51 protein-coding genes and 1 riboswitch (1 of these 52 running past the window's edge) are annotated in these 57,671 nt (G+C 71.6%); of the genes, 15 read left to right on the top strand and 36 right to left on the bottom strand.

Features of this window, described 5'->3' with window-relative positions; all coding sequences use genetic code 11:
• The 22 genes from ileS to NR111_RS14900 all read right to left on the bottom strand — a co-directional run.
• Nucleotides 1-977 carry the start of an isoleucine--tRNA ligase gene (gene ileS / locus NR111_RS15005; RefSeq protein WP_172815716.1) on the bottom strand. The gene continues 2,233 nt to the left of window position 1, outside the view, so the window shows 977 of its 3,210 coding nt (coding positions 1-977); the start codon lies at nt 975-977; its stop codon lies off the left edge, out of view.
• A 284-nt stretch (nt 978-1,261) separates the two neighbouring features.
• Nucleotides 1,262-1,474: a hypothetical protein gene (locus tag NR111_RS15000; RefSeq protein ID WP_069389112.1), complete on the bottom strand. Its 213-nt coding sequence runs from the start codon at nt 1,472-1,474 to the stop codon at nt 1,262-1,264.
• Nucleotides 1,475-1,654: 180 nt separating this feature from the next.
• Complete coding sequence (locus NR111_RS14995; protein WP_256821276.1) at nt 1,655-2,677, bottom strand: DivIVA domain-containing protein; 1,023 nt, start codon at nt 2,675-2,677, stop codon at nt 1,655-1,657.
• 132 nt (nt 2,678-2,809) lie between these two features.
• A complete protein-coding gene (locus tag NR111_RS14990) occupies nt 2,810-3,109 on the bottom strand; it encodes a YggT family protein (RefSeq protein ID WP_082923774.1) in 300 nt (99 codons plus the stop codon).
• Between the two features lie 72 nt (nt 3,110-3,181).
• A complete protein-coding gene (locus tag NR111_RS14985) occupies nt 3,182-3,877 on the bottom strand; it encodes a cell division protein SepF (protein WP_096905639.1) in 696 nt (231 codons plus the stop codon).
• A 77-nt stretch (nt 3,878-3,954) separates the two neighbouring features.
• A complete protein-coding gene (locus NR111_RS14980; protein WP_096905640.1) occupies nt 3,955-4,683 on the bottom strand; it encodes a YggS family pyridoxal phosphate-dependent enzyme in 729 nt (242 codons plus the stop codon).
• 47 nt (nt 4,684-4,730) lie between these two features.
• Nucleotides 4,731-5,453: a peptidoglycan editing factor PgeF gene (gene pgeF, locus NR111_RS14975; protein ID WP_256821275.1), complete on the bottom strand. Its 723-nt coding sequence runs from the start codon at nt 5,451-5,453 to the stop codon at nt 4,731-4,733.
• A gap of 11 nt (nt 5,454-5,464) precedes the next feature.
• On the bottom strand, nt 5,465-6,673 hold the full coding sequence (gene ftsZ / locus NR111_RS14970) for a cell division protein FtsZ (protein ID WP_067713786.1): 1,209 nt from the start codon (nt 6,671-6,673) through the stop codon (nt 5,465-5,467).
• A gap of 206 nt (nt 6,674-6,879) precedes the next feature.
• Nucleotides 6,880-7,782: a cell division protein FtsQ/DivIB gene (locus NR111_RS14965; RefSeq protein ID WP_254050474.1), complete on the bottom strand. Its 903-nt coding sequence runs from the start codon at nt 7,780-7,782 to the stop codon at nt 6,880-6,882.
• A 13-nt stretch (nt 7,783-7,795) separates the two neighbouring features.
• Entirely contained in the window at nt 7,796-9,247 is a 1,452-nt protein-coding gene (murC, locus tag NR111_RS14960) for a UDP-N-acetylmuramate--L-alanine ligase (protein ID WP_256821299.1), read from the bottom strand.
• Between the two features lie 110 nt (nt 9,248-9,357).
• Complete coding sequence (murG, locus tag NR111_RS14955) at nt 9,358-10,500, bottom strand: undecaprenyldiphospho-muramoylpentapeptide beta-N-acetylglucosaminyltransferase (RefSeq protein WP_256821274.1); 1,143 nt, start codon at nt 10,498-10,500, stop codon at nt 9,358-9,360.
• Nucleotides 10,497-12,212 (bottom strand): putative lipid II flippase FtsW, encoded by a 1,716-nt coding sequence (gene ftsW, locus NR111_RS14950; RefSeq protein ID WP_256821273.1) that lies wholly within the window; start codon nt 12,210-12,212, stop codon nt 10,497-10,499. The genes murG and ftsW overlap by 4 nt, the downstream gene beginning before the upstream one ends.
• Before the next feature lie 4 nt (nt 12,213-12,216).
• A complete protein-coding gene (gene murD, locus NR111_RS14945; RefSeq protein ID WP_256821272.1) occupies nt 12,217-13,731 on the bottom strand; it encodes a UDP-N-acetylmuramoyl-L-alanine--D-glutamate ligase in 1,515 nt (504 codons plus the stop codon).
• A gap of 5 nt (nt 13,732-13,736) precedes the next feature.
• Nucleotides 13,737-14,831 carry a phospho-N-acetylmuramoyl-pentapeptide-transferase gene (gene mraY, locus NR111_RS14940; protein WP_069389453.1) on the bottom strand — a complete coding sequence of 365 codons (1,095 nt, stop codon included), beginning with the start codon at nt 14,829-14,831 and terminating at the stop codon, nt 13,737-13,739.
• Nucleotides 14,828-16,333, bottom strand: a complete 1,506-nt coding sequence (gene murF, locus NR111_RS14935; protein ID WP_256821271.1) for a UDP-N-acetylmuramoyl-tripeptide--D-alanyl-D-alanine ligase — start codon at nt 16,331-16,333, stop codon at nt 14,828-14,830. Before murF ends, mraY begins: the two co-directional genes overlap by 4 nt.
• Nucleotides 16,330-17,889 (bottom strand): UDP-N-acetylmuramoyl-L-alanyl-D-glutamate--2,6-diaminopimelate ligase, encoded by a 1,560-nt coding sequence (locus NR111_RS14930; RefSeq protein WP_256821270.1) that lies wholly within the window; start codon nt 17,887-17,889, stop codon nt 16,330-16,332. The genes murF and NR111_RS14930 overlap by 4 nt, the downstream gene beginning before the upstream one ends.
• Nucleotides 17,890-17,964: 75 nt before the next feature.
• Nucleotides 17,965-19,863 (bottom strand): penicillin-binding protein 2, encoded by a 1,899-nt coding sequence (locus NR111_RS14925; RefSeq protein ID WP_067713767.1) that lies wholly within the window; start codon nt 19,861-19,863, stop codon nt 17,965-17,967.
• A gap of 29 nt (nt 19,864-19,892) precedes the next feature.
• The gene (locus tag NR111_RS14920) at nt 19,893-20,696 is read right to left on the bottom strand and encodes a hypothetical protein (protein ID WP_067713764.1); all 804 of its coding nucleotides are present in this window, start codon (nt 20,694-20,696) and stop codon (nt 19,893-19,895) included.
• Nucleotides 20,693-21,715 (bottom strand): 16S rRNA (cytosine(1402)-N(4))-methyltransferase RsmH, encoded by a 1,023-nt coding sequence (gene rsmH / locus NR111_RS14915; protein ID WP_256821269.1) that lies wholly within the window; start codon nt 21,713-21,715, stop codon nt 20,693-20,695. Before rsmH ends, NR111_RS14920 begins: the two co-directional genes overlap by 4 nt.
• A 170-nt stretch (nt 21,716-21,885) precedes the next feature.
• Nucleotides 21,886-22,362, bottom strand: a complete 477-nt coding sequence (mraZ, locus tag NR111_RS14910) for a division/cell wall cluster transcriptional repressor MraZ (protein ID WP_067713759.1) — start codon at nt 22,360-22,362, stop codon at nt 21,886-21,888.
• Nucleotides 22,363-22,822: 460 nt separating this feature from the next.
• Nucleotides 22,823-23,239 (bottom strand): DUF3040 domain-containing protein, encoded by a 417-nt coding sequence (locus NR111_RS14905; protein ID WP_067713756.1) that lies wholly within the window; start codon nt 23,237-23,239, stop codon nt 22,823-22,825.
• Nucleotides 23,240-23,417: 178 nt separating this feature from the next.
• Nucleotides 23,418-23,822 carry an SAV_6107 family HEPN domain-containing protein gene (locus tag NR111_RS14900; RefSeq protein ID WP_067713753.1) on the bottom strand — a complete coding sequence of 135 codons (405 nt, stop codon included), beginning with the start codon at nt 23,820-23,822 and terminating at the stop codon, nt 23,418-23,420.
• A gap of 92 nt (nt 23,823-23,914) precedes the next feature.
• Between NR111_RS14900 and NR111_RS14895 the strand changes: the two genes are divergently transcribed.
• The 3 genes from NR111_RS14895 to NR111_RS14885 are packed head-to-tail and all read left to right on the top strand — an operon-like array spanning nt 23,915 to nt 26,810.
• Entirely contained in the window at nt 23,915-24,502 is a 588-nt protein-coding gene (locus NR111_RS14895) for an N-acetyltransferase (RefSeq protein ID WP_067713875.1), read from the top strand.
• Nucleotides 24,499-26,085 carry an NAD(P)/FAD-dependent oxidoreductase gene (locus NR111_RS14890; RefSeq protein ID WP_067713751.1) on the top strand — a complete coding sequence of 529 codons (1,587 nt, stop codon included), beginning with the start codon at nt 24,499-24,501 and terminating at the stop codon, nt 26,083-26,085. The genes NR111_RS14895 and NR111_RS14890 overlap by 4 nt, the downstream gene beginning before the upstream one ends.
• Nucleotides 26,082-26,810: a DUF3153 domain-containing protein gene (locus tag NR111_RS14885; RefSeq protein ID WP_067713748.1), complete on the top strand. Its 729-nt coding sequence runs from the start codon at nt 26,082-26,084 to the stop codon at nt 26,808-26,810. Before NR111_RS14890 ends, NR111_RS14885 begins: the two co-directional genes overlap by 4 nt.
• Nucleotides 26,811-26,837: 27 nt before the next feature.
• Here NR111_RS14885 and metF read toward each other — a convergent pair whose 3' ends face one another.
• A complete protein-coding gene (metF, locus tag NR111_RS14880) occupies nt 26,838-27,815 on the bottom strand; it encodes a methylenetetrahydrofolate reductase [NAD(P)H] (protein ID WP_256821267.1) in 978 nt (325 codons plus the stop codon).
• Between the two features lie 96 nt (nt 27,816-27,911).
• On the opposite strand from metF, the gene NR111_RS14875 reads away from it, so the two are divergent.
• Nucleotides 27,912-28,991 carry a polyprenyl synthetase family protein gene (locus tag NR111_RS14875; protein WP_067713742.1) on the top strand — a complete coding sequence of 360 codons (1,080 nt, stop codon included), beginning with the start codon at nt 27,912-27,914 and terminating at the stop codon, nt 28,989-28,991.
• Between the two features lie 3 nt (nt 28,992-28,994).
• Nucleotides 28,995-30,566 carry a polyprenol phosphomannose-dependent alpha 1,6 mannosyltransferase MptB gene (gene mptB, locus NR111_RS14870; RefSeq protein WP_253696073.1) on the top strand — a complete coding sequence of 524 codons (1,572 nt, stop codon included), beginning with the start codon at nt 28,995-28,997 and terminating at the stop codon, nt 30,564-30,566.
• Here mptB and NR111_RS14865 read toward each other — a convergent pair.
• Nucleotides 30,535-30,903, bottom strand: coding sequence for an Rv2175c family DNA-binding protein (locus NR111_RS14865; protein ID WP_067713740.1), 369 nt, complete (start codon nt 30,901-30,903; stop codon nt 30,535-30,537). The two genes, mptB and NR111_RS14865, sit on opposite strands and share 32 nt — an antisense overlap.
• 131 nt (nt 30,904-31,034) lie before the next feature.
• Between NR111_RS14865 and pknB the strand changes: the two genes are divergently transcribed.
• Nucleotides 31,035-33,257, top strand: a complete 2,223-nt coding sequence (gene pknB, locus NR111_RS14860) for a Stk1 family PASTA domain-containing Ser/Thr kinase (RefSeq protein WP_253701888.1) — start codon at nt 31,035-31,037, stop codon at nt 33,255-33,257.
• 112 nt (nt 33,258-33,369) lie between these two features.
• Here the strand turns inward: pknB and NR111_RS14855 are convergent, their stop codons facing one another.
• Genes NR111_RS14855 through NR111_RS14835 form a run of 5 tightly spaced genes read right to left on the bottom strand, consistent with a single transcriptional unit; the run spans nt 33,370 to nt 37,447 of the window.
• Nucleotides 33,370-34,776 (bottom strand): class II 3-deoxy-7-phosphoheptulonate synthase, encoded by a 1,407-nt coding sequence (locus NR111_RS14855; RefSeq protein ID WP_067713735.1) that lies wholly within the window; start codon nt 34,774-34,776, stop codon nt 33,370-33,372.
• Between the two features lie 36 nt (nt 34,777-34,812).
• Nucleotides 34,813-35,310: a polyadenylate-specific 3'-exoribonuclease AS gene (locus NR111_RS14850; RefSeq protein ID WP_067713732.1), complete on the bottom strand. Its 498-nt coding sequence runs from the start codon at nt 35,308-35,310 to the stop codon at nt 34,813-34,815.
• A 6-nt stretch (nt 35,311-35,316) separates the two neighbouring features.
• Nucleotides 35,317-36,057, bottom strand: coding sequence for a 1-acyl-sn-glycerol-3-phosphate acyltransferase (locus NR111_RS14845; RefSeq protein ID WP_067713729.1), 741 nt, complete (start codon nt 36,055-36,057; stop codon nt 35,317-35,319).
• Nucleotides 36,058-36,101: 44 nt separating this feature from the next.
• Nucleotides 36,102-36,989, bottom strand: a complete 888-nt coding sequence (locus NR111_RS14840) for a hypothetical protein (RefSeq protein ID WP_067713726.1) — start codon at nt 36,987-36,989, stop codon at nt 36,102-36,104.
• On the bottom strand, nt 36,986-37,447 hold the full coding sequence (locus NR111_RS14835) for an SRPBCC family protein (protein WP_067713724.1): 462 nt from the start codon (nt 37,445-37,447) through the stop codon (nt 36,986-36,988). Before NR111_RS14835 ends, NR111_RS14840 begins: the two co-directional genes overlap by 4 nt.
• A gap of 141 nt (nt 37,448-37,588) precedes the next feature.
• On the opposite strand from NR111_RS14835, the gene NR111_RS14830 reads away from it, so the two are divergent.
• Nucleotides 37,589-39,388 (top strand): long-chain fatty acid--CoA ligase, encoded by a 1,800-nt coding sequence (locus NR111_RS14830; protein WP_256821266.1) that lies wholly within the window; start codon nt 37,589-37,591, stop codon nt 39,386-39,388.
• A gap of 34 nt (nt 39,389-39,422) precedes the next feature.
• Here the strand turns inward: NR111_RS14830 and NR111_RS14825 are convergent, their stop codons facing one another.
• From NR111_RS14825 to NR111_RS14810, 4 genes are all read right to left on the bottom strand, one after another.
• On the bottom strand, nt 39,423-40,556 hold the full coding sequence (locus NR111_RS14825; protein ID WP_067713719.1) for a glycosyltransferase family 4 protein: 1,134 nt from the start codon (nt 40,554-40,556) through the stop codon (nt 39,423-39,425).
• 136 nt (nt 40,557-40,692) lie between these two features.
• Entirely contained in the window at nt 40,693-41,616 is a 924-nt protein-coding gene (locus NR111_RS14820; protein ID WP_082923772.1) for an NlpC/P60 family protein, read from the bottom strand.
• A gap of 433 nt (nt 41,617-42,049) precedes the next feature.
• A complete protein-coding gene (locus NR111_RS14815) occupies nt 42,050-42,661 on the bottom strand; it encodes a C40 family peptidase (RefSeq protein WP_067713716.1) in 612 nt (203 codons plus the stop codon).
• A gap of 12 nt (nt 42,662-42,673) precedes the next feature.
• A riboswitch (cyclic di-AMP (ydaO/yuaA leader) is annotated at nt 42,674-42,822 on the bottom strand.
• 79 nt (nt 42,823-42,901) lie between these two features.
• A complete protein-coding gene (locus NR111_RS14810) occupies nt 42,902-43,111 on the bottom strand; it encodes a hypothetical protein (RefSeq protein ID WP_253701885.1) in 210 nt (69 codons plus the stop codon).
• Nucleotides 43,112-43,274: 163 nt separating this feature from the next.
• Between NR111_RS14810 and NR111_RS14805 the strand changes: the two genes are divergently transcribed.
• Nucleotides 43,275-44,906 (top strand): DEDD exonuclease domain-containing protein, encoded by a 1,632-nt coding sequence (locus tag NR111_RS14805; RefSeq protein WP_067713711.1) that lies wholly within the window; start codon nt 43,275-43,277, stop codon nt 44,904-44,906.
• Here NR111_RS14805 and trpD read toward each other — a convergent pair.
• On the bottom strand, nt 44,893-45,951 hold the full coding sequence (trpD, locus tag NR111_RS14800) for an anthranilate phosphoribosyltransferase (protein WP_067713708.1): 1,059 nt from the start codon (nt 45,949-45,951) through the stop codon (nt 44,893-44,895). The genes NR111_RS14805 and trpD overlap by 14 nt on opposite strands.
• Before the next feature lie 291 nt (nt 45,952-46,242).
• Between trpD and NR111_RS14795 the strand changes: the two genes are divergently transcribed.
• The 5 genes from NR111_RS14795 (at nt 46,243) to NR111_RS14775 (ending at nt 53,156) form a co-directional block, all read left to right on the top strand.
• On the top strand, nt 46,243-46,854 hold the full coding sequence (locus tag NR111_RS14795; RefSeq protein WP_067713706.1) for a heme-copper oxidase subunit III: 612 nt from the start codon (nt 46,243-46,245) through the stop codon (nt 46,852-46,854).
• Nucleotides 46,855-46,910: 56 nt separating this feature from the next.
• Complete coding sequence (locus NR111_RS14790) at nt 46,911-47,795, top strand: c-type cytochrome (RefSeq protein ID WP_082923770.1); 885 nt, start codon at nt 46,911-46,913, stop codon at nt 47,793-47,795.
• Complete coding sequence (locus tag NR111_RS14785) at nt 47,792-48,982, top strand: ubiquinol-cytochrome c reductase iron-sulfur subunit (RefSeq protein WP_067713701.1); 1,191 nt, start codon at nt 47,792-47,794, stop codon at nt 48,980-48,982. The genes NR111_RS14790 and NR111_RS14785 overlap by 4 nt, the downstream gene beginning before the upstream one ends.
• Entirely contained in the window at nt 48,979-50,601 is a 1,623-nt protein-coding gene (locus NR111_RS14780) for a cytochrome bc complex cytochrome b subunit (protein ID WP_067713699.1), read from the top strand. Before NR111_RS14785 ends, NR111_RS14780 begins: the two co-directional genes overlap by 4 nt.
• 95 nt (nt 50,602-50,696) lie before the next feature.
• Nucleotides 50,697-53,156, top strand: a complete 2,460-nt coding sequence (locus NR111_RS14775; RefSeq protein WP_067713696.1) for an AAA family ATPase — start codon at nt 50,697-50,699, stop codon at nt 53,154-53,156.
• 34 nt (nt 53,157-53,190) lie between these two features.
• Here the strand turns inward: NR111_RS14775 and NR111_RS14770 are convergent, their stop codons facing one another.
• Nucleotides 53,191-54,759, bottom strand: coding sequence for an FAD-binding protein (locus tag NR111_RS14770; protein WP_067713693.1), 1,569 nt, complete (start codon nt 54,757-54,759; stop codon nt 53,191-53,193).
• A 135-nt stretch (nt 54,760-54,894) separates the two neighbouring features.
• Here NR111_RS14770 and NR111_RS14765 point away from each other — a divergent pair, with 135 nt between their 5' ends.
• Both NR111_RS14765 and NR111_RS14760 read left to right on the top strand, forming a co-directional pair.
• Complete coding sequence (locus NR111_RS14765; protein WP_067713870.1) at nt 54,895-55,419, top strand: DUF3253 domain-containing protein; 525 nt, start codon at nt 54,895-54,897, stop codon at nt 55,417-55,419.
• 148 nt (nt 55,420-55,567) lie between these two features.
• On the top strand, nt 55,568-56,725 hold the full coding sequence (locus NR111_RS14760) for an acyl-CoA dehydrogenase family protein (RefSeq protein ID WP_067713690.1): 1,158 nt from the start codon (nt 55,568-55,570) through the stop codon (nt 56,723-56,725).
• Nucleotides 56,726-56,810: 85 nt separating this feature from the next.
• Here the strand turns inward: NR111_RS14760 and NR111_RS14755 are convergent, their stop codons facing one another.
• Nucleotides 56,811-57,383: a DUF6512 family protein gene (locus NR111_RS14755; RefSeq protein ID WP_256821262.1), complete on the bottom strand. Its 573-nt coding sequence runs from the start codon at nt 57,381-57,383 to the stop codon at nt 56,811-56,813.
• Nucleotides 57,384-57,671 lie beyond the last annotated feature (288 nt).

Here is a 57,671-nt window from a genome sequence, read left to right as displayed (position 1 = left end):
CGCAGGCCCACCAACTCGGAGCCCTTGACGGTCGTCACGACCTCCGCGTCCTCACCGAACTCCGCGGCGTAGACGCCGCGGCGGGCCTCGGCGAGGACAAAGGTCCGCCCGGCGAACTCACCGGAGTTGACCCGGACCACCGAGTAGTCGATCTCGGGGTGGACGGCGGCGGCGAGGTTGGAGGGCAGGGTCCACGGCGTGGTGGTCCACACCAGTGCCTCGGCGCCGTGGAACGGGCTGTCCTGAGGGGCCTCCAGGGGCAGCCCGACGGTGACGGCCGGATCCTGACGCATCTTGTAGGCGTCGTCCAGGCGGGTCTCCTGGTTGGACAGTGGCGTCTGCTCGTACCAGGAGTACGGCAGCACGCGGAAGCCCTTGTAGATCAGCCCCTTGTCGTAGAGCCGCTTGAAGGCCCACAGCACGGACTCGGTGAAGTCGATGTCGAGGGTCTTGTAGTCGTTCTCGAAGTCCACCCAGCGGGCCTGGCGGTGGACGTACTTCTCCCACTCGTCGGTGTACTGCAGCACCGACATCTCGCAGGCGTTGTTGAACTCGGCCAGGCCCATATCGAGGATCTGGGACTTCTCGGTGATGCCGAGCTGCTTCTCGGCCTCGAGCTCGGCGGGCAGGCCGTGGCAGTCCCAGCCGAACCGGCGCTCGACCCTGTACCCACGCATGGTGCGGTAGCGCGGGACGACATCCTTGACGTACCCGGTGAGCAGGTGGCCGTAGTGTGGCAGGCCGTTGGCGAACGGGGGCCCGTCGTAGAAGACGTACTCCTGCGCGTCCGCACGGTTACGGATGGACTCGCGGAACGTGTCGCGCTCGTCCCACCGCTGCAGGACCGTCTCCTCGAGGGCGGGGAACGACGGCGTCTGGGACGTGGCGCCCCCGGCGAGGTCGAGCACGGGGTACGCGCTGCCGGTGGCAGCGGGCTCGCCGTCGGCGCGCTCGGTCGCTACGGGTTCGGTGCTCATCTGGGCGGACTCCTCGCGTACGGGGCCCGCACGAGTTCGCATCCGTGGGGCCGTCAGGCCTGCGCTCGGGGACGAACCGGATCGCGTCTGGCGCGTTCCGTCCGCGGTACCACCCCGTTTGGCGACGACGTGCGACGCCCACTCGTGGGTCGGGCTGTGACGGGCTCCCCCGTTCGGTTCTACTGAGCGGTCCCCGCCGTGCGGGGTCCCACCGTTCTTCCGAGCACTCCCCGGTGATGGCCGGATCTCCGCGCGTCCGGCTCCCGGCCGGACAGGTTCCGATATTACCCGTCGGCGCGGGCGTCCGCCTCTTCCGAGGTCGCCCGCGGCTCACGGTCGCGCTCGGCGCGCCCCCGGACCAGGTCGACCAGCAGCAGGACCAGCCCCAGGGCCCCGACGAGGATGCACGCCCACGCCCACCCGATCTGACCTGTCGCGACGGCGGCCACGAGGAAGGCGAAACCGAGGATCGTCAGTCCTAGCGCGGCGACGAGCATCCGTGCCTCCTGGTGCTGTGCGAATCCTGGTGCTGGTCGAATCTTAAGTGCTGCGCGAATCATAGGTGCCGTGCGATGGACAAAGGGGGTCGCACCGTCGGTGGCCCCGTCCCCCCGAATATACGTCGGTCCCCGCACCCTTGGGCAGGGGCGGGGACCGCATCGGTCACGCGGGGTGGATCACTCGGCGCGGTGACCGCCGTCCTTCTTGGCCGACTGGTCGGAGGAGCCGGGGGCGCCGGCACTGCCGGTACCCTCGCCGGGCGCGGACGAGGCCGCCGGGCCGCCCGGGGTGGACGGGGCCGCAGGGGCCGCCGGGGCGGCCGATCCGGTCTTGCCGAGCTCGGAGAGCTGGTTCTCCAGGTAGCTGGTGAGGCGGCTGCGGTAGTCCTTCTCGAACGTCCGCAGCTGGTCGATCCGGCTCTCGAGCACGCCACGCTGCTGGTTGATGGTGGCCATGATCTCGGTGTGCTTGCGCTCGGCGTCGGCCTGCAGGGCGTCGGCCTTGGCCTGCGCCTCCTTGACCTGCTGCTCGGACCGGGCCTGGGCGTCCTTGACGATGCCGTCGGACTTGCTCTTGGCCTCGGTGAGGATCTTGTCGGCCTCCTTGCGGGCGTCGCCGACCATCTTCTCGGACTGGGACTTGGCGTCGCCGACCAGGCGATCAGACTGGGACTTGGCGTCGCCCACCAGCCGGTCGGACTCGCTGCGGGCCTTGGCCATGAGTCCGTCGGACTCCTTCTTGGCCTCGCCGGTGAGCCGGTCGGCCATCTCCTGGGCCATGGCCAGGACGCGGGCGGCGCGCAGGTGGGTCTCGTTGTTGGCGGCGCCGTCGTCCTCGCTCTTGCCCAGCGACGGGGTCGCGGCGGCGGGAGTCGGGGTGGTCGGCGCGGCGGCCGCGGCAGGTGCGGGCGCGGGGGTCGGCGCGGGCGCCGGGGCGGCCGGCTGCTGTGCCGTACCCGAGCCGCCGGTGGCGGCGCCGGAGGACTTGCCGGACTCGTCGGCGGCCTTGCGCGCCTTCTCGAGATCCTTGGTGAGCTCCTCCACCCGCTGGCGGAGGTCCTCGTTGTCCGAGACGAGTTCCGCGAGCTCCGTCTCGACCAGGTCGAGGAACTGGTCGACCTCGTCCTCGTTGTAGCCCCGCTTGCCGATCGGCGGCTTGGAGAACGCGACGTTGTGCACATCGGCTGGAGTCAACGGCATGGGATACCCCTCGTGGTCGTCTCGGGTGCCGGCCCGGCGTTGTCGCACCGGACCCGCGACTTCATTACTACCTTAACGGTGGCCAATCTAGTCACAATCGGCCCGCGCGTCACCAGCGGCCGCAACGGGGCCTCACGCCACGCTCATCATGAGGCCACGCAGGATCACCTGGATGACGATGATGATGACGAAGAGCACCAGCACCGACAGGTCCAGCGAGATCTGTCCCAGGCGCACGGGCTTGATGACCTTGCGCAGCGCCTTGACCGGCGGGTCGGTGACGGTGAACAGCCACTCCAGTACCACGGCGAGGACGCCACGGGGGCTCCACCCGCGGGAGAACGAGGCGATCATCTCGACCACGATCCTGGCGAGGAGCATGTACCAGAAGATCTGGGTGATGATGTAGAGGACCAGCAGGATTTCACGCACGGCTCAACCCTACTGGCCCGCGACGTCGCGCCGTCACCGGCGTCCTGTCGGCTGTGGTCAACGGGGTCGGTGTCAGCGCCGGAAGGCGCCGTTGACGGCGTCGCGGACCTCGGCCTCGGTGAGGTCCATACCGGCCGGCTGCAGGAGGAAGGTGCGCTCACGGTCGGCGACCTTCTCCATGCGGCCGTCGAGGCCGAAGACGAGTCCGGCGGCGAAGTCCACCATCCGGCGCGCATCGCCGGAGGCCATGGTGGACAGGTCCAGGACGACGGCGCGGCCGGCGCGGAAGTGCTCGCCGAGGCTCTTGCCGTCGCCGAAGCCGCGGGGGCGCTCCACAACGGTCTCGGGCACGGTCACCAGTCCGTCCTCCACGAAGTCCTCCTCGGGCGCGAGCGCGACGGCGCCGCGGGTGGCGGGAACGCCGCGCAGGGTGGCGCGGGCCCCGGCCTCGGCGGCGTGGTAGCGGCGCGGGCGGGGGGCCGGCTCGTCGATGTCACCGCGGCGCGGGGCGACCGGGCGCTCGTCGACCGGGTCGAGGTCGGCGATCCGGGTTCGGGGGGCGGGCTCCTCCAGGTACCGGTCGGCGGCGTAGCCGTAGTCGTCCCGACGGTCGCGGGCGACCGGGCCGAGGTCGTCCGTCTCGTGGATGCCGCGGGGGGCACGCACGTCGTGGTGGACGGGCCGGTCGTAGTCGTCGAGGTACTCGTCGTCGTACGCCGCGACGGGCGCCATTCCGAAGTACTCCTTGAACCGGGCGATTGCGCTCATCTTCCGGGACCTTCCTGGTAACGGGGTCGTCGCGGGCGTGTGTTCTTCGCGGGCGGGTGTCCCCGCGAGGCTGGCTCTCAAACTACTGGTCGGGGGCCGAGGATGGCCGTTCCGACACGCACGCAGGTCGAACCCGCGGCGACCGCCTCCTCGATGTCCCCGGACATCCCGGCGGAGAACTCCACCGCGTCGGGGTGATCGCGGCGCAGCGCGGCCGCGACCTCGGCGGCGTCGGCGAAGTGGGCGCTCGCCTCGCCCTCGAGCGGGGGGACGACCATGAGCCCGGCCAGGCGCAGGTGGCCGAGACCGGCCACGTGGTCGGCGAGGCCGGGCAGGTCCTCACGAGCGATTCCGCCGCGCGAGGTGTCACCGTCCAGGCTCAGCTGGATCAGGACGGGCAGCGGGGTGACGTCGTCGCGCTCCCCGGCGGCGCGGGCGCGGCCCTTCTCGAGGCCGTCGGCGACCTTGGCCGAGCCGACGGAGTGGACGCGGTCGGCCCACCCGGCCACCGCAGCGGCCTTGTTGGACTGGATGTGACCCACCATGTTCCAGCGCACCGCCGCGGCCAGCTCGGCGTCGGCGGCGGCCAGATCGGAGACCTTCGCCGCGGCCTCCTGGACGCGGTTCTCCCCGACGTCGCGCACCCCGAGGCGGGCGAGCCGGACGACGTCGGTGACGGGGTGGAATTTGGTGACGACGACGAGGTCGACCTCATCGGTCCGTCCCGCGGCCGCCCGCGCCGCGTCCAGACGTTGCCGGGTCGCGGCGAGCCTGGTGGCGAGTTCGTCCGCCCTGGGATCGGTCATGTCCGCTCTTCCTCCTCCCGGCCGGCGGGTGCGCCGGCCCCGGGTCTCTACTGCTGCCGCCAGATCACGCTGGCCTGGCGCCCGGTCCGCCCCTGTCGACGATAGGAGAACAGTGACTCCTCGGCGATCGTGCAGCGCGGGTCGGAGTCGACGCGGGTGACGCCGAGCCCGGCGAGTTGGCGCGTGATGCCCCGACGCAGGTCCACCCCGGGGGTCCCCGCGACGGTCCGGGCGCGGCTGCCGGGCAGGGCGGCCTCGACCTCGTCCACCATCGCGGGGGGCAACTCGTAGTGCTCCCCCGCCGCGGCGGGTCCGAGGAGCACGGTGATGCGCTCGGCCCGGGCGCCCAGGGAGGTCATGGCCCCGATGAGCGACGGGACGATCCCGCCGACGGCGCCGACCCGGCCCGCGTGCACGGCCCCGATCACCCCGGCCTCGGAGTCCGCGGCCAGGACCGGGACGCAGTCGGCGGTGAGTACCGCCAGCGCCAGGCCCGGCCGGTCGGTCACCAGGCCGTCGGTGGCCGGGACCGGGCCGCCCGTCGGGCGGGTGACGCGGGCGATGCGGGTGCCGTGGACCTGGTCCATCCACACGACGTCGGTCGCGGGCAGGCCGAGTCGACGGGCGAGCCGCGCCCGGTTGGCTGCCACCGCCGCCGGGGCGTCCCCGACGTGGTCACCGAGGTTGAACGAGTCGAAATCTCCGGTCGACGCGCCGCCGCGGCGGTCGGTGACCACCCGGCGTACGCGCCCCGAGCCGTCGGGTGCCATGGATCGGACCGTCAGTGCCGCATGAACGGCGGCACGTCGATGTCGTCGTCCTCGTCGCGGCGGCGGGAGGAGGACCCTCCCGCCGGAGCCGGGTTGCCGGCCGAGGCGGCGGGACCCGGGTAGGCCGACTCCTCGCGGCGGCGGCTGTCGAGGGGGGTCGAGCCGAGTTCGGAGGCACCGCCGGTGTCGCCGGAGGCGCCGGGGACCGACTCGTCGTCGTCGAGGTGGTGGCGGCCGCGACGCGACTGTCCCGCGCCCGCGGTGACCGGACGGGACCCGCCGTCGAACCCGGCGGCGATGACGGTCACACGGACCTCGTCGCCGAGCGAGTCGTCCACGACGGTGCCGAAGATGATGTTGGCGTCCGGGTGCGCCTCCTCCTGCACGAGCGTGGCGGCCTCGTTGATCTCGAACAGCCCCAGGTCGCTGCCGCCGGCGATGGACATGAGGACGCCCTTGGCGCCCTCCATCGTGGTCTCGAGCAGCGGGGAGTTGATGGCGGCCTCGGCGGCCTTGAACGCGCGTCCCTCCCCGCGGGAGGAGCCGATGCCCATGAGGGCGCTGCCCGCCCCGGACATGACGCCCTTGACGTCGGCGAAGTCGACGTTGATCACGCCGGGCGTGGTGATGAGGTCGGTGATGCCCTGGACGCCGTTGAGCAGGACCTCGTCCGCGGTCTTGAAGGCCTCCATCATCGACACACCCGCGTCGCCGAGCTGGAGCAGGCGGTCGTTGGGGATCACGATGAGCGTGTCGCAGGCCTCGCGGAGCTGGTCGATGCCGGTGTCGGCCTGGCCTCCGCGACGCTTGCCCTCGAACGAGAACGGGCGGGTGACCACACCGACCGTCAGGGCGCCGAGCTTGCGGGCGATCGCGGCCACGACGGGCGCGCCGCCGGTGCCGGTCCCGCCACCCTCGCCGGCGGTGACGAAGACCATGTCGGCCCCCTTGAGGACCTCCTCGATCTCGTCCTTGTGGTCCTCGGCGGCCTTGCGACCGACCTCGGGGTCCGCGCCGGCGCCCAGCCCGCGGGTGAGCTCGCGGCCGACGTCCAGCTTGACGTCGGCGTCCGACATGAGGAGGGCCTGTGCGTCGGTGTTCACGGCGATGAACTCGACGCCCTTGAGCCCCTCGTCGATCATCCGGTTGACCGCGTTGACGCCGCCGCCGCCGATCCCGACGACCTTGATGACTGCGAGGTAGTTGTGCGGTGAGCTCATCGAGGCCCGGCCTTCCTATGGGGGTGTCGTGCTCGGTTGCATGCTGTCTCGACGAAAGTTCCGCGAGCCTAAAGTCTCACCCTCTAGTTGAGGGTTAAACTTGCTGGTCAGAGGCCTTTTCCGCCGTCTGCACACACGGTAGGTCCAGCAGCCCCGCGCGTCCACGAGGCTCGCGGGCGTGTCGTGTCCACCGGCTCCCGACCGGGCTACCGCGAGGCCGGCAGGGCGGGGTTCGACACGTTCCAGATCTGGCCCGGTTGCTCGAGCACCATCTGCAGGGCGACGGCCTTCTCGTGATCCCGCCCCGCCGCGCCCCATTCCACGATCCGCCCGTCGGCGAGTGTGAGGACGATGGACGCGGGGGTCTCCACCTCGACCGAGGCGATCTCCTGACCCGCCGTGCCGCGCACCTCGGCGAACACGGTCGCCAGATCGCGGACGATCGACGGCAGGTCAGCGCCGGCCGCGTCCCCGACGGTGAGCAGGGGCGTGCCGGGCGGGGGCTCACCGGGGCCGAAGTCGATGCCTTGGGCGTCCACGAGGTGCTGGGTCCCGTCGACCTCCACGACCACCAGGGCGGTGCGCTCGATCAACTCGATCCGCAGCCCCGAGGGATAGTCGCGCTTGACGGTCACCTGGTCGACCCGCGGGAGTCCGGCCACCCGCCGCGCGACGGCGTGCGTGTCCACCTGGAGGAGCGGGGTCCCGGGGACCACGGCGGCGCGCTCGGTCACCACCTCGGACGGGATCGTCCGGGTGCCCTCGACGCTGACCTCGCGGACCGAGAACACCGGCAGGAAGTACAGGGCGATGTAGCCGAGGAGCAGCACCACCAGTGCCACCCCGAGTCCGGCGTAGATGCGGTTGGTGCGTCGGCGGCGCCGCCGCAGCCGCGCGCGGACGGCCGGGTCGGAGTGCCGGACCCGCTCGTCGGAGCTGCGGACGGTGGCCGCGGCGAGCCGGCGGTCCGGGTCATCCGTGGACGTGGCCTCCGGGCCGCCCTCGGACGCCCGGTCCCCCGCTCCCCCGTCGGCGGTCGGGTGGTCCGGCGTGTCGTCCGGCTCGTCGACGGGCTCGTCGATCGGACGGTCCCCGGGTACGTCGGTCACCGCGCGGCCCTCCTCACGAACCCTGGCCCGACGGACCCCGGCCGGCGACGATCCGCGGACCGAGAGTGGTGATGTCCCCCGCGCCGAGGGTGAACACCACGTCATCGGCCTCGAGCAGCCCAAACACGGCCCCGAGCGCGGAGTCCAGGTCGGGCACGTGCTGCACGGGGACCGTCACGTGCCGCGCGACGGAACCGCCGTCGATGCCGGGTTCGGGCTGCTCGCGGGCGCCGTAGACGTCGAGCACCACGACCCGGTCGGCGAGCGAGAGCGCCCGGCCGAACTCCTCGGCGAAGATGCGGGTCCGCGAGTACAGGTGCGGCTGGAAGACGGCGACCAGTCGACCGCCGTCCGTCTCGACGATCTCCCTCGCCGCGCCGAGGACCGCCGCGACCTCGGTCGGGTGGTGCGCATAGTCGTCGTAGACACGCGCGCGCCCGCCTCCGACGACGGCCTCCCCCTTGGGTTCGAATCGTCGTCCCACTCCCCCGAACCCGGACAGGCCGGCGAGGAACCCGTCGGTCTCGAACCCGGAGGCGCCGATGCCGCTGGCGGCGATCCCGTCGGCGGCGGTCACCTCGCGCGCGGCGAGCAGGGCGGCGAGGGCGTTGAGCGCCATGTGTTCGCCGGGGGTCCCGACGTGCAGTTCGCCGTGGGGGACGCCGTCGAGCATGAGGTCGGCGCGGGTGCCGGCGGAGTCGACGACGATCTCCGAGAGTTCACCCGACACCGGCAGATCGGAGACCGGCCCGTCGGAGGTCCGGTATCCCAGCACGCGGACGCCCGCCGCCGCGGCCCGCCGGGCGCGCTCGGCGGCGCCCTCGTCGTCCAGGCACACCACCAGCGCGCCGGTGGCGGGGATACGGGCGAGGAAGGTGTCGAACACCTCGTAGTAGGCCTCGGCGGTGCCGAAGTGGTCGAGGTGGTCGGGCTCGGCGTTGGTGAGGATGACCACGTCGGGGTCGTAGTGGACGAGCGAGCCGTCGGACTCGTCGGCCTCGGCGACGAACACCGGGTCGCTGCCGCCGCGGGCGTTGGTCCCGAACTGCAGGACGGTGCCGCCCACCGCGAAGGACGGGTCCGAGCCGGCGGCGAGCATGCCGGCGATGAGCATCGACGTCGTCGAGGTCTTGCCGTGCGTGCCACAGACCATGATCGAGCGGCCCGACCGTGCCAGGTGTCCCAGCACCTGCGACCGCGTGACGACGGGGATACCCGCGGCCCTCGCGGCCGCGAGCTCGGGGTTGTCGGCGGGGATCGCGGCCTTGGAGATCACGACGATCTCCGGCGGTGCACCGTGGGCCCCGAGCGTCTCGGCACTGTGCCCCACCCGCACGATCGCGCCCCGGTCGGCCAGGGCCCGCAGGTCGGCCGAGTCGCGGGCATCGCTGCCCGAGACCGCGACGCCGTGATCGAGCAGGATCCGGGCGACCCCGGACATGCCGGCGCCGCCGATCCCGATCATGTGGACGCGGGTGAGGGTGGCGGGGACGTCATCGACGGACGCCGTGGTCGGCGGGGCCGGCGGGACGGACGGGGTCGGCGGGGTCTGGTCGGTCTGCGGGGTCTGGTCGGTCAACGAGGGGCCTTTCCGGCGGCGTCGAGCGCGATCCGCGCCACGACCTCCGCCGCGTCTCGGGAGCCGCCGCTGACTGCGGCGTCGGACATCGAGTCCAGGCGGCCGCGGTCCAGCAGCAGCGGCAGGACCTCGGTCCGCAGGTAGTCGGTGGTCAGTGCGCCGTCCTCCACGAGGAGTGCGGCGCCGCCGGCGACCAGGTCGCGGGCGTTGAGGGCCTGCTCACCGTTGCCGTGCGGGAGCGGGACGAACACCGCGGGCAGTCCGACGGCGGAGACCTCGGCGACGGTGATGGCTCCGGACCGACACAGGATGAGGTCCGCGGCCGCGTAGGCCAGGTCCATCCGGTCGAGGTAGGGCACGGTCACGTACGGGGTGCCGTCGGCGGGCACCCGGGGGGCGTCCGCGACGTTCTTGGGGCCCACGGCGTGGAGGACGCCGACGCCGGCGCGGGAGAACTCCTCGGCGACGCCCGCCATCGCGGTGTTGAGCGAGCGCGCGCCCTGCGAGCCGCCGACCACGAGCAGGGTGGGGGCGTCGGGGTCGAGACCGAAGGCGGCGCGTGCCTCCGCGCGGAGTGCCGCGCGGTCGAGCGTGGCCACCGAACGCCGGACGGGATTGCCCACGACGCGGGCGTCGAGGCCCGAGCCGGTGACGGCGGCCAGCGTGGCGACGGCGAACCGGGCGCCGAGCTTGTTGGCGATGCCGGCGCGGGAGTTGGCCTCGTGGACGATGATCGGGATCCGACGTCGCCCGCCGGCGCCCGTCCGGCCCAGGGGGGCCGCCGCCGCGAGGTAGACCGGCACGCACGCGTAGCCGCCGAACCCGACGACGACGTCCGCCTCGGTGCGACGCAGGACGGCCCGCGCGCCCCGTACCGCCCGGAACAGTCGGGTGGGCAGTCGGAACAGGTCGCCGCCGATGCTGCGCGGCAGCGGGACGGGGTCCACGAGTTCGAGTGGGACGCCCCGGCGCGGGACCAGCTCGGTCTCGAGCCCGCGCGGCGTGCCCACCGCGGTGACCCGCGCGGTGGGATCGAGGGCGGTGACGGCCTCGCCGACGGCGAGCGCCGGCTCGATGTGACCGGCGGTGCCGCCGCCGACCACCAGAACCGAGGGCCCGCCGGAGCGTGGGGCGCTCATCGCTCCCGTCCCCGGTGGATCGGGCTCGGGCGACCCGCGCCGGGGCTCTGTCGGGAGCCGGCGTCAGGGGCCGGGCGACGCGGCTGGCGACGCTCGGCCTCCCGTCCGCGCACGGGCCGGGCGGTGCGGCCGGTCATCGCGGTGGCGCCGCGACGACGGTCCCGCGCGGCCTCGGCGGGGATGGGCATCGTCTCGTACGCCGGCGGCCTCGGGGTCCCCCGGGGCGGCCGCGGGACGGGGGCGGGCTGGGCCGTACGGCGGGCGCCCGCGGACCTGTCGCGTGGGGCGGGACCGCCGGTCCGCGGCGGCTGCGGCCTGGTCACCGGGTCCCCGAACCGGCGGGTGCCGGCGCTGGACCGTCCGGGCGTGGCGGAGGCCGGGACCGGCCGCTCGGGCGTGTAGGGCCGCGGGTCGGGCAGCGCGAGCCAGCTGCGCCGGCGCCGCGACGGGGAGCTGAGGATCGCGGAGATGGCCTCCGGCTCGTGGCGGGCACAGTTGGCGAGCAGCCCGAGCGAGGTCAGGGTGACGACCGCCGACGTGCCGCCGTTGGAGATCAGGGGCAGCTGCAGACCCGTCACCGGCAGCAGGCCGACCACGTAGCCGATGTTGATGAAGGCCTGGATGACGATCGTCGCGGTGACGGTGCCGGCGAGCAGGCGCCGGAACGGGTCGACCGACCGCAGCGCGACGCGCATGCCGACCCACCCGAGGGTGAGGTAGAGCGACACGACGACCGCGGCCCCGAACCAGCCCAGTTCCTCGCCGATGATCGCGAAGATGAAGTCGTTGGTGGCCTCGGGCAGGTAGAACCACTTGGCGCTGGACTGCCCCAGCCCGACGCCGAACAATCCGCCGTCGGCCAGCGAGAGCATGCCCTGGTACGACTGGTAGGCCGCGCCCTGGGGGTTGGAGAAATCTCCCCGGAAGGTGTCGAAGTAGGTCCGGATCCGCTCGAAGCGGTAGGCGAACGCCACGGCGAGTACGCCGAACACCACGACGCCGACCGCGATGACCCACACGAAGTGCCGGGTGGGGTACCCGGAGAACCACAGCACACACAGGAAGGCGATGGTCACCGCGGTGGCCATGCCCAGGTCGGGGGCGACGACGACGAGGACCGCCACGACGAGGTAGCCGACCACGGCCGGGAAGAGCAGATCGAGCCAGTACCCCGTTCGCATCCGCTTGGCGACCACCGAGCACGCCCAGAGGATGAAGGCGAACTTGGCGATCTCCGCGGGCTGGATCGAGAACAGCCCCAGGTCGATCCAGCCCTTCGACCCGTTGATCTCGGACCCGACCCCGGGGATCAGCACGGCCACGAGCAGTCCGATCGCGACCAGCAGCAGCGGGAACGCCGCGGCCCGGACCAGCTCGATGCGGACGCGCAGCGCCGTGACGAAGCCGACCCAGCCGATGAGGACGAAGAGCGCCTGGCGCAGGAAGATGTCGAACGGCGTGCCGCCGCCGGAGAAGGCGAGCACGTTGGAGCTGGACAGCACCATGCCCAATCCGATGACGGTGAGCAGGGCGGTGACCACCATGACCACGTGGTACGAGGTCAAGGGCGCGCGATTGATGGCGGCCAGGGGTGCGGCGATACGCCCGAGCAGGTCCGGTCGCGTCTCGGTGTCCGCGCGCTCGTGCTGTGACTTCTCACGCGCCGGCTTCTCACGCGCCGGCTTCTGGCGCGCTGCCTTGTCGGTTGCCATTGCCCTACCTCCCGGCCACGCGGCCCACGGCGAGGACGAAGCTGCGCCCGCGGTGACCGTAGTCGGTGAACATGTCCATCGACGCGGCCGCGGGGGCGAGCAACACGGTGTCGCCTCCGGTGGCCATCCGTGCGGCCTCGGCGACCGCCCGGTCCATCGTCTGCTGCGGCTCGTCGGGACCCGCGGCATCGTCATCGTCTCCCGAGGCCAGCTCCACGACGGGCACCGCCGGCGCGTGTCGGGCCAATGCCTCGGCGATCCGCCCACGGTCGCGGCCGATGAGGACCACGCCGCGCAGCACGCCCGAGACCTCGGCGACCAGCGGCTCCACGTCGGCGCCCTTGAGCAGGCCCCCGGCGATCCACACCATCGTCCCGCCCGCGAGCAGCGAGGTCCGGGCGGCGTGGGGGTTGGTGGCCTTCGAGTCGTCCACGTAGGCGACCCCGTCGATCGTGTCGACCGGCTCCGCGCGATGGGCGCCCACGGTGAAGCCCCGCAGGGCCGCGGCCACGTGCTCGGGTCGCGCGCCCACGGAGAGGGCGACGGCCGAGGCGGCGAGCGCGTCGAGCACGCCCGCGGGCCCGGCCGGGCGGACGTCCCCGGCGGGCAGCAGCGCCACCTCGTCGTCGTCCTCGTCACCACCGCCGATCCGCGCGGTGAGAACGCCGTCGACCACGCCGCACTCCCCCGGACCGGGCGCACCGAGGCGCACCCCGATCGCGGTCGGGGCGGGCGCGGCGGCGAGCAGGCGCGCGGCGATCTCGTCATCGGCGCCGGCCACGGCCACCCGGCCTGTGAGGACACGGGCCTTGGCGTCGGCGTAGGCCTGCATGGAGCCGTGCCAGTCGAGGTGGTCCTCGGCGACGTTGAGCACCACCCCGACGTCCGGGCGGCAGCTCGGCGCCCAGTGCAGCTGGAAGCTGGACAGCTCGGCCGCCAGCACGTCGACCCGGGGCTCGGCCAGCAGGACGTCCGTCACCGGCAGCCCGATGTTCCCGCAGGCGCGCGCGGCCATCCCGGACTCCAGGCAGATGGCCTCGAGCATCGAGGTGGTGGTGGTCTTGCCGTTGGTGCCGGTCACCGCGAGCCAGGTGCGTCGCGGCCCGAACAGTTCAGCGGCGTCGGCGCGCCAGGCCAGTTCGACATCACCCCACACCGGCACCCCGGCGTCGGCGGCGGCCAGCAGCAGCGGCGAGTCCGGCCGCCAACCGGGGCTCGTGATGACGAGGTCGACACGGCCCGGACCATCGGATCCGTCGAGGAGCTCGGCCGCGCGGTCGAGGTCGACGCCCGCACATCCGATGTCGTCCGGCAGCGCCTCGCGGAGTCGTGAGATGGCCTCGGGACGGGAGTCGGCGACGATCGGCTCGGCGCCCAGCGCGTGGAGGATGCGGACCGCGCCCGGGCCGGACACGCCCGCGCCCAGGACCAGCACGCGGGAGCCGGTCAGCTCGCGCACGTCGGGACCGGCGCCGGCCGCCGTGCCGGCGGTACCTGCGGTGTGGGTCGTGTCGGTCATGTCGGTCATCCCGTCGAGCTCGCGAGCCAGTCGCCGTAGAACAGGGCGATCGCCAGACCACAGGAGATCGCGACGAGCAGCCAGAACCGGATGGTCACCGTGGTCTCGGCCCAGCCGCCGTTCTCGAAGTGGTGGTGGATGGGGGTCATGCGGAACGGCCGACGGCCCGTGGTGCGGAACGCGGCCACCTGGATGAGCACAGAGACGAACTCGATGACGAACACCGCGCCCACGACCACCATGAGCAGCTCGGTGCGAGAGACCACGGACACGCCCGCGACGATGCCGCCGAGGAACATCGACCCGGTGTCCCCCATGAAGATCTTGGCGGGGGCCGCGTTCCACCACAGGAAGCCCAGGCAGGCGCCGAGCGCCGCCGAGCAGACCACCGCGATGTCGAGGGGGTCACGGACCTGGTAGCAGCCCGACAGGTCGACGCCCTCCGCGGTGGAGAAGCAGGAGTAGCGGAACTGCCAGAAGGTGAACACCACGTAGGTGCCCATCACCATCGCCATGGAGCCGGCGGCGAGGCCGTCCAGGCCGTCGGTGAAGTTGACCGCGTTGGACCAGCCGTAGACGAGGACGACGATGAAGACGAGGAAGACGACGACGGGGAAGCTCACCGCGACGAAGTCCCGCACGTAGCTCAACGACGTGCTGGCGGGGGTGAGCCCGTCGTTGTTGCGGAACTGCAGCACGAGGATGCCGAACGCGAGGGCCGCGAGCACCTGGCCGGCGGTCTTGGACAGGATGCCCAGGCCCTTGTTGTGGCGCTTGAAGACCTTGAGGCCGTCGTCGACCATCCCCACCACCGCCAGCGCGGTGGCCAGACCGAGCACGAGCACGCCCGAGGCGGTGAACCCGCCCCCGCCGACCGTGACCTGGCCGATCACCCCGGCGACGATGTATCCGAGCCACACCGCGGCGAGGATCGCGACACCACCCATGTTGGGCGTGCCGCGCTTGCTCATGTGGGACTGCGGTCCCTCGAGACGGATCTCCTGGCCGTAGCCCTTGCGCCGGAAGTAGATGATGAGCAGGGGTGTGAGGAAGATGCTCACGACGAAGGCGACGATGCCTGCGATCATGATCTGGGTCATGACTGGTTCTCCTCACCACGCGACGCGAGCAGGTGCTCGGCGACGCTCCACAAACCGACGGCAGCAGAGGCCTTAACCAGGACGATGTCGCCCGGCTCCACGCGCTCGTCCAGGATCGCCACGGCCTCCTCGGCGGTGGCGACGTGCTCCGCCTCGGAACCCCACGAGCCCTCCTGGATCGCGCCCTGGAACAGCGCACGCTGGGGGCGGCCCAGGCCCACGACCACGAGCTGGGACACGTCCAGGCGGACGAGGAAACGCCCGAGCAGGTCGTGCTCGGTGACCGCGTCCTCGCCGAGTTCGGCCATCTCCCCCAGCACCGCCCAGGTCCGCCGGTGGCCGCCGCCGGAGCGGGCCATGACGGCCAGGGACTTCAGCGCGGCCCGCATCGAATCGGGGTTGGCGTTGTACGAGTCGTTGATGACGGTGACGCCGTCGGCGGTCATCCGTACGTCCATCCGGCGTACGGAGGCGGCCTCCGCGGTCCCCAGGGCCGCGGCCACCTGCTCGACCGACATCCCGCACGCGAGACCCACTGCGGCCGCCGACAGGGCGTTGCCCACCTGGTGCTCCCCGTGCACACGGAGCGCCACATCGGCCTCACCCCGCGGGGTGACCAGACGGAAGGAGGCGCGTACCTCGTCGTCGAGCCGTACCCGCTCCGCACGGACGTCCGCGGCTCCCTCCACCCCCACGGAGACCACCTCGGCGGCGGTGCGTGCGGCCATGGTCCGGACCCGCTCGTCGTCGGCGTTGAGGACGGCCACCCCGCCGTGGGCGGCGTCCGGGAGGGCCTCGACGAGTTCGCCCTTGGTGGCGGCGATGAGCTCTCGCGAGCCGAACTCGCCGAGGTGTGCGGTGCCGACGTTGAGCACGACGCCGATCCGGGGCGGTGCCAGGGCCGCCAGCTCGCGGATGTTCCCGGGCGCACGGGCACTGAGTTCCAGGACGAGGAAGTCGGTGCCGGAGTCGGCGCGCAGCGCGGTCCAGGGGTGCCCGATCTCGTTGTTGAACGATCCGGGTGGCGCGACGACCGTGCCGGCCGCGGACAGCACGGCGCCGATGAGGTCCTTGGTGCTGGTCTTGCCGGACGAACCGGTCACCCCCACCACGACCAGACCGTGGTCGGCGACCAGCCGGTCGACACTCGCGCGGGCGAGGGCGCCGAGCGCGGCGAGCACCGACGCGCCGGAGCCGTCCGTGTCCGCGGCGAGCGCCATGGCGTTGGTCTGCCTCCGGTCGACCGCGGGCACGACGATCTGCGCGCCGTCCGCCCCGTCCACCTCGTGGGCGACGAGTGCCGCGGCGGCCCCGGCGTCGAGGGCGCGGGCGACGTAGTCGTGACCGTCGACGCGCTCCCCGGGCAGGGCCAGGAACAGCCCGCCCTCCCCGACCCGGCGGGAGTCGAACTCCACGGAACCGGTGACGGCCGACGCGGGGTCTCCACCGACCAACCGACCGCCGACTATCCCGGCGATCTCGCCGAGGGTGAGGTCGATCATGGTGCGTTGTCCTCCGTCTCGCCCGTGGGGGCGGCGTATCCGAGTCGTCTGATGAGTTCTTCGGCGGCTCTGGTGCGGTCGTCGAACGGGAACACGGTCCCGTTCCTCTCCTGACCGGTCTCATGGCCCTTGCCGGCGATCACGACGACGTCCCCGGTGCGGGCCCAGTCGATCGCCGTGGCGATCGCCGCTCCCCGGTCACCGACCTCCTCGATCAGGGTGTCGTCACCGGCGGCGGACTCGGCGCCCGCGAGGACCGCCGCGCGGATCTCGGCCGGGTCCTCGCTGCGCGGGTTGTCGTCGGTGACCACGACCAGGTCGGCGACCTCGGCGGCGGCGGCGCCCATGAGCGGGCGTTTACCCGGATCGCGGTCGCCACCGGCACCGAGGACCACGGCGATGCGGCCCTCGGTCTGCGCGCGGACGGACCGGAGCACCGCCGCCACCGCGCCGGGCTTGTGGGCGTAGTCGACGAGCACCCGGAAGTCCTGGCCCCGCTCGACGGGCTCGAGCCGTCCGGGGACCCGGACGCGGGCCAGACCGGCCGCCGCGCCCGCCACGTCCGAACCGAGGGCATCGACGACCGCCAGGGCCACCAGTGCGTTGGCGACGTTGAACCGGCCGAGCAGCGGAAGTTCGACGTCGGCGGTCAGCCCGCGGGGGCCGTGCACGGTGAAGGTCTGGGTGCCGCGCTCGGTGGTCGCGGACTCCCCCGCCGTCCAGTCCGCGTCGGCCCCGGGTTCGGCGGAGACCGTGACCGCGTCCGGCCGCATCCCGAGCAGTCTCCGGCCCCAGTCATCGTCCACCACGACGACGGCCCGCTCGGCGGGGCGGACCGCGGACCCCGGGTCGGCCTCGGCGTCGAACAGCCGGCACTTGGCGCGAAAGTAGTCCTCCATGCTCGGATGGAAATCCAGGTGGTCCTGGGTCAGGTTGAGGAAGGCACCCACGGCGAACCTGGTGCCGTCCACGCGCCCGAGCCGCAGGGCGTGGCTGGAGACCTCGGCCGCGACCGCGCGGGCCCCCTCATCCCTCATCCGGGCCAGGAGGGCCTGGAACTCGGGGGCCTCGGGGGTCGTGAGGCGACTCGGCAGCGCCCGACCGTCGACCCGGCTCCCGGTGGTGCCGATGAGGCCCGCCACATGGCCGCCGCCCTCGAGCGCGGCCTCGACGAGGTAGGAGGTGGTCGTCTTGCCGGACGTCCCGGTGATCCCCACGACGTCGAGGGCGGCGGAGGGGTCTCCCGCGACCGCCGCGGACACCGCGCCGAGGACGGATCGGGGGTCCGGATGCACGAGGACGGGGACCCGGTCGGCCACGGCGGCCATCATCTCGAGCCCCTCGGGGTCGGTGAGCACGGCGTCGGCGCCCGCCTCGATCGCGGTGGCGCCGAACGAGGCGCCGTGGACCCGCGTGCCGGGCAGTGCCGCGAAGAGGATCCCGGGGCCGCAGTCCTGTGCGCGGATCGTTGCACCCACGAGGTCGTCACCACCCCGGGTCCTGTCGCCGAGAAGGGTGGCCCGCACCGCGTCTGCCAGCTCTCGCGCTGTCGTCATCGCCTGTCCTCGCCCCGCCTTCCTTGCTCGCTACCCTCCCGTGAACCCGCTACACGCTACCCTGCCGGGCGCTGATCACCGCGCCTGCAGGACCAGTTCCGGCGCGGGGGCGGACGGCGGGATGTTGTCGCGATTGACCAGCCACGATGCGATGTCGTGGAAGAGCGGGGCCGCGGAGGCCCCGAGCACGCCGCGCGAGGGGGCGTCGAGCATGATCGCGATCACATACCGTGGGTCGTCGGCGGGCAGGATGCCGGAGAAGGTGATCCAGTAGCGCGAGTTGGAGTAGCAGGAGCACCCGGGGTCGATCTGCTGCGCGGTGCCGGTCTTGCCACTGATCTGGTAGCCGGCGACCGCGGCCTGCGGGCCGGTGCCCCCGGACTGCACGACCGAGCGGAACATGTCCCGCACCGTGCGGGCGGTCTCGGTGCTGATGACCCGCTCACCTTCGGGACGCTCGGTCTCGGTGCGCTCGCCGTCGGGGCCGACGCGCTCGGCGACGATCCGCGGCGGCACGCGGACACCGTCGTTGGCGATGGTCTGGTAAATGCCCGCCATCTGCAGGGTGGTCATGGACAGGCCCTGCCCGATGGGCAGGTTGGCGAAGGTGCCGCCCTGCCAGTTCTGCAGGTCGGGCACCAGACCCTCGGACTCCCCGGCGAGTTCGATCCCCGAGCGCTGGCCGAGGCCGAACTTGTCGAGGTACTCGGAGAACGGCTCCTTGCCCACCCGCTGGGCGAGCATGAGTGTGCCGACGTTGGAGGACTTCCCGAAGATGCCGGTGGTGGTGTACGGGGTGGGGCCGTGCTGCCACGCGTCCGAGACGGTGACACCTTCCATCCGGATGCTGCCGTCCACGGAGTGGACCTCGTTCGGATCGGTCAGCCCCGCCTCGATCGCGGCGGCGGCGGTGATGATCTTCTGCACGGAGCCCGGTTCGAACGGCGAGGTGATCGCCGGGTTGCCCAGGTCCGCCCCCCGCTCGAGCTCGGCACCGACCCCGACGGCCGGGTTGAACGTGTTGTCGTTGGCCATCGCGCGGACCTCACCGGTGCGCGCGTCGAGCACGACGGCGGACGCGGTCTCGGCTCCGGAGGTGTCCTTGGCGGTCTGGATGGCCTTCTGCACGTGCCACTGCAGGTCCGCGTCCAGGGTGAGGCGGATGGTGTCGCCGTCGCGCGGCTCGGTCACGTTGCGCAGGGTGCCCGGGATGACGGTGTTGTCCTGGGCCCGGTCGAACGTCTGCCGTCCGTCCTCCCCGTCCAGTTCGTCGTTGAAGTGCGCCTCGATGCCCTGGAGTCCGATCAACTTGCCCTCGTCGCTCTTCGTCGTCGCACCGACGACGTTCGCGGCGAGCGCGCCCCCCGGGTACTCACGGATGTCGACGCGCTCGGCCCCGATCATGGGGTACTCGCGGGTGATGGCGTTGGCCAGCGTGACGTCGACGTTGCGGACGAGGTAGGTGAAGCCGCCCTCCGAGGTGAGTTTGGCCTCGATCTCGTCGCGGTCGACGGCGTCACCGAGCACGGTCTCGAACTCGTCGGCGATCTCCTCGACCAGTTCGTCCCAGGTGGGCTTGGTGCTGTCGAGTTCCCGTCGCGCCTCGGCGTTGCGCTGTTCGACCAGCGGCTGGATCGACAGGTCGCGGGCCTCGCGGGTGAACGCGATGGGGTCGCCGTTGAGGTCGACGATCGCTCCCCGCGTGGCGGGCAGGACCTCGTGGACCTGGCGTTGGCTCTCGGCGCGGGCCGCGAGCTCCGTTCCCCCGAGGGTCTGCACCCAGAAGAGCTTGACCAGCGCGATGACCATGATCATCGCGAAGGCGGAGCGCATGAAGGTGAAGCGTCGCTCGGTCGCCGAGGCGGTGAGGACCCTGCCGAACCGGTTCGGTGGCCGTCCGGCTCCCGGCGCGGTGCCGCGCGGGGCGCCCGAGGGGACCCGGGCGCCCGTTCCCGGGCTGCGTCGTTCGGTCATCTCCAGCGGGCCTTTCGGGGTTCGGGTGTCTAGAAGAGCTGTCCGGGCACCGGGGCGAGGGTCGCGGCGTCCTCACCGGGCGGTGCCGGAGCCGGCGGGACGAGGTCGGGCGCGGGGTCCGCCTGTGGGGCGGGAGCCGGCGGGGCGGACTCGGCCATGGCGGGCGGTGGGGCGACCGGGGACGGAGGGGCTGCGAGGGGCGGGTAGGGAACGGGGGCGACCCCGCGGGGCGTGCGGTCCTGGGGCGCCTGCGCGGGCGGTGCGTCGAATCCGTCCCGGTCGGACGACCTCGACGGTCCGGACGCTACCGGAGCGGGCTGCAGCGGCTTGATCGGCGCGCCGAGTTTCGCCTCGGGCTCGCCGACGATCTCGAGCACGCCGTCCGATCCCCTGGTCAGGATGGGTGCGCTGGCGACTCCGACCATGCCGAGCTTCTCAGCGCGCTGCGCCAGCACCTCGGCGGACCGGGCGCGTTCGTTGGACGCCTGCAGGGCCTCCATCCGTTCCACCAACTCCACGTTGGCGTCGCGGGCGTTCTTGAGGTCGTAGGTGTCCTGGGTGGTCTGCGCGGACAGCAGGAGGGTGCCGCCCACCCCCGCGCCGATGAGCAGGAGGAGGACGACGACGAAGGGAACCCTCGCGGCGAGCTCGGCGGGACTCAGACGTTCCGCCGGGACGACCACGGTCCGGCGGCCGCGCACCGAGCGGGTGACGGGCTTGCGTCGGAGGCCGACGGGTCGTCCCGCGGGTGCGGGCGCGCCGACACCCGGTGTCGTCGCCGGGCGGGTGTCGAGCCCACCGGCGGTGCCGGGCGTGTCGATCGTGCTCGTCATGGGGTTCTCCCGTCGATACGCCGGACACATCGCACGCGCACCGAGGCCGAGCGCGGGTTGTGGTCGATCTCCTCCTGTGAGGCCTTCTCCGCTCCCCTGGTGACCGCCTCGAACTCGGGGCCGTGGCCGGGGAGCTCCACGGGCAGGCCCGCCGGCGTCCGCGATGCGGTGCGCGTGGCCAGCTCGCGCTTGACGATCTTGTCCTCGAGGGAGTGGTAGGACATGAACACCGCACGGCCGCCGAGGCGGAGCAGGTCCAGGTATCCGGGCACCGCGTTCTCCACGGCCTCCAGCTCGGCGTTGACCTCGATGCGCAGGGCCTGGAACACGCGTTTGCCCGGGTGTCCGCCGGTCCGGCGGGCACCCTGCGGGATGGTGTCGTAGAGCAGCTCGACGAGTTGGGAGCTGGTCACGACGGGGTCGGTGTCCCGGCGGCGGACGATCGCCGCGGCGATCTGTCGCGCGAATCGCTCCTCGCCGTAGACGCGCAGGACGCGGGCGAGGTCGTCACGCGGGTAGTCGGCCAGGATGTCGGCCGCGGTGGGGCCGGTGGTGGGGTCCATCCTCATGTCGAGCGGGGAGTCGACCGAATACGCGAACCCTCGCTCGGCCACATCGAGCTGCATGGAGGAGACACCGAAGTCGAGCAGGATCCCGTCGATCGCGGGGCCCGCCTCGTCCCGGGACTCCCCGGGCAGGGCCGCCACGACGCGGTCGAAATCGTCGAAGCGGGCGTGAACCGGCGTGAACCGGTCGCGGTAGGCCGTGAGTCGACGGGTCGCCATCTCGAGGGCCTCGGGGTCGCGGTCGACACCGAGGATGCGCAACTCACCGAACTCGGCCAGCAGGTGGGAGGAATGCCCCCCGAGCCCGAGGGTCCCGTCCACGATGACGGGGACGCGACCCTCCTGCGCGGCCGCCTCGACGACGGGCCGGAAGAGCTCGATCGTCCGCTCGAGGAAGACGGGTATGTGCCCGGAGCGCGTGGCGTCGCGGTCGGCGTCGGACTCGTCTGCCATCTCGCCTCCTCGCGTCCGGAAGTCGTCGGTGCTCCGGTTGTGGTGGAGCCCCCTGGTCCCCGTCCGGTACCCACCTGGCGTTGGGGAAGTACGTCAGGGTGGTGCCGGGCAGGGGCCGGGGGGCTCCGTCCGTCGTGCTCTCGCTTGCTCGTGTCCGTCCTCTCCCCGGATCAGAATTCGATCCCGAGCGAGGTGCCCTCCATCTCGGAGAACACGGGTAGGTTCTCCTCGCTGTAGCGGTCCCACGCCTCGGCGTCCCAGACCTCGAGACGCTCCCCGAGGCCGTTGACGACGCAGTCCTTGTCCAGACCCGCGTAGTTCCGCTGACTCGCCGGGATGGAGATCCGTCCCTGCGAGTCCAGTTGTTGGACTTCCGCGCCGCTCACCAGGAGCCGGAAGAACGCCATGTGCCTCTCGCTGAGGTTGGCGGTCGGCCGGACCTTTCTGACCAGCGCGTCGAACTCGTCCTCAGGGAAGACCGAGAGCGTGTTGGTGAACCACCCACACACCACCACCCCGTCCGCCAGGCCTGGCCTGAATCTGGCGGGGATCGTCAGCCGCCCCTTGTCATCGAGCTTGGGACGGTGTGTCCCGTACCCGACGAAGGCTCGTTCACGTCCGGAGTCGACGAGATCGGTGTCGGTCACCCGCCACCTCCTGGGGTCCAGGCCCATCGAGCTCCTTGCGTGCCCCACTCTACCCCACAACGCCCCACAAACAAGGCCTGCGCCCCACTTCGCCCCACTGTCTCACATCACCGCAGTTCAGTGGCCGTAGACGCCCTGCAGTCGCCGTCCCGACACCGGATCAACGGCCCGGAGAGCGCCCACTTCCGCGGTTCTCTTGGGACTCATGTGACTCGAGACGGCTCTCGTGGCAGCCGAGCCGGCCCCTGTGGGGAGATGTGGGGCGGAGGGGTGGGGCGTGGTGGGGAGCACGGGTGGGACGTGGTGGGGAGGAAGGACGGAGCGCCGGCATCTCGGCCGGGTCGGACGTTCCGGGTCGCGACGGGCTCCGGGCTGCCGGCCCGAGAGCGTCAGACAAATGGACGAAGGGGTGAGCGCGTGTGCGCTCACCCCTTCGTCGAAAGGCCGTGGGACGGGCCGGTCAGGGCTCCTGGTCGAACCGTCGGCGGAAGCGGTCCTCCATGCGGGAGGAGTAGTTCCGCCCGTCGGCGGGCTTGGCCGATGTCCGCCCGGTGCCGGGGACCCGGGGGCCGCCGGTGCCCTTGGCGCCGGCGACGCCGTGCGACGGCGTGGACCGCAGCGCGAGGACACCCGCCGCGAACATGACCAGGAACCCGACGAGACTCAGTACCGGGAAGCCGCCTGGCTTGAAGTCGAGGGCGAGCCCGCCGATCAGAAGCGCCACACCGAGGATCGCCAGCGCGACCACCAGGCCCGCCGGACGACGAGCACCGGTCGCACCGGTCTTTCGGACAGACGACGCGAACTTCGGGTCGTCGGCGTAGAGCGCGCTCTCGATTTCCTTGAGCATGCGCTGCTCGTGCTCGGACAGGGGCACTTCGACCTCCTTCAGATGCTCGTGACGAACGAGCGCGGCCGGCTCGGTCGGTTCGCACCAACCGTGGATGGGGGATCAGCCGGTCAGGGTTCCCCCCATCATACGAGGGCAACGCGGCGGGTACCACCGGGATTCCCCTCTGAGACCTGAGGATTCCCCCGTCTCACCGCCCGGCCCCTCAGGCGGCGGGGCCGAGGACCCCCAACCGCTCGTCCACCAGATCGAGAAACCGTCCCACCGCCCACAGGAAATCGTCCGCCATCCGGTCCGAGACGGTACGCGGGAGCCCGTCCTCGACCGCCGCCGCCAGAGCGGAGTACCCACTGAAGGCGGTCGCCCACCGCTCCAGCTCCGGCACCTCCGCCGCGAGCCGGTGCCACACGTCCGCGGGACCGCGTCGCCGCGGCCCGGGGGCCAGCAGGGCCCCGGCCGCGTACCTCGCGGCGCGGTACGACTCGAGGAACCGCTCGGAGGGAGCAGCGGCGGCGATCGCGCGCCCGCGGTGCAGCTCCGCACGACTCGCCCGTCCGAGGGTTCCCACCGCTCCCCCGCCGGCCGTCCGCATCCTGTTCCTGGTGTCCATCTCCCCTGCACCTCCCCTTCTGCGCGCACGGTATCGCCGGGGTACGACACAACCGGACGCCCCGTATCCGCGCCCGTGATCAAATGGGGTCGATGGACACCGTGATCACCCGGCTCGACGCAGCCGACTTCCGAGACCGACTGCCCGAGGCTCTGGGGGTCTACGTCGACGCCATGGGCTATCCGCCGCAGGTGGTCCGCTCCCGGGCCGCGGCGTGGATGGAGCACAGCTACCGGGACGGCTGGTCCGGTGTGGCCGCGTTCGAGGCCCCGCGCCGACGGCTGCTCGGTCAGACCAGGGGGCAGCTCGTCGCCATCTGCTACGGCTACCACGGCGCTCCCGGGCAGTGGTGGTACGACCAGGTCTCCCGGGGACTGCGGGACCGGGACCGTGAGCTCCCGCCCGACTACGTGGAACTGACCGAGCTGCACGTCTCACCGGGACTGCAGGGGCGCGGAATCGGCGCGACCCTCGTGCGGACCTTCCTGGCCGACCGGCCGGAGAGTACGGTGCTGCTGTCGACCCCGGAGGTCGACGGCGAGGACAACGCGGCCTGGCGCCTGTACCGGTCGTTGGGGTTCACCGATGTGCTGCGTTCGTATCGGTTCCAGGGGGACGCGAGACCGTTCGCCGTCCTGGCCCGGTCGCTACCGCTCGCCGAGATCGGAGACCGAACGTGACCCCCCGGCATGACGTGGTGGTGATCGGCTCCGGGCACAACGGACTGGTGTGCGCCGCCTACGTCGCCCGCGCCGGGCTCGACGTGCACGTGGTCGAACGGGACACGGTGATCGGCGGCGCCACGTCGACGGTCGAACGGTACCCGGGCCACCGCACCGACCGTGGGTCCTCGGCACATCTGATGATCCGCCACACCGGGATCCCGGAAGAGCTCGGGCTGGAGGCCCACGGACTGCGCTACGTGGACTGCGACCCGTGGGGCTTCGCGCCCGCCCCTCCGGGATCCGACGCGCCACCGATCGTCTTCCACCGTGACCTCGACGCCACGTGCGCCAGCATCGCGGTGGCCTGCGGTGAGGCCGACGCCGTCGCGTACCGGGAGTTCGTCCGCCGGTGGGACGTCCTGGCGGGACGGATGATGAAGGGGTTCGCGGTCCGCCCCACCGCCCCGGGTCTCGGTTCGGCGTTCCTCGGGGCCGACGACCTGCGCGATCCGTTCGGCGCGGTCCAGACTTTCCTGTCCTCCGGTGACGCGCTGCTGGATGCGATGTTCACCTCGGAGCGCCTCAAGGCGGCACTGTCGTGGTTCGGTGCGCAGTCGGGGCCGCCGATGTCCCACCCCGCCACAGCCCCCATGATCGGGTTCGCCGCCCTGATGCACCGGATCCCGCCGGGACGCGCGATCGGCGGTTCGGGCGCGCTCGCGGAGGCCCTCACGGCCTCCGTCCGGGCGCACGGGGGGACGGTCACCGCCGGTGCCGGCGCCACCTCGATCAGGCGCTCCGGTTCGGGATGGCGCGTCGACACGGAGGGCGGGCGATCCCTGTACTGCTCGGCCGTGGTCGCCGCCTGCCACGTCCACACGACCCTGGACCTCCTCGCCGGCGAACTCCCGGCTTCGACGCTGGACGGGTGGCGGCGGCGGATCAGGCCCGGTTTCGGACTGGGGATGGCCGTCAGGCTCGGTACCGACTCGCTGCCCACCTATCCCGGCGTGCCCACGAGCACCAGCGCCCACGGCCTGCAACTGCTCGTCACCGACCGACGGGACCTCGACCGCCGCTACGGCGTCGCCGCCGCGGGCGGCCTCGACGCCGATCCCGCCGTCCTGGCGATGAGCTTCAGCGCGCTCGACCCCTCGCTGGCTCCGGAGGGTCGCCACGAGTTGACGCTGTGGTCGCAGTGGCACCCGCGCCACCTGGCCGACGGCCGTGGCTGGTCGGATGAGGGCGCCGCGGAGGCGGACCGGATCATCGCGGTCGCGGACCGCTTCGCGCCGGGGCTGGCCGACTCGATCGTCCACCGTCACGTCCAGACCCCCGAGGACCTGGAGACCGAACTCGGCCTGATCGGCGGAAACGTCATGCACGTGGAGATGTCCCTCGACCAGATGCTGCCGATGCGTCCCCACCCCGATCTGCGCGGTCACGCCGTGCCCGGGGCCGACGGCGTGTTCCTGGCGGGGGCCTCGACCCACCCCGGTGGCGGTGTGATCGGGACCAGCGGCAGGACGGTGGCGCGGCTCGTGACCCGCCGACTCGGCAGGTCGGCGCGGCGACGGCGGGGATCACGGGCACAATGACCGCCGTGACCCCGCCCCATCCGACAGCGAACGCCCCCACGAGCAGTGGCCGCTCCCGACTGCCCCGGCGACTGGCTGGTCTCACGGCCCTGACCACCCTGCTGGTGCTCCTGTCCGGGTGCCTCCAGCTGAACGCCCAGATGAGCGTCCGCAAGGACGACACCGTCTCCGGCCGGATCCTCGTGGCGGGGGACCAGCCCGCGCAGGCGGCCGCGCTCGACCGGATCACCACGCCGTCCGGGCTCGAGCAGAAGGTCCGCATCACCCCCTACTCGGCGGACGGCTTCACCGGCCGCGAGATCTACTTCACCCAGCTGACGTTTGCGGAGGTCGACACGCTCACCCTCGCGATCGATATCGAGGGCGCACGGCCGTACAGCCTGGGCTTTCGACGCAGTGGCGACACGGTCTCGTTCAGCGGATCGGTGGACCTGTCCCTGCTGCCCGCCGACCGCGCCGAGACGGCGACCACCCGGGTCGATCTGACCTTCCCCAACCGCATCAAGGAGACCAACGGCACCATTGGGGCCGGCAACTCCGTCAGCTGGTCCCCCGCGCCGGGGTCCATCACGCGGATGCAGGCCTCGTCGTCGTATCCCGACCCGGCCGCACGCGGGTTCGCGGTGTGGATGATCGTCGGGATCGGCACCGCCCTGCTGGTGTCCATCGGGACGATCCTGGCCGCCCGGACGTCCAGGGCCCGTGCCGACCGGCTGGTGCGCTGACCCGAGCCGCACCCCCACCGGGGCGGATCAGATCCTGCCGGCCGCCACCCCGGGGGCGGGGGCCATCGACAGGTTGGTGAGGACCTCGTGGGTGGCCTTGGAGAAGTTCAGGGTGTTGAAGTGCAGGCACGGGACACCCTCGGCGATCAGTCGCTCGCACATGCGGGTGGTGAGATCGATCCCGACCTCACGGACCGCCGCCCGGTTCTCCTCGGGCCCGTCCCCGGCCGCGGTCCGGAGCCGCTCGGCCAGGTCGTCGGGCAGGGCGCAGCCCGAGAGCTCGACCATCCGCTGGACCTGCCGCAGACTCGTGACCGGCATGAGTCCGGGGATGATGGGCTTGGCGCCCTGCTCCGGGTCGGCGGCGACGGCGCGGTCCCGCAGGCGCAGGTAGTGCTCCACGTCCCAGAACATCTGGGTGATCGAGTACTCGGCGCCGGCCCGGAGCTTGTTCACCAGGATCTCGGAGTCGTGCTCGAGGTCCCGGGCCCGGTAGTGCCCCTCGGGGAAGGACGCCACCCCGACGTGGAAGTCCCCCACCTCGTGGATCAGACGGACGAGTTCCTCGGCGTAGTGCAGCCCCTCGGGGTGAGCCGTCCACTCGCCCAGCGGGTCCCCGGGCGGGTCCCCGCGCAGGGCGAGGATGTTGGACACCCCGACCTCGCCGTACATGCGGATCATGTCGGTGAGTTCGGCCACCGTGTGGTCCACCGCCGTCAGGTGCGCTATCGGCAGCAGTTCGGTCTCGCGGACGAGCCGCTCGACGACCCGGACCGTCCGGTCCCGCGTGGATCCGCCGGCCCCGTAGGTGACCGAGACGAACGCCGCCCCGAGGTCGGAGAACACGGTGGCGGCGCGCCAGAGTCGGTCCTCGGCGGCCTCGTCGCGCGGCGGGTAGAACTCGACGGAGAACGGAACCCTCGGGGTGGTCGACGTCGCGATCCGCTCCACGATGCTCGGGTGCCGGCCGCCGTCCGTCGGGTCGGAGTCGGGTAGCTGGGTCACCCGACCAGGGTAGCCCGACGCGCGCCACGTCCGGCCGCCGCCCGACGACTAGGATCGTCGGCGACGAGGGCGGCCGAACACCGGCGCCCGGAAGGAATGGTGCCCGTGGTCACGGCGACTCGCCCCGACGACGGAGAACGCGTCCTCGACGCGCTCCGCCGACTCATCGACGAACGGCGCACGGTCGTGGCGGGGATCGACGAGCGGGTCGACCGCCTGGCCGGCCTGCTCTCCGACTTCGTCCTCGACGGCGGCAAACGGATGCGACCACGGTTCGCCCTGGCCGGCTGGGCCGCCGCGAGCGACGCGGACGCTCCCGCCCCGGACGAGGTCGTGACCGCCTGCGCGGCGCTCGAACTGATCCAGGCCTGTGCGCTGGTCCACGACGACATCGTGGACGCCTCCGACACCCGGCGAGGCCGCCCCACCGTCCACCGGACGATCGAGGCCGCGCACCGCGACGAGGGTTGGGACGGGGACGCGGCCCGCTACGGCGTCTCCCAGGCCATCCTCGTGGGCGACCTGGCCCTGACGTGGGCCGACGAGATGTTCGTGACCTCCGGGGTACCCCCCGAGGCCCTGGCCCGCGCGCTGGGTCCCTGGTACGCCATGAAGACAGAGGTCCTGTCGGGGCAGATGCTCGACATTCTCGCCGAGGCCTCGGGCGCCACCGACGAGCTCACCCCGGCCCGGGTGAACCGCTTCAAGACCGCGGCCTACACGGTGGAGCGGCCACTGCACATCGGCGCCGAGCTGGCGGGTGCCGGGACGGAGACCGTCTCGGCCCTGCGGGAGTTCGGGGTGGCCGTGGGCCAGGCGTTCCAGTTGCGGGACGACATGCTGGGCGTGTTCGGCGACCCGGAGGTCACCGGCAAGCCCTCCGGGGACGATCTGCGGGAGGGCAAGCGCACCCTGCTGCTCGCCCGTGCGACCGCCCTCGCCCCCCGCCGGGACGCCGAGTTCCTCCTCGGAGTTCTCGGGACGCAACCCGACGCGGCCACGCTCGAACGCGCGCGCAGCATCCTCGTGGAGTCCGGTGCGGTGGTCTCGGTGGAGGCCGAGATCGACGCGTTGACCACCCGCGCCCTGGACGCCGTGGCCTCCGATGCGATCAGCGACCACGGGCGGGACACACTGCGCGCACTGGCGGAGGCCGCGACCCGCAGGCGGGCCTGATCCGTGCTCGGAGCGTCCGCCCCCCGGCCGGAGGCGACCACCTCGTCGTCGTCGCCATTGTCGTCATCACCATCGTCGCGGATCCGCCGGGCGACCACCGCGACGACCGCCTCGGCCCGCGCCGCCCTGACCGGTCCCTCCGGTCCGGCGCTGTGGCGCGGCGTCCTCGGCTCGGTCCTGCTCACCATCGCCGGTTTCGGCGCGGGCGCCCTGCCCGTGGACGGCGGCGTCGCGGTCGCGGTGGGGCTGCCCGGGTACACGTTCGGCCACGGTGAGGTCCTCGCCCTCATCCTCTGCTGGGCGGGCGTCGCGCTGCTGGTCACCTCGTGGCTCGCGCTCGGCCCCCGGGCGGTCTCGGGCCGCCTCCCCACCCGGGACGCCGTGTGGGCCACGGCCCTGTGGTCGGCGCCGATGCTGCCCGCGGTCCCCCTGTTCAGCCGCGACGCCTGGTCCTACCTGGCGCAGGGCGCCATGAGCGCCGCGGGAGTGGACCCGTACCACCACGGACCGGAGGCCAACCCCGGCCCCTTCACCGACGAGGTCAGCCCGGACTGGCAGTCCACCGCGACCCCGTACGGCCCGCTGCACCTGCTGCTCATGCGCGTCGTCGTGGCGCTGTCCGGCGGCCACCCGGCGGTGGGGATCGTCATCCTCGGGGTGGTGGTACTCGCCGCACTGGCCGGGCTCGTCGCGCTCGTGGTCGCCCTGGCCCGCCGCGCCGGGGTGGACGCCGGCGCCGCGGTGTGGATGGCGGGCGCCTCCCCGCTGTCCGTGATCCACTTCGCGGGCGGGCTGCACAACGAGATCTTCCCGCTGGTGGCATGCGTCGGCGCCGTGGTCCTCACGCTCGACCGGCGCTACGCGTGGGCCGGGGCGGCGATCGGGATCGCGGTGGCGTTCAAGGCCACCGCCGTGATCGTGGCGCCGTTCCTGCTGTGGATCGCCCTGGACCGACGGCGGACGTCGATCGGGGCGCGCCGCCCCCTCGTCGGCGCCCTCGTCGACACCGGGGCCGCGGCGGGGGCCGCCGCCGTCGCGTTCGCCCTGGCGACCCTCGCCTCGGGCACCGGGTTCGGCTGGCTCGACGCGATCTCCGTCTCCGACCGGGTCATCAACTACCTCAGCGCGCCCACCGCCGTGGCACACCTGGTCCACGCCGTGGTCGACACCCCCGGATTCGAGGACGTCCTGGCGGTCGCCCGCCGCGTCGGACGCGTGGTCCTGGGGGTCACCCTCGTCGTGGTGTGGTGGCTCCACCGGCGTGACACCCGCTCGGCGCTCCGCGGCATCATGGTCGCGCTGCTGGCCTTCGTGGTCCTCAACTCGCTGGCCTGGCCCTGGTATTACGTGTGGGTGGCGGCGTTCTGGGTCGCCGCCCGACCCGGTCGACGCGCCACCACGGCCGCCGTGGCGGTGACCGTCTTCCTCGTGATGGCGATCGGACCCAACGGGTCGACCAGCCTCTACAGCCCCGCGCTCGTCGGGGCGGCCCTCGCGGCATCCCTCGCCGCGGTCTGGTGGTGGCGGCGCGCGACCGCCGGGGTCAGAACGCCATCGCCTGGGCGCGCCGCATGACCTCGCGGGCGCGGTGACCGTGTAGCGCGTCGGCCGGCCGGCCGGGCAGGCTGTCGTCCTCGGCGAACAGCCACCGCAGGATCTCCTCGTCCCGGTAGCCGCCGTCCCGCAGGACCGCGACCAGCCCGGGCAGGAAGCGCACGACCTCGTCGTCGTCATCCAGGAAGGTCGCCGGCACCACCACGATGCCCGCTCGCCGCACGGCGAGCAGGGTCCCGTCGCGCAGGAGATCGTGCACGCGGGTCACGGGGATGCCCAGGCGCTCGGACACCGCGGGGAGGTTGATGGTCTCGACGTCGGCGGGCAGGACGTCGTCGGCGTGCGGAACAGTACTCACGCCACCCAGGTTAGTCCCACGGGTGCGCCCGGGCCCCACCGGCGGTGCCGGCGCGGCCGACGGCGTCGGGCTACGGACCCCGTCCGCTAGGGACGTACCGCGGACGGGACGGGAGGGGCAGAATGGACGACATGAGCACTTACGACGGGAAGCCCCCCGGCCCAGGGACACTGCTCGACGGGCGATACCGGCTCGACGCCGTCATCGCCCGCGGCGGGATGTCCACCGTCCACCTGGCCACCGACGAGCGGTTGGACCGCCACGTCGCCGTCAAGCTGCTCGATCCGACCCTCGCCGGGGACAAGGCGTTCGTCGACCGCTTCACCCTCGAGGCCAGGTCGGTGGCCCGCCTGTCGGACTCCGGCATCGTCCAGGTCTTCGACCAGGGCGTCGAGGCCGACACCGCGTTCCTCGTGATGGAACTCGTGCCCGGAGGCACGTTGCGGGAGCTGCTCGACGAGCGTGGCCCCATGCCCCCGTACGCCGCGGCCGCCGTCCTGCGTCCGCTCCTCGGCGCCCTGCGGGAGGCCCACCAGGCCGGGCTGGTGCACCGCGACATCAAGCCCGAGAACGTGCTGATCTCCGGCAGCGGCGCGGTCAAACTCGCCGACTTCGGCCTGGTCCGGGCGGTGGCCGAGTCCCGCGCCACCTCGAGCAGCGTGGTGATGGGCACGGCGGCCTACCTGTCCCCCGAACAGATCTCCGGCGCCGACACCGACGCCCGGTCCGACCTGTACTCCCTCGGCGTTCTCGCCTACGAGATGCTCACCGGGGAGCCACCGTTCAGCGGTGACAACACCATCGCCGTGGCCTACCGTCGCCTCGACACCGACGTGCCGGCCCCCTCCGACCAGTCCGACACCGTGGCCGAGGACCTCGACCACCTGATCCTGCGCGCCACGCGACGCAGCCGTGAGGACCGCTACGCCGACGCCGGCGAGATGCTGCGGGACCTGGACCAGGCCGCCAGGATCGGCCGGTTCCCCGACTATGTCGTCCCGGCACCACGGCAGTCCTCGTGGTCGCGGGCGCGGGCCAACGCCGCGCGGGCCACCCCGGGCGGGGAGTCCGAGTTCGACGCCGCCGACCGTGAGAGCGGAGAGGCGCTGAGGCGGGGCGGCGGGCCGACACCGACGCGGGTGGACACCATGGTGGCCCCGGCGGCGGCGGGTCCCGGGGCGGGAGCGGGGGCCGGCCCTGCTCCTGCGCACTGGCACGGCACGGGATCGGGCCACTATCCCCCCGGCGGCAACGAGCCCGCGCCCGACCGGGACGTCATCCGGCCCCGCCGCCAGCGCGGCATGCTGTGGCTCATCGTGGTGCTCGCCGCCGCGATCGGCCTGGCCGTGGCCGGCTGGTGGCTGGGTTCCGGCCGGTTCGTGGAGGTGCCGTCGGTCCAGGGTATGTCGGTGGGGCAGGCGACCGAGGCGGTCAACGCCGTCGGGTTGGCCGCCGCGACCCGCGACGCCTTCAGCAACGACGTCCCCCCGTCCGCGCTGGTGGGCACCGACCCCGCGGCGGGCGAGCGGGTGCCGCGCGGCGACACCGTCGATGTGTTGGTGTCCGTCGGTCGCCCCGTGGTGCCCGAGGTCGGCGCCGACAGGTCGGCGGACGCCGTGTCCGCAGCGCTGCGGGAGAACTCACTGGAACCGGTCCGGGGCGGGAACGAGTACTCGGACTCGGTACCCGTCGGCCAGGTGGTCTCCCTCCAGCCGGGCGCGGGCACGACCGTCGACGTGGGCACCCGGGTGGCCATGGTGACCAGTTCCGGCCCCGCACCCGTCGCCGTCCCCGAGGTCGTGGGCCTGGAGGAGGACCAGGCGCGCGCGGCCCTGGAGGGCGCGGGCCTCACCGTGTCACAGGTCAGACGGGTCTACGACGACGAGGTGGACGGCGGCGTGGCCGTGGGCACCGACCCGGACAGCGGAACCGACGTGTCCCGCGGGGACGGGGTCGTCCTGCTCGTCTCCAATGCACTGACCGTGCCGGACCTCCGGGACGTGCCCCTCGACGAGGCGACCGGGATCCTCGAGGACGAGGGGTTCACGATCGTCCGCGAATCGCCCGTGACCGATCGTCAGATCTCCGACGGCCGCGTGGTGCGCACCGATCCGCCCGCCGGGACCCGGCTCGACCCGACGAACGCGGTGCTGCGGGTCGTCCCGTCGGACGCGGTGACCGTCCCGGTGGTGCTGGGTTCGCGGGCCTCCGACGCGCGCCGGACGCTGCAGGACGCCGGGCTCGAGGCCACCATCGACTCGGGAACGTCGAGGGGGATCGTCTACGGCCAGACCCCGCTGCCCGGCCGGGTGGTGGCCAGGGGCAGCGAGGTCGAGATCGACGCGCTCGGCTAGGGCCGGCCGCGTCTCCGGCGCGGGCCGGCCGTGCCCCCGGGGGCGCGGCCGGCCGTGCCTCCGGGGGCGCGGCCGGCCGTGCCTCCGGGGCGCGAGGCCGGCCCCTACGGCGTCAGCTGCGCAGCATCTCCGCCACGAGGTAGGCGAGCTCGAGCGACTGCTGGGTGTTGAGGCGCGGGTCGCAGGCGGTCTCGTAGCGACCGGCCAGATCGATGTCCGAGATGTCCTGGGCTCCGCCGAGGCACTCGGTGACGTCCTCACCGGTGAGCTCGATGTGGATGCCACCCGGGTGGGAACCGAGAGCGTGGTGGACCTCGAAGAAGCCCTGTACCTCGTCGATGATCCGGTCGAAATGGCGGGTCTTGTACCCGTTGGACGTCGAGTGCGTGTTGCCGTGCATGGGGTCGCACTGCCAGATGACCTTGTGGCCGGTCGCCTCGACGGCCTGGACGATCGGCGGCAGCGCGTCGCGGACCTTGTCGTTGCCCATCCGGGAGACGAGCGTCAGTCGACCCGGCCGGTTGTGGGGGTCGAGCTTCTCCACGTACTCGACCGCCAACTCGGGCGTGGTGGTGGGACCGATCTTCAGGCCGATCGGGTTCTGGATGAGCGAGGCGAACGCCACGTGGGCGTCGTCGATGCCGCGGGTCCGCTCCCCGATCCACAGGAAGTGCGCCGACAGGTCGTACAACCCCTGCTCGGCGTCGCCGGTCAGGCCCGTGCCGTCGTCGGCCAGGCGCAACATGGCCCGCTCGTAGTCCAGGACGAGCGCCTCGTGGGAGGAGAAGATGTCGGCCGAGCGCAGGTTCTGGTCCGAGACCCCGCACGCGTCCATGAAGCGCAGGCCACGATCCACCTCGGCGGCGAGGGCCTCGTAGCGGGCACCAGCGGGCGAGCCCGCGACGAACTCCATGTTCCATTCGTGGACGCGATGCAGGTCCGCGGTGCCCGACGCCGTGAGGGAACGGACCAGGTTCATCGCCGCGGCCGCGTTGGCGTAGGCACGGACGAGCCGGGAGGCGTCGTGCTCACGGGCCGCCTCGTCCGGCTCGAGCGCGTTGACCATGTCGCCGCGGTAGGACAGCAACCCGGTTCCGTCGCGGTCCGCCGAGCGGGGCTTGGCGTACTGGCCGGCGATCCGGCCGACCTTGACCACGGGCATCGACGCACCGTAGGTCAGCACGACCGACATCTGCAGCAGGGTGCGGATCACGCCCTTGATGTGCGGCTCGGTGTTCGCCTCGAACGTCTCGGCGCAGTCACCGCCCTGGAGCAGGAACGCACGCCCGTGCGCCACGTCGGCGAGGCGATCGGAGAGGTGCTCGACCTCGGAGGCGACGCAGATCGGCGGCACGCTCTCCAACACTTTGCGCATCGCCGCGGCGTGACCGGGATCCCACGACGGCTGCTGCAGGGCGGGCCGCGAGAGGGCGTCCGCCAGCTGCCGATCCAGGTCCGCGGAGAGCGGCGGGAGGTCGGGGAGTTGCGCGATGTCGACGTCGACTGTCCAGTTGCTCACCCCGGCGACGATACGCCACCACCGGCGGAGCGGGCCTCAGAGACCCAGGTGGGGCGACTTCGCCGCGATGGCGCGGAAGCGCATCGCGGCGTGGCGGGCGTCGGCGAGGGCGTCGTGTTCCCCTCCCGGGTGTGCGGGCAGGTCGGGCTTGCCGGCGGTCTCCCAGAGCTGGCGGACGTCGCGCGTGAACCGGGGCATGGCGGCGGGAAGGGCTGTCATGTCGCCCCACAGCTGGCAGACGGCCACGTGGTCGTACGCCCCGATCCACGCCCACATCTCGACCCCGCCGGTGGGCGGCGCGGTGACGAACTCGTAGAGCTCGTCCCGGATGCGGCTCCGGGACATCCACGCGGACGACGACGGGTTGGGCAGCTTCGGAAGGACGTTGCGCCGCACCCACGGCCCGGCCGCCGAGGCGTCGAAGTCGGTGGACACGGCGTAGAACTCCCGGCCGTCCTCGGCGACGATCCCCACGGAGACCAACTCGATCGTCGTGCCGTCCTCGATGAACTCGCAGTCGTAGAAGTAGCGCACCGGCGATCAGCGCTGTCCCTCGACGGGGTGGTCGAGCAGGTTCCGCCCGGCCTTGCGCACCGCCTCGTAGCGCTTCTTCATCTCGGCGCCATACGTGTCGTGGACGTACTCCTGATTGGTCAGCGCCTGGATCCGCCGCATGAGCTCGTCGGTGATCTCGCGCTCAGCGTCCCGGTCCCCCTCGCGCCCGGCCCACGGGGACAGATCGAGCGGCTCGCCGAGCATGACCCGGATCTCGGTGCGCCGCCCGGGGCGGAACCGGGAGATCCGGCGTATGTACTCGGAGGTCCCGGTCACGCCCACCGGGATGATGGGCACCCCGGCGCGGAGTGCGAGGCGGGCGGGCCCGGTCTTCCCGCGGTACAGACGACCGTCCGGCGAGCGCGTCCCCTCCGGGTAGATGCACAGGATCTCCCCCGATGAGAGGACCTCGAGCCCGGCGTCGAGGGCGGCCTGCGCGGCGTCGGCGTTGGTGCGGTCGATCGGGTGCTGGCCCGAGCCGGCGAAGAACCACCGGCTGAGCATGCCGCGGACACCGGTTCCGGTGAAGTAGTCGCTCTTGGCCAGGAAGGTGACCCGGCGGGGCAGGAGCAGAGGGGTGAACAACCAGTCCGCGACGGACTGGTGGTTGCCGACCAGCAGGGCGCCACCGCGCTCGGGGAAGTGCTCGCGTCCCGTGACGACCCGACGACTCGTCAGACGTAGGAACGGGCCGATGAGCACGTATTTGAACAGGTAGTACAGCAACGGGTCACCGGTCCTCTTGTGATGGCTGTCGACGAATGCGGATACTACCCGGCGCGGTCCGCAGATCCGGACGGTACGAGGTTCGGGGGCCACAGATCCGGGTCGGGCAGGAAGCTGATCACCAGTCGACCCGCGTCGCGCTCGAAGACGGACTGCGTGAGCACACACCGGCGCAGCAGCGGCGGCAGCGCCACCACCGCCCGGAACCCGTCGAACTCCAGGCGGAGCAGGTCCCCCTCGACCGAGACCGGCGCGGACGGGCGGGTCGGGGCCGGGTACTCGACCCGGTATCCGCCCTCGCCGTCGGGCGCCACCACCGGGGTGACGGCGCCGCGGGCCAGAGTCGCCATGGCAGCCGTGGAGCCGGCCGGGGACCCCACCACGATGGTCTCGATCCTCCCGGCGAGGAAGCCGGCCACGTCACCGGCGAGCAGCGCGAGTCTGTGCGCTTCCCGCACCCGCACGTCGGCGCGTCCGCCCGCCGCCATGGAGGCGAAGCGCACATTGGCGGGCCAACGTGATTCCACGAACGCGGCCAGTTCCCCGGCCGCCGCGAGCCGGCGCACCGCGGTCAGGTCCCCGTCGAGCTCGACCACGACGACGTCCCAGTACTCGGACGACGCGGCCCGTCGCGCGTACTCCCACCCGAGCACCGCGGCCAGTGGGGTGTCCCCTCCGGCGGCGAGCGCCGCGAGAACGTCGTCGTCCGGATCGGCGGCGCCGGACCGGTAGGCCTCGAGCCTCGCCGTCGGGTCGTCGACCCGGACCTCGACTGGCCCGTCCTCCGAGACGTCGAGACGGGGATCGACGGCATCGGGATGGCCGGTCAGGATCAACGCCGTGCAAGCGGGGTCCGCGAGCAGGTCGGCGGTGACGCCCGCGCGGTCCTCGGGATCTCCCCCGAGGACGACGACGACACGGGTTCTGCTCACCGCGACTCCGCCCGGCGCTTGAGTTCCTTCAGCGCGTCGCCCAGGATGCGCCGCTCGGCGCGGCTGCGCAGGCTCCCGATCACCGGGACCGTGAGCTCGATCTCGAGTTCGTAGTCCACACGCGTGCCGCCCTCCACCGGTTCGAGCCGGTAGTAGCCCCGTTGGGCCCTCTGCAACGCCGAGCTCTCGAGCCGCCACTCCAGACCGCGGTCGTCCGCCGACCAGGAGTAGACGAGGACGTACTCGTCGACGATCGCGCCCGCCTCGAGCTTGAACCGCACCCGGTCCGGACGACCGTCCTGACCTGTGGACAGCACTTCGGCCGCGCGGATCGACGCGGACCACTCCGGGTACGCGGCGAAGTCGGAGATGACCGCCATGACGTCCTCCACCGGTGCGTCGACCACCGTGGAGTCTCGGGTCGGCCACACCTCGGGGGCGCCGTCGTGCTCGCTCATACCCACAAGCTTCACATATCCCGCTCCGCGATGCGCCCCACCCGCGGCGCCCGGAGGGCAGGCGACGTGACCACCGTGTGGTCCCGGCGATAGTGTGTGTGGTCACCGACATACTCTGAACGTCTCCACCGGGAGGACCCTTTGCGCGAATACGTCGCGGTACCCGCCAACTTCACCGTCCCTGACGACTGGTCCTGCGTTCAGTCGGCATACGACCGCGCGGAGAACACCCCGGAGAACGTGGCGTTCCAGAAGCCCGTCGACGGTCGGTGGACGGACGTCACCAACCGCGAGTTCGCCGAGGAGGTCCGGACGATCGCCCGCGGACTGGTGGCGCTCGGTGTCCGGGCGGGCGATCGGGTCGCCCTCCTCAGCTCCACCCGGTACGAGTGGAATCTCCTCGACTTCGCGATCTGGGCCGTCGGCGCGGTCACCGTTCCCGTGTACGACAGCTCCAGCGCCGACCAGATCCACTGGATCATGGAGGACTCCGCGGCCCGGTTGATCATCGTCGAGAACGACACCCACGCCACCACCGCCCGGGAGGGCGTACAGGGCCTGGAGGTCGCCGACGTCCTGGTGATCGACGGCGCGACCCCGGTCCTGGAGACCCTCGCCTCCGAGGGGGCCACGGTCGACGTCTCGGTGCTCGACGAGCGCCGGGCCTCGGTCCGCGCCGACTCCCCCGCGACGCTGATCTACACCTCGGGGACCACGGGCCGCCCCAAGGGCGTCATGCTCAGCCACCGCAACTTCATGTCCGAGACGCTCGCCGTGCTCGAGACGCCGTTCAGCGGGATCCTGCGGGACGACGCCACCTCGGTGATGTTCCTGCCCCTGGCCCACGTGTTGGCCCGCGCCATCACCTACGCCGGCTTCCACGCCGGCGTGACCATCGCGCATTCCGCCGACCTGAACAACCTGGTCGAGACGTTCGGCGAGATGCAGCCGCACTACATCCTGGCCGTCCCCCGCGTGTTCCAGAAGGTCTTCAACAAGGCCCAGGCGACCGCGCAGGACGGCGGCGCGGTCAAGGCGTGGATGTTCGACAAGGCCGCCGACACCGCGGTCGCGTACTCCAAGGCCAACCGGGGTGACGGCCGGGTGGGTCCGCTGCTCGGGCTGCGCCACGCGATCTTCTCGAAGTTGGTCTACGCCAAGCTCGTCAACGCGCTCGGTGGGCGCTGCGAGGTCGCCATCTCCGGCGGCGCCGCCCTGGGTGACCGTCTGACCCACTTTTTCGACGGGATCGGGGTCAACATCTTCGAGGGCTACGGCCTGACGGAGACCTGCGCCGCGATCACGGTCAACACCCCGGGGCGGATGCGGATCGGCAGCGTCGGCCAGCCGCTGCCCGGCTGCGCGGTCCGGATCGCGCAGGACGGTGAGGTCGAGGTCAGCGGACCCGTCGTCGCCTCCGGCTACTGGCAGAACAAGGAGGCGACCGCCGAGTCCTTCAGCGACGGCTGGTTCCGCACCGGCGACCTGGGTTCGCTGGACGAGGACGGGTACCTGTCGATCACCGGCCGCAAGAAGGAGATCATCGTGACGGCCGGCGGGAAGAACGTGGCTCCCAACCAGCTCGAGGACGCGCTGCGTGCGGACCCGCTCGTGGCGGAGGCGGTGTGCGTGGGCGACGGCAAGCCGTTCGTCTCGGCCCTGCTGACCCTCGACCCGGAGGCCGTCGAACGGTGGAAGACCCACCACGACAAGTCCGGCTCGTTGTACGAGTTGCTCAAGGACGCCGACCTGATCGAGCACCTGGACCAGGCGCTGGTGCGGGCGAACCGGAGCGTGTCTCACTCCGAGTCGATCAAGAAGTACCACGTCCTCCCGGACCAGTTCACCGAGGAGACCGGTGAGCTCACCGCGTCCCTGAAGGTCAAGCGCAACGTCGTGCACCAGAAGTACGCCCAGCAGATCGAGTCACTCTACGCCTGATCGGACTGCGCGTCGGAACGCGTGCTCTCGCGGGTCACTCCCCCGAGAGCACGCGTTCCATGTCCCGGGCCAGGTCCTCCCAGCGCCAGTTCTCCAGCACCCAGGTGCGGCCGCGGACCCCCATGGCCGACGCCCTGGGCCGGTCCTCGAGGAGGCCGGCGACGGCGTCGGCGACCTCGCCCTGTGACGTCCCGTCGACGACGAGACCGGTCCGGCCGTCGCGCACCGTCTCCGGGGCACCGCCGCTCCGGCCCGCCACGACCGGCACCCCGCACGCGGACGCCTCCAGGTAGACGATTCCCAGCCCCTCGACGTCCAGCCCTCCCCCTCGGGTCCTGCACGGCATCGCGAAGACGTCCGCCAGTCGGTGGTGGTCGACGATCTCGTCCGCGGGGACGCGGCCGGTGAAGACGACCCGGTCGGCCACCCCGAGGCGGCGCGCCAGTCCTTCCAGCGTGCGCCGATAGGGCCCACCGCCGACGACGACGAGGACCGCCCCGGGCACCCGCCGGGCGATCTCCGGCATCGCCCGGATGAGCATGTCCTGGCCCTTCCGCGGCACGAGGCGGGACAGACACACGATCACGTCGCGGTCCGCGAGTCCGTAACGGTCGCGGATCGCCCTTCGCCGTGCGGGATCCGGCCGGAACCTCTCCGTATCGACGCCACCCGGCTGGTGCACCAGGCGGGCGCGGGGGCCGAACGCCGCCGCGAACCGCCTCCGTGTGTAGTCGCTCACGTAGGTGACCGCGTCGGTGGACTCGCCGATCAGTCGCAGGATCTGGCGCGAGCCCGGCAGCATCGACCAGCCGACCTCGTGTCCGTGTGTGCTCGCGATGATGCGGTCCACGGGGCCCTGCCGTAGCACCGGCGCCATGGCGGCGAGCGGGGCGGCGGCCCCGAACCAGATCGTCGTCGCGCCGAAGTCCGAGGCGAGCCTTCGTGCGCGTGCCGCGAGGTCGGGTGTGGGGAGCAACACCTCGGTGGGCACCCTCTCCACCAGATAGGGCTTGGCGGCGTCGTACTCCGCCGATTCGCCACCCCGGAACGTCGAGGCGAGCACCGCGACGTCCGTCGGGTCCAGGTGGCTCAGATACGTCTCCAGGTACGACTGGATCCCGCCCGGGCGCGGCGGGTAGTCGTTGGTGATCAACAGCGTCTTGGTCATCGGCTCCGAGCCTGCCACACAACCCGGCCCGCCTCGGCCCCGCCCGGTGCGTCGTCCTCGTCGGGAAGGGGCGGAGCGCGATCGGGGACGGCCGGTGTCTGCGCGGGGCGGCCGTGCTTGGCCGGGTCGGCCGGGGTCAGTAGCGGCGGATCCCGTGAATCGGCATCGCGTCGACCTGCTCGAGGCGGACCGGCACACCGTAGGTCGGGGCGTGCAGGACCAGACCGTCGCCGGCGTACATCCCGACGTGGGTGGCGCCGGGGAAGTAGATGACAAGGTCACCGGGCCGGATGTCGTTCATCGCCACCGGGGCGCCCGCGACCGCCTGCGCCTGGCTCGCCCGGGGCAGCGCCTTGCCCTCCTGCGCGTACGACCACACCATGAGACCGGAGCAGTCGAACTCGGACGGGCCCGTCGCGCCCCACGAGTAGGGCGCGCCCAGCCGGGAGAGTGCGACTCGGAGCGCCGCGGAATTGACGTCGTCCACCGGCGGGGCAACGTACCCCTCCGGCACCACCGGTCCGCCGATCCAGAGATCGCGTTGTGCGTCCGACAGTGCGTCGACCCGGCGACGGACCTCATCCATCCGTACCCGCATCTCCTCGGTTCGGCGGGCGAGCGCGTCGGTTCGCTCCTGCGCGACGCGGGCCGCGTCCCGGGCCTCGGCCGCGGAACGCGCGGCCTCTTCCCTGAGCTGCACCGCATCCCGGGACGCAGCTCTGGAGGCGTCCAGTGCACTCGTGGTGGCCCCGGACAGTCGGCGCAGCGTGTCGAGCCTGTGGACCAGGTCCCGGGGGCTCTCGGCGAGCACTGCCGCCCGTGTGGCGCCGGTGTCCCCGCCCCGGTACCGAATGGTCGCGAGGTGATCGACGGTGGACTGGTCCCGGCGCGCGGTGCCGTCCGCGAGGGCGGACCGTCCGGCTGCGACCCCGGCGGCCCGTTCGAGGCGGACGCGCTCCCCGTTGGCGCGGTCCAGTTCCCCGCGCGCGAGGTGGAGCTGCTCCCCCAATGCTCCCGCCTCCTCGGACAACCGGGCCAGCTCCGCCAGGTCCTCGCTCATCTCGCCGGGCACCGCTGTGGCGGACGGCGTGGTGGACGGTGCAGTCTGCGACGGAGCGGGGGAAGACGGAAGCGGTCGACGACGGAGCGGGAGAAGTCGACACCTGATCAGGCGGGGTAACCGGACCCGGGACAGGCGCCGTGGTCGCGGTTGGCGACGACCGGTCCGGGGTGGTGGTCTGCGCTCCGGCCGGCGCGGGACCGAGGGTCAACGAGGTGGTCACGGTCGCTGCGATCGCGAGCACCCTGAGGCTGCGGGTCATCTGGTGTCGTCGAACTCTCGGATCCGGGTCACGCAGGGCGCGGGCGCCCAGCCGACGCCTACGGTGGAATCGGGTACCCGAGAGGGGATGTTACAGACGACAGACCCCGCCGGTGACCGGTTCGAGACCGGACGCCGACGGGGTCTGCGGAGGTTCGGGGAGCGACCCGACTCAGTAGTAGCGGGTCGCACCGTAGAACGGCATGGAGTCCACCGGCGCGTAGCTCACCGAGGTGCCCGAGTACGGGGCGTGGACGACCTGGCCGTTGCCGGCGTAGATCCCGACGTGGCTGGCGCCACTGTAGAAGGCGACGATGTCGCCGGGCTGCAGGTCGGCCTTGGAGACCTGGGTGCCGCCGCCGATCTGGGCCTGGCTGGTGCGCGGGATGGAGATCCCCGCCTCCTTGTAGGCCCACGAGGTCAGACCGGAGCAGTCGAACGAGTTGGGGCCGGTAGCGCCCCAGACGTAGGGCGAGCCGACCCGGGTGGTGGCGGCGTCGAGGATGCGCTGGCCGGTCGAGACCACTGGCGCGGGGGCGGCGAACTCGACGGGCGCCGCCTGGGCCTGGGCCTGGGCCAGGCCGGCCGGGAGCTCGATGCCCTCCGGCAGGTCGAACGAGACCTGGTTCGGCACGCCGGGCAGCCGCAGCTCCACGGGGACGTCGACGGTAATGGGTGCGGCGGCGGCGGTCCCGGAACCGGCGACAGCGGCCCCGGCTGCGAGCAGGCCTGCGGCGGCGACACGACGGCCGGTCGAGCTGGTCTTGATGCTGTGGGCTCCCACGAAGATTGTTCCTCTTTCTTCCTGCGGCACCGACCGGGTTAGCTGACGGGTTCGGACACGGAAGTCTGTCCTACGCTTCGGACCTGTAGGCCCTCGTGCGATTCACCCCAGTGGATCCTGGTTCCCCGGTGCGCCCTTCGGCGCTTAGGTGTGACCCCGGCTCCCCGCCGGCAGGCTGGCGATGACTTCCGAGGTCTCGAAAAGGTTACGAAACCGTCTCGTCGAAGTCCAGTTCATCGCTCACGCGGCGACGTCAGCCCCCAGAATCTCGACCGTGGAGACCATTCCGACCTCGCGGAGGATGTCGATCGCCTCGCGGACCTCCGGGTCCAGAACGTAGCCGCACGACTCCGGAGAAAGCTCGTCCACCTGCGGTTTTCCGGCGTCGAGAACGGCGATGATGCACCCGTCACATGCGGCGGGCCCCGCGGGACATCGCACGCAGTCCATCGTGAACATGATCTACCTCACACTTCGTCCTGGGCGTGTTGCCCGTTCGTTATCGAGCCGCGATCCGGGCCCGGGGTGGTCGTACTGCGGGGCACCCTAGGGACAAGGTCCGACAACCACGGCGGGGCCGGCCGTGTCGGAGGGCGGGGCTACCGTCTCCGGCATGCCCCGATCCCCCTCCCCCGTCTCGACCGGGGTGCAGGCAGCTTTCGACGATCTCGAGCCTCTGCTGTCCGACGTCACGTTCGTCGTGGTCGACCTGGAGACGACGGGCACCCGGACCGGAAGCGACGAGATCACCGAGATCGGCGCGGTACGCGTTCGGGGCGGCGAGGTGCAGGCGGAGCTGTCGACGTTCGTCTCGATCGACGGTGCCCTGCCCGGCCACATCAGCAGACTGACCGGGATAGCTCCGGACGACCTCGTCGGTGCCCCGAGTCTCGGCGAGGTGATGTCGACGTTTCTCGAATTCTCCCGCGGGGCCGTCCTCGTCGCCCACAACGCGCGGTTCGACCTGGGGTTCCTGCGGGCCGCCGCCGCGTCGACCGGGCACCCGTGGCCCGATCCCCCGTCGGTCTGCACCCTGGCTCTCGCGAGGCGGGTGCTGCACCGCGGGGAGACACGAGGCCACCGGTTGGGAGTCCTCGCCGCGCACCTGGGGGCCACCGTGGAGCCCAATCACCGGGCCCTGCAGGACGCCCGCGCCACGGTCGACGTGCTCCACGCACTGATCTCGCGGGTCGGCGACTGCGGGGTCTCGACCCTGTCGGAGTTACGGGCCTACGACGGTCGCCTCTCCCCGGAGGTGAGGCGGCGGGCCGCCATGACCGGGTCATTGACCGAGGGGCCCGGTGTCTACGTGTTCCGGGACGACGCCGGTGGCGCCCTGTACGTCGGCTCGTCCGGCGCGGTCCGCAGACGGGCCCGGTCCTACTACTCCGGCGGTGACACGCGCGGACGGATGCGCACCATGGTCGGGCTGGCCGACTCGATCGACTCGGTCGCGTGCGCCCACCTCCTCGAGGCGTGGACCGTCGAGGAACAGCTCATCGACTCGCTTCAACCCCCGTTCAACACCCGGTCGCGGAGCCCTCGCCGCGGCTGGTGGCTCACGCCCCCCACCGGCCGCGCCACCCGCCCGAAGGTCGTGCGAACCCCGGACGACCCCGCCGCCATCGGGCCCTTCCGGCGCGCCGAGGACGCCCGGGCCGCCTGGGAGGACCTCCTCGGCGTGTTCGGCACCGCCCCGGGATCCGATCGCTGGGCGGCGCTGGCGGAGGGACGGGACTCCGGTCCCCTGCGGGATCTGGTCGACCGCGTGGAGGTACTCGCGGCCGAGGGCGCGTTCGAACGCGCGGCCAGGCTCCGCGACAGGACCGCAGCCCTCGTGCGGGTCCTCTCCCGACGGCAGGAACTCGCCGCAACGGCATCGCTGCCCGAGATCGTTCTCGCACAGCCGGCGCCGCGCCGGACGTGGGCGGTCGCGGTGGTGCGCCACGGTCGACTCGCCGGATCCGGCGTCGTCCCGCCGGGAGCGGCACCGATGCCGGTCATCGACGGACTCCGGGCCGCCGCGACCACCGTGCAGCCCGGCCCGGGCCCCTTCGCCGGTGCCACCGCCGCCCAGATCCGGAACGTCCACCGGTGGATCGACTCGACCAGGACACGCATCGTCTCGGTCGAGGGTTGCTGGACGCTCCCCCTTGACGGGGCGCACACGCTGACCGGCTGGGCGACCCTGGCCGAGAGCGCCGCCGCCGAGCACCGCGGGACCGGACTCGTCAGCGCACGCTGAACCCGGCCCACTTCTCGAGCAGCCGCGCCGCCTCGCCGTCGTCGATCGCCGCGGCGGCCCGGTCCACCGCGGCCCGCATGGCAGATACCAGGTCGGAACCACGCTCGAGACCGTCGAAGGCCACCAGCGCGGCCGCGGAGTTGAGCAATACCGCATCGCGCACCGGGCCCCGTGCTCCCGCGAGGAGATCGCGGGCGACCCCGGCGTTGTGGACGCCGTCCCCGCCCCGCAACTCCTCGATCGAGCAGGTGCTCATCTCGAAGTCGGCGGGCTCGACCTGATCCTCGTCCACATGACCGTCCGAGACCCGCAGCACCCGGGTGGGACCGGTCATGGTGATCTCGTCGAGGCCGTCCGACCCACGCACCACGAGCGCCGACCTGCCGCGCAGCGCGAACACCTCCGCCATCACCGTCATCAGCCCCTCGAAGGCGCAGCCGATGAGGTTCGCGGCGGGTGCCGCGGGATTCGTGAGAGGCCCGAGGATGTTGAAGACGGTAGGGATCCCGATCTCACGCCGGGGGGTCGCGGCGAAACGCAGCGCGGGATGGAACACGGGCGCGAAGCAAAAGGCCACGCCCACCTCGTCGAGGCACCGCCCGACGTCCTCCGGGCCGAGGTCGATCGCCACCCCGAGCGCCTCGAGCACATCGGCACCGCCGCTCTTGGACGATGCCGCCCGGTTGCCGTGCTTGACCACGGGCACTCCGCAGGCGCTCACCACGAGAGAGGACATCGTCGAGATGTTCACCGTGCCCTGGCGGTCACCACCGGTACCGACGATGTCCACGCAGGGACGATCAGTGGGCACCCGACGGGAGTAGTCGAGCATGGTCGAGGCCAGCGCATCGAGCTCCGGACCCGTGACGCCCTTCATTTTCAGGGCAACGCCGAAGGCTGCGATCTGAGCGTCGGTGGCGACACCCTCCATGATCCGGGACATCGCCCACCCGGCCTCCGCCGGATCGAGGTCCCCGCCCGCGGTGAGGGTACCGAGAACCCCGGGCCACGACCGGCCCCCGTCGAACGCTGCCGAACTGCCCACGTGTCCCGACCTCCTCTGGTGTCATGGAAACGGACACGCCCCACAGGGCGCCGCCCGCACGTCGTCAATCGTGCCACTGTTCCGACCCGGCCCGTGCGCTGACACCCTGCACTCCGGCGGCGGCGAGCGGCCGGTGCTCGCCTGAGAGTGCCCTGATAGCCCCTGCAAGGGGGACCAATACCGACCCTTGCCCTGAGAGTTTCCGAAGCGACCTGCGGAAACGCTGGACAGACACGCCGATTTCGGGGGTCCGTGCAGACTCGTCCCTCCTCAGGGGTCATACTTGGCCACGTGACGAGCGCAGTAGATAACTCAGGATCGGCCATGGCCCAGCGTGTTCATTCGCTGAATCGGCCGAACATGGTCAGTGTGGGCACCATTGTCTGGCTGTCCCAGGAGCTGATGTTCTTCGCGGGCCTGTTCGCGATGTACTTCGTCTCCAAGGCGAACTCGGGAGGTGACTGGCCTTCCTATCCCGTACACCTCAATGTGCCGTACGCCCTGACGATCACCGTCATCCTGGTGGCGTCGTCGTTCACCTGCCAGATGGGCGTCTTCGCCGCCGAGCAGGGTGACGTCTTCGGACTCCGCAGGTGGTACATGATCTCCGCCTTGATGGGAACAGTGTTCCTGATCGGACAGACGTACGAGTACGTGATGCTCTACCTCGAGGGCGTCACGATCTCGTCGAGCGTCTACGGGTCGGTATTCTTCATTACCACCGGTTTCCATGGGCTTCACGTGTTGGCGGGCGTCCTGGCGTTCGTCGTACTGGTCATGCGGACCACGATGTCGCGATTCACGCCGGCGCAGGCCACAGCCGCCATCGTCGTGTCGTATTACTGGCACTTTGTCGACGTGGTCTGGATCGGACTTTTCGTCACCATCTACTTCATTCAGTAGTCAGCTGGCCGCAGGACGCTGTGTCCAGCGGGTCCCAACTCCAAAGGGAACTCACAATGAACTCTCCTCTCCCACCCGCTGCCGATACGCCGTCGCCGGACCCCGTTGTGGCTCCAGCGCGCCCAGTGTCCACGAAGCGTCGCCGGAAGGCAGTCGGCGCGCTAGTCATCGCGGGCGGCCTCGTCGGGGCGGGCGCTGTCGCCACGGCTGTCATTCCCGAGCCACAGGTCGCGACGGCTCAACAGGACCAGGCCGCGCTCATCGCCGACGGAAAGCAGCTCTACGAGGTCTCCTGTGTCACCTGCCACGGGATAAATCTCCAAGGCGTCAAGGACCGCGGTCCATCCTTGGTCGGCACGGGCGCGGGAGCGACGTACTTCCAGGTGAACTCCGGTCGGATGCCGGCGGCGGACAACGAGGCCCAGGCGGAGCGCAAGAAGCCCCGCTACAGCGAGCACCAGATCATCGCGCTCGCAGCGTATGTCGACCTCTACGGCGGTGGCCCCGAGCTCGTCACCGACCCAGACGGTGAGATCGCCCAGGGCTCGCTGCGCGGCGCGTCCGGACAGGCCCGCGCCGAGGAGATCGCACGCGGTTCAGAGCTCTTCCGCCTCAACTGTGCGTCCTGCCACAACTTCACCGGTCGCGGCGGCGCTCTGTCGTCGGGCAAATACGCCCCCACTCTCGACCCTGCCAATGAGCAGGAGATCTACCAGGCCATGCTGACCGGACCCCAGAACATGCCCAAATTCTCGGACCGTCAACTCACCCCTGACGAGAAGAAGGACATCATCGCGTTCGTCAAGGACTCGGATTCCAAGGTCTCGCCCGGCGGTTACTCGCTCGGCGGACTCGGCCCGGTGACCGAAGGTCTGGCCATGTGGCTTGTCGGCATCGTCGCCCTCATCGGCGCGACCCTGTGGATCGGATCCCGTTCATGAGTGAGACCCCGAAGAACCCGTCCCCTGCGGATCTCGACCGGATGAGCGATGCCGAGCTCGTGCGCATGGGCACCGAACTCGACGAGGTCGACGTCCGGTTCCGCGAGGCCCGTTTCCCGGAGGGCACCACCACCCGCGCCGAGAAGCGCGCGGCGCTGACCGTCACCACCTGGTTCGCGCTGTCGGCACTGTTCGGCCTCGCCTTCGCCGTCGTCTACATCTTCTGGCCGTGGGAGTACCGCGGCGAGGGTGAGGACGGCTACTGGTTGTACATGACCTACACGCCACTGCTCGGCCTGACGATCGGGCTGTCGATCCTGTTCCTGGGCTTCGGCGCGGTGCAGTTCACCAAGAAGTTCATCCCCGAGGAGATCTCGGTCCAGACCCGCCACGACGGCGCCTCGGACGATCTCGACCGGCGCACCTTCGTCGCCGAGCTCAACGACTCGTGGAAGACCTCCACCCTCGGCCGCCGCAAGGTCATGGGCGGCTTCCTCGGCGCGGGTGTGGGGCTCATCGGCCTCTCCGCGATCCTGCCGCTCGGCGGCATGATCAAGAACCCGTGGAAGCGCGGGGAGATGACCCTCGCCGGTGACGGCACGCTGCACACCACCGGGTGGACCCTGGCGTCCGACACCCGTCCCGACGGCCTCCCGCCGGAGAAGGTCTACCTCGGCCGCGACACCGGCAAGGTCTACCCCGACGGGGACCCGCCGGCCGGCGAGGGTCGCCTCGAGCGCATCCGTGTGGACGACCTGTCCGCCGGTGGCCTCGAGTCCGTCTTCCCCCTCCCCGCCAGCGCCCTGGGCAACTTCGAGGAGCACATGCACTCGATCCACGGTTCGCGCAACTCGGTCATGTTGATCCGTTTCCGTCCCGAGGACGCGGCCCGCGTGACCAAGCGCAAGGGCCAGGAGAACTTCAACTACGGCGACCTGTACGCCTACTCGAAGATCTGCACCCACCTCGGCTGCCCCACGTCGCTGTACGAGCAGCAGACCCATCGATTCCTCTGCCCGTGCCACCAGTCGCAGTTCGACGCGCTCGAGTACGCGAAGCCGATCTTCGGCCCCGCCGCCCGTGCACTGCCGCAGCTGCCCATCGCCGTCGACAGCGAGGGTTACCTCGTCGCCAACGGTGACTTCATCGAGCCGGTCGGACCTGCCTTCTGGGAGCGTCGTTCATGAGCAACAACACGAGACTCGCGGCACTGGGCGATGGCCTGGACTCGCGGTACACCATGTCCAAGGGCCTGCGCCGGCAGATCAACAAGGTCTTCCCGACGCACTGGTCCTTCCTGCTGGGCGAGATCGCCCTGTACAGCTTCATCATCCTGTTGATCTCGGGTGTCTACCTCACCCTGTTCTTCGACCCGTCCCTGTCGAAGGTGATCTACCAGGGTGCCTACGCACCGCTCAACGGCATCGAGATCTCCCGTGCCTACGAGACGGCGTTGAACATCTCGTTCGAGGTCCGTGGCGGACTCTTCGTGCGCCAGATCCACCACTGGGCGGCGCTGCTGTTCGTCGCCTCGATGGTCGTCCACATGATCCGCATCTTCTTCACCGGCGCGTTCCGTCGCCCGCGTGAGGCCAACTGGGTCATCGGTTGTGTGCTGCTGCTCCTGGGCATCGTCGAGGGCTTCCTCGGCTACGGCCTGCCGGACGACGTCCTCTCGGGCACCGGCCTCCGGATCACCTCGAGCATCATCGTCGGCCTGCCGGTCATCGGCACCTGGATGCACTGGATGATCTTCGGCGGGGACTTCCCCGGCGAGCTGATGATCCCGCGCTTCTACGTCCTGCACGTGCTGATCATCCCCGCGATCATCCTCGCGCTGATCGCCGCTCACCTGGCGCTGGTCTGGTACCAGAAGCACACGCAGTTCCCCGGGCCCGGCCGCACGGAGAACAATGTCGTCGGTGTCCGGATCCTCCCGGTCTTCGCCGTGAAGTCGATCGCCTTCGGCGCCATCACCGTCGGCATGCTCATGCTCTTCTCGGGCCTGTTCACGATCAACGCGATATGGAACCTCGGGCCATACAACCCGTCGCACATCTCGGCGGGCTCGCAGCCGGACTGGTACATGCTGTGGACAGAGGGCGGCGCGCGAGTGATGCCGGCCTGGGAGCTCTACCTCGGCCCGTACACCGTGACCGCCACGACCTGGGTGGCCGTCATGCTGGGCGCCATGGTCGCGCTGATGTTCGCGTACCCGTGGATCGAGTCGAAGCTCACCGGCGAGAAGGGGCATCACAACCTGCTGCAGCGTCCGCGCGACGTGCCGGTCCGCACCGCGGCGGGCATGATGGCGATCACGTTCTACGTGATCCTGGTGCTCATGGGTGCCAACGACCTCATCGCGTACCACTTCTCGATCTCGCTCAACGCGACGACGTGGGCGGGTCGAATCGGCCTGATCATCCTGCCGCCGCTGGTGTACTTCGCCACCTACCGCCTGTGCCTGGGTCTCCAGCGCGCGGACCGCGAGGTGTTGGAGCACGGCATCGAGACCGGCATCATCATGCGGATGCCGCAGGGCGAGTTCATCGAGGTGCACCAGCCGCTCGGCGAGATGGACGAGCACGGCCACGCCGTTCCGCTCGCCTACGCCGGCGCGAAGGTCCCCACCAAGATGAACCAGCTCGGTGTGGCCGGCCGTCCCCCGCGGGGCGCACTCAAGGCCGACCCGGTCGAGGAGGCCCGTCTGCTCGAGGACGCCGACCACGACAAGCACCACCGCGAGCACTCGATGCTCACCACGTTGCAGGAGGAGAACCGGACTCGTCGCCACGACGGGCACTGATTCCCCGACAGCACCCGACCGCGGGCCGGATCTCCACCTGGAGGTCCGGCCCGCGGTCGTCGGAAGCCAGCCGTCGCGGCCGAGGGGAGGCACAGATGAGCGACGATCGGATGCCGGTGGGCCCCGGACGCGGAGGACTCGTGCTCACCGACGAGGTCGACCGCGCACTCGACCTTCTGCACTCGGGACACGATCTCTTTCTCACCGGTAGGGCCGGAACCGGAAAGTCGACCCTGATCCGCCGGTTCCTCGCCGAGACCGACCACCCCGCCCTCGTCGCCGCGCCCACCGGGATCGCAGCCCTCACCGTGGGCGGCTACACCATCCACCGGCTGTTCGGCTTCCACCCCGACCACACGGTCGACCACGTGCGCAGCAGCGCCTACCGTCCCGGGCGATTCACCCAGGCCCTCGCCGGCGCCCACACGCTCGTCATCGACGAGGTGTCGATGTTGCGGGCCGACGTCTTCGACATGGTCGCCATCGCGCTCGAGAGGTTCGGCCCGGACCCGACGATGCCGTTCGGGGGCGTCCGGCTCGTCCTCGTCGGCGACCTCTTCCAGCTACCGCCGGTGGTGACCGCGTCCGAGAGATCGTCCTTCGAGGCCGTCTACCCGACGCCGTACTTCTTCTCCGCCGAGCGCTACCACCCCGAGCACTTCCCCACCGTTGACCTCACCCATGTCTTCCGGCAGTCCGGTGACCCGGAGCTCACCGCGATCCTCAACTCGATCCGCGAGGGCGCTCTCGTCGGCCCGGCGCGCGAACGGCTCAACTCCCGCACCGACCCGGACTTCGATCCGCCGGACGACGAGTTCTGGCTGACGCTCACCACCACCAATCGCAGGGCCGCGAGCCACAACCAACGCCGCCTCGATCGGCTGTCCGGGTCGGAACTGGCGATGGAGGCGACGCTCACCGGCGATCTCACCGGGTTCGAGCTCCCCACCCGGGAGGTGCTGGGGTTCAAGGTCGGCGCGCAGGTCATGATGCTCACCAATGACCCGGCGGACCGTTGGGTGAACGGATCCATCGGACGGGTGCTCGATGTGACCCTCGGGCGACGGGGCGACCGCGGAGAGCGAGGGCCCGTCGTCGTCGTCGCGTTCACCGGCGGCGAGGTCGCCGAGGTCGCGCTCCACACCTGGGACGTCACCCGACCGGTGACGGACAGCGGCGGTATGCGACACGAGGTGGTCGGGTCCTTCACCCAGTTCCCGTTCACCCTCGCCTGGGCGGTGACCATCCACAAGAGCCAGGGACAGACCCTGGACAGGGTCGTCGTGGACCTCGGCGGCGGCACGTTCGTGGCGGGGCAGCTCTACGTGGCGTTGAGCCGCTGTCGGTCGCTGGGAGGCCTCGTCCTCACCCGGCCGGTGCTGCCCGGGGACCTCAAGACCGACCGGCGGATCATCCGGTTCCTGCGGGCGCCGGACGGTGGGCCCTCGGCCCGCCGCTGCTGTGCTGTCGCGGTGGTGTCCGTCGGCGAGGACGGGCCCCGGTCCCGGCCCCGGCCGGTGGAGCTCGCCATCGCCTTCCCCGACGGCACCGCGGTGACGACGCTGGTCAATCCCCAGCGCGACCTGGCCCGGGCGCGGACGGACTACGGCATCACCGTCTCCGATGTCCTTCTCGCCCCCACGCTCCTCGAGGCGTGGTCGATGGTCGCCCCACTGGTGGACGGGCACACCCCGGTCGGCGTGGACCTCGACGTCACTCTCGGTCGACTGGACGCCGAGTTCGCGCGCCTGGGAGGCACGGTGCCGTTGCCGGTCGGGGTCGACATCCCCACCGACGCCCTCACCCCGGGTGAGCGGGCACGTGGCCGCTCCGGATCGGCCCTCGCGCGTGCGCGGGTGGCGCTCGAGGCCCACGGGCGGCTGCACCTCGATGACGCGGCGGCCGGCACGTTCGACGCCGACCTCGTCGACGAGGCCGCGGTCGGCTACCTGCTCAGCCGCGACGCCGACGTCCGCCCACCGACCTCCGAGGTACTCCCCCAACTGTCGGCGATGCTCGGTATCAGCGCCGAGGTCGGGGCCGCTCTGTTGGGGCGCCCCCGCCGCGGTGGGCGCCCGGGGGCCGAGGTCGACGACGACGACGACGACGAGATCGTCACCCCGGGCGACCGCGATCTCCGGGCAGGCGCGCGCGGACTCGTCGCCGGGCAGATCCGACGCGCCGCGCAGCGGGTGCCGATGACCGCCGACGTGCTGGAGCGGCTCCGGCTGGCCTCCGAGATCGTGGGCTCGGACCTGACGCCGGGGCTGGAGGCTCCGCCGGAGGCTGGCGCGGCGGACGTCCTGCGGCCCGGGACGCGGGTGTGTTTCTCCGGCAGCGCCCTGGACCGCAGCGGCGTCCTCGTGTCCCGGGACGAGATGGAGGCCCTCGCCCTCGGCCGTGGCCTGGTGCCCGTCGGTGCGGTCACCAAGAGTCGCTGCGACGCCCTGGTGGTCGCGGAGCCGGGCAGCCAGTCGACCAAGGCGAGGGCGGCCCACAAGTGGAGCACGCCGGTCATCGCGGCCGCGGACTTCCTCGCATGGGCCGGCCGCTGACCGGGGTGGTTCGTCGCCGTCGCCGTCGCCGTGCTCAGGGAGCGATCGGCAGGGCCTGTCCGGCCATGTCGGCCACCGCCCGGTACGCCATGGTCATCCCGGACCCCAGGGGCACACCCGGCCCCGGGTAGGCCTCACCGGAGACCGACGCGGACGAGTTGCCTGCGGCGTAGAGACCCGGGATGGGACGTCCGTCCGCGTCGAGCGCGGCGCCGTTCGCGTCGATCACCGCACCGCCCTTGGTGCCGAGGTCGCCGAGGACGAGTCGGACGGCGTGGAATCGCTCGCCGCCGACCGGTCGCAGGCACTGATCGGCCGTGGAGGCACCGAGGAAGAACCGCCCGTACGGGTCCTCTCCGCGGGCGAAGTCGGCGTCGCGGCCCTGTTCTGCGAAGCCGTTGAACCGGTCCACGCTCTCGCGCAACGCGGCGGGATCGAGCCCGGTGGCCTCGGCCAGTTCCTCCACGGATCCCGCGGTGTGCCACAGGCCGGCACCGCGCAACGCGTCGGGCTCGGGTGCGGGGATACAGATGGCCGGGTAGCCGCCGGCCTCCGCGTCGTCGAACACCAGCCAGAAGTCGTCACCGGCCCCGTCGGACATGCGGGCGTGCATCCAGCGCCCCATCTGGTCGTACGGCAGCAGTTCGTTGGCGAAGCGCCGGCCGGTGCCGTCGACGATGATCCCGGAGCGGAAGCCCAGGGTGAACGCGGCGTGCCCGTTGGGGAACAGCGTGGCGGGGCACCACCAGGACTGATCGAGCAGGTCCAGCTCCGCGCCGACCTGCTCGAACATGCGGACGGCGTCGCCCGAGCCCGTGGCGGGGTGGGACGAGGACCAGTCGGCGGTGGGCATGTCCTGCCAGCGGCGGCGGAGGTCCGCCGACCGTTCGAAACCGCCGGCGGCGACCAGTACCCCACGGCGTGCGCCCAGCACCTGCCGGCCGGAGAGACCGTTCACGACCACCCCGACGACACGTCCGTCGTCGTCACGGACCAGTTCCTCGGCGGCGGTGTTCAGTCGGGTCTCCGCGGTGTCCATCGCGTCGAGTGCGAGCACGAGTCGCGCCACCCAGGCCCTGCCGCCCTCGAGCTTCGTTGTGTCCTCGTCCGCGCCGAACTGGTCAGCCGGAACCGGCGGACGGATGTCGGTCGCCCGGTCGCCGACCTCCTCGCCCTTGATGGGCTTGGGGTAGATGCTCCGGCCGAGTTCCTGGCGCCCCGGGGCGTCGAAGTAGTCGGGGAAGGCCTGGAAGCGGGTCGGGATGCCCAGCTCGTCCTGCAGGAACTCGACGACCTGCGGCCCGGTGTTGAGGAACGCGTCCTGGACGTCGGCGGCGGTGCGGTCCCCCACCACGGCGCGGAAGTAGGTGCGCCCCCGCTCGACGGAGTCCTCGACCCCGTCCCGGGCGAGGACGGAGTTGCCAGGGAGCCACACGGCGCCGCCGGAGTACGCGGAGGTCCCCCCGAAGCGGTCGGTCTTCTCGATCAGGCAGGTCGACAGACCCCGGGCGGCGGCGGCCGCGGCACCGAAGAGGGCTGCCACCCCCGACCCCACGACCACCACGTCGAATTCCGCGTCGAATGTGTTGTCCTGCGCCGTCACGGCAGCCCCTCATCGTCATCCAGCTCTGGTGGAACACGTTCCAGTTCCTGTCGTGACCCTAACACCGGCCCGGTGTGCGACACCCTCGATCGGCGATCGGTGGGGAACGAGGGGGAGGCGGGGCAGGATCTGGGTGTGACCGATCGAGACGACAGCACCGGCGCCGGCGTGGAGCACACCGAGGACGGTCGCCACATCGTGGTCGGGGGCCGGCGGTGGCGCGCGACGGATCCGTCCATCCCCGAGAAGCTCCGCTCGGAGCTCGTCCGGGCACTGATGACCGGTCGCCGGCTGGTCAAGACCGAAGGCGATGCCGCCCGGGTGATGGTGCACGACGCCAAGGTCGCGCTCGGAGAGCGCGGCGACCCGTGGTGGGAACCCACCCGGGAGGGGACACGCGGCCGCCTGGCCGCGACGATCAGGACGCTCCTGCGCTCGCGCGGCCAGGGGTCGATCTGCCCGTCGGACGCGGCCCGGGTGGCGGGTGGGGACCATTGGCGCGACCTCATGCCCGTCGCCCGGGAGGTCGCGTTCGAACTGCGCGACGAGGGCGTGGTGGCGGTGACCCAGCGTGGCGAACGGGTCACCGGACGTGAGGTGACCGGGCCGATCAGGCTGATCGCCGACGACGGCCTGGAGTTCACTCCGCCGACGGGGTGACGTCACGGCCTCGGACGGGTCGGCGGGCGGGTGAGAGAGTTCGAATTCTTGTAGGCTACTCACCAGTAGGAGTACACCAACCTGACGCTCCGCTCCCCTCCACGGTGGCCTGCCACCGGAGCAGACCGTCCAACGGAAAGGCACGCACTTGCGCCGCACTGTGTTCAACGAAGACCACGAGGCCTTCCGCCAGACCCTCCGTGACTTCATCGAGTCCGAGGTGACCCCCCACTTCCAGGAGTGGTTCGAGGCCGGCATCGTCCCGCGGGAGTTCTACTACAAGCTCGCCGACCTCGGCTTGTTCGGCATCAACGTCGACGAGGAGTACGGCGGCGCGGGGATCAATTCCCACAAGTTCGAGGCCATCCAGTCCGAGGAGACCGCCCGCGCCGGCGTGAACTTCGGCGGCTCGGGTGTCCACGTACTGCTCGGGCTCCCCTACATCAAGGCCCTGGCGACCGAGGAGCAGAAGCAGCGCTACCTGCCCAAGTTCGTCTCCGGCGAGGAGATGTGGGCGCTGGCGATGACCGAGCCCGGCACCGGGTCCGACCTGGCCGGCATGAAGAGCACCGCCAAACTCTCGGCTGACGGCACCCACTACGTCCTCAACGGTGCCAAGACGTTCATCACCGGCGGCGTCCACGCCGACCGCGTGATCGTGGCCTGCCGTACCGCTCCCCCGCGTGAGGACGACCGCCGCTTCGGCATCTCGCTGCTCGCCGTCGACACCAAGCTCGAGGGCTACGCGGTGGGCCGCAAGCTCGACAAGGTCGGACTCAAGACCTCCGACACGGCCGAGCTGTCCTTCACCGACGTCAAGGTCCCGGTCGAGGACCTGCTCGGCGAAGAGAACCGCGGCTTCTACTACCTCGGGCAGAACCTGCCGTCCGAGCGCTGGGGCATCGCCTACGGTGCGTATGCCCAGGCCGCGGCCGCCGTGCGGTTCGCCAAGGAGTACACGCAGCAGCGCACGGTCTTCGGCAAGGAGGTGGCCTCGTTCCAGAACACCAAGTTCGAGCTGGCCGCGTGCCAGGCCAAGGTCGACGCCGCGCAGGCCGTCGCGGACCGCGCCCTCGAGGCGCTGGACGAGGGCGAGCTCACCGCCGCCGAGGCGGCCTCGGCCAAGCTGTTCTGCACCGAGGTCGCCGCCGAGGTCATCGACCGTTGCCTCCAGCTGCACGGCGGCTACGGCTTCATGAACGAGTATCCGATCGCCCGCCTGTACTCGGACAACCGCGTCAACCGCATCTACGGTGGCACCAACGAGGTCATGAAGTCCATCATCGCCAAGGACATGGGCCTGTAGGTCCCACGACCCCCCTGGCTCCGTCGGGCCCCGTCCGCTCCCCGCGGACGGGGCCCGAGGCGTCCGACGGGTTGCGCCACGCCCGTCAGCCCTCGGGTGCGGCCTCGTAGTCGGCGTGCCCCTCGACCCCGTATCTGTATGTGATGGGGTCGATGAAGACGTCGGGCTCGGCGGGGGGCCTCAGGGTGAACGCCACGTAGGCGGCGACGATGCCCGCCAGGTAGAAGACCGAGAGGACGACGACGAGGACGTCCGCCTCCAGTCCGTTGAGCAGACTCACGAAGATCGCCTGGGCGAGCGCGATACACAGGCCGAACACGGCGATGTCCACCCACAGCACATTGCGACCTGCGACGGCCTTGTAGACGAAGACCACCCCGATCATCGTCACCGGGATCGAATAGAGGGCGACAGTGGCCGCGGGCACGAAGGACGGCGGCGAGGCGCCGCCGAGCACGAAGAGGGCCGCGTACAGCACCATGGTCGGCCAGGCGGCGATCTTGATGTGCTCCCAGTAACTCTCGTTGACCGCGGCGAACACGGCCACGACCCGGTTGTGCCCGCTCCAGTCGTAGGCGAAGTGGAGCACCGAGCCGACGACGATGAGCGGGATGATCGCCCACCAACTCACCGAGACGACGGCACCCGTGTCCAACACGGTCTCATCCTCCCACCGACCGGCGCAGTCCGCCGGTCTTCCCAGGTCAGAGCCGTGTGTCGGACCTGCTTGCTAGTGTTTCCCCAATCGAACACACAGGCGAATCAGGGTCGTGCGGTCAACCGCCGGAAAGGGGGTGCACATGCGGGAGACGACCACCGGGGATGATGCCGGAGCGGTGGCCGGCAGTCCCGCCGTCACCGCCGCCAGCTCCGCAGCCCTGGCGGCGTTGAACGCCGAGAACCGCGCGGCCGCCGCCCGACTGCGCGCCTGCCACGACCTGTGGGC

The organism is Dietzia sp. Die43 (assembly GCF_024519835.1).
GTDB lineage: Bacteria > Actinomycetota > Actinomycetes > Mycobacteriales > Mycobacteriaceae > Dietzia > Dietzia kunjamensis.
This window is presented reverse-complemented; position numbering and strand designations above follow the sequence as displayed.

Excerpts from the sequence above, each read along its gene's own strand:
- NR111_RS14920 (WP_067713764.1), bottom strand. The coding sequence starts at position 20,696 with ATGACGAGCACGATCGACACGCCCGGCACCGCCGGTGGGCTCGACACC.
- NR111_RS14805 (WP_067713711.1), top strand. The coding sequence starts at position 43,275 with ATGCCCCGATCCCCCTCCCCCGTCTCGACCGGGGTGCAGGCAGCTTTC.
- NR111_RS14820 (WP_082923772.1), bottom strand. The coding sequence starts at position 41,616 with ATGAGCGAGGACCTGGCGGAGCTGGCCCGGTTGTCCGAGGAGGCGGGA.
- mraY (WP_069389453.1), bottom strand. The coding sequence starts at position 14,831 with ATGACCCAGATCATGATCGCAGGCATCGTCGCCTTCGTCGTGAGCATC.
- NR111_RS14930 (WP_256821270.1), bottom strand. The coding sequence starts at position 17,889 with ATGACGACAGCGCGAGAGCTGGCAGACGCGGTGCGGGCCACCCTTCTC.
- NR111_RS14775 (WP_067713696.1), top strand. The coding sequence starts at position 50,697 with ATGAGCGACGATCGGATGCCGGTGGGCCCCGGACGCGGAGGACTCGTG.
- NR111_RS14995 (WP_256821276.1), bottom strand. The coding sequence starts at position 2,677 with ATGCCGTTGACTCCAGCCGATGTGCACAACGTCGCGTTCTCCAAGCCG.
- rsmH (WP_256821269.1), bottom strand. The coding sequence starts at position 21,715 with ATGGCAGACGAGTCCGACGCCGACCGCGACGCCACGCGCTCCGGGCAC.
- NR111_RS14835 (WP_067713724.1), bottom strand. The coding sequence starts at position 37,447 with ATGAGCGAGCACGACGGCGCCCCCGAGGTGTGGCCGACCCGAGACTCC.
- NR111_RS15000 (WP_069389112.1), bottom strand. The coding sequence starts at position 1,474 with ATGCTCGTCGCCGCGCTAGGACTGACGATCCTCGGTTTCGCCTTCCTC.
- NR111_RS14825 (WP_067713719.1), bottom strand. The coding sequence starts at position 40,556 with ATGACCAAGACGCTGTTGATCACCAACGACTACCCGCCGCGCCCGGGC.
- murG (WP_256821274.1), bottom strand. The coding sequence starts at position 10,500 with ATGAGCGCCCCACGCTCCGGCGGGCCCTCGGTTCTGGTGGTCGGCGGC.
- pknB (WP_253701888.1), top strand. The coding sequence starts at position 31,035 with ATGAGCACTTACGACGGGAAGCCCCCCGGCCCAGGGACACTGCTCGAC.
- NR111_RS14790 (WP_082923770.1), top strand. The coding sequence starts at position 46,911 with ATGAACTCTCCTCTCCCACCCGCTGCCGATACGCCGTCGCCGGACCCC.
- NR111_RS14810 (WP_253701885.1), bottom strand. The coding sequence starts at position 43,111 with ATGGACTGCGTGCGATGTCCCGCGGGGCCCGCCGCATGTGACGGGTGC.
- murD (WP_256821272.1), bottom strand. The coding sequence starts at position 13,731 with ATGACCGACACGACCCACACCGCAGGTACCGCCGGCACGGCGGCCGGC.
- NR111_RS14785 (WP_067713701.1), top strand. The coding sequence starts at position 47,792 with ATGAGTGAGACCCCGAAGAACCCGTCCCCTGCGGATCTCGACCGGATG.
- NR111_RS14885 (WP_067713748.1), top strand. The coding sequence starts at position 26,082 with ATGACCGCCGTGACCCCGCCCCATCCGACAGCGAACGCCCCCACGAGC.
- pgeF (WP_256821275.1), bottom strand. The coding sequence starts at position 5,453 with ATGGCACCCGACGGCTCGGGGCGCGTACGCCGGGTGGTCACCGACCGC.
- murC (WP_256821299.1), bottom strand. The coding sequence starts at position 9,247 with ATGATCGGGATCGGCGGCGCCGGCATGTCCGGGGTCGCCCGGATCCTG.
- NR111_RS14895 (WP_067713875.1), top strand. The coding sequence starts at position 23,915 with ATGGACACCGTGATCACCCGGCTCGACGCAGCCGACTTCCGAGACCGA.
- ftsW (WP_256821273.1), bottom strand. The coding sequence starts at position 12,212 with ATGGCAACCGACAAGGCAGCGCGCCAGAAGCCGGCGCGTGAGAAGCCG.
- ftsZ (WP_067713786.1), bottom strand. The coding sequence starts at position 6,673 with ATGAGCTCACCGCACAACTACCTCGCAGTCATCAAGGTCGTCGGGATC.
- NR111_RS14985 (WP_096905639.1), bottom strand. The coding sequence starts at position 3,877 with ATGAGCGCAATCGCCCGGTTCAAGGAGTACTTCGGAATGGCGCCCGTC.
- NR111_RS14780 (WP_067713699.1), top strand. The coding sequence starts at position 48,979 with ATGAGCAACAACACGAGACTCGCGGCACTGGGCGATGGCCTGGACTCG.
- NR111_RS14875 (WP_067713742.1), top strand. The coding sequence starts at position 27,912 with ATGGTGCCCGTGGTCACGGCGACTCGCCCCGACGACGGAGAACGCGTC.
- NR111_RS14980 (WP_096905640.1), bottom strand. The coding sequence starts at position 4,683 with ATGACCGATCCCAGGGCGGACGAACTCGCCACCAGGCTCGCCGCGACC.
- NR111_RS14925 (WP_067713767.1), bottom strand. The coding sequence starts at position 19,863 with ATGACCGAACGACGCAGCCCGGGAACGGGCGCCCGGGTCCCCTCGGGC.
- NR111_RS14900 (WP_067713753.1), bottom strand. The coding sequence starts at position 23,822 with ATGGACACCAGGAACAGGATGCGGACGGCCGGCGGGGGAGCGGTGGGA.
- murF (WP_256821271.1), bottom strand. The coding sequence starts at position 16,333 with ATGATCGACCTCACCCTCGGCGAGATCGCCGGGATAGTCGGCGGTCGG.